Origin of the sequence: Microcoleus sp. B7-D4 (assembly GCF_036705125.1) — a bacterium.
Taxonomy (GTDB): Bacteria; Cyanobacteriota; Cyanobacteriia; order Cyanobacteriales; family Microcoleaceae; genus Microcoleus.
In genome coordinates, this window is record NZ_JAUBTT010000011.1 from 1 (window position 1) to 57,671 (window position 57,671).

47 protein-coding genes, 1 tRNA gene and 3 pseudogenes (1 of these 51 running past the window's edge) are annotated in these 57,671 nt (G+C 45.2%); 38 read left to right on the forward strand and 13 right to left on the reverse strand.

The genetic code is table 11. The features are described 5' to 3' along the window. Window positions 1–87: 87 nt before the first annotated feature. Entirely contained in the window at window positions 88–1,935 is a 1,848-nt protein-coding gene (ltrA, locus tag QUB12_RS06325) for a group II intron reverse transcriptase/maturase (protein ID WP_333306018.1), read from the reverse strand. A 1,310-nt stretch (window positions 1,936–3,245) separates the two neighbouring features. Here ltrA and QUB12_RS06330 point away from each other — a divergent pair. The 10 genes from QUB12_RS06330 to QUB12_RS06370 all read left to right on the forward strand — a co-directional run bounded on the left by QUB12_RS06330 (window position 3,246) and on the right by QUB12_RS06370 (window position 16,445). Then, on the forward strand, window positions 3,246–6,965 hold the full coding sequence (locus QUB12_RS06330) for a response regulator (protein WP_333143835.1): 3,720 nt from the start codon (window positions 3,246–3,248) through the stop codon (window positions 6,963–6,965). Beyond that, the gene (locus QUB12_RS06335) at window positions 6,958–7,332 is read left to right on the forward strand and encodes a response regulator (RefSeq protein WP_333143834.1); all 375 of its coding nucleotides are present in this window, start codon (window positions 6,958–6,960) and stop codon (window positions 7,330–7,332) included. Before QUB12_RS06330 ends, QUB12_RS06335 begins: the two co-directional genes overlap by 8 nt. Beyond that, complete coding sequence (locus QUB12_RS06340) at window positions 7,329–8,387, forward strand: adenylate/guanylate cyclase domain-containing protein (protein ID WP_333143833.1); 1,059 nt, start codon at window positions 7,329–7,331, stop codon at window positions 8,385–8,387. The genes QUB12_RS06335 and QUB12_RS06340 overlap by 4 nt, the downstream gene beginning before the upstream one ends. 84 nt (window positions 8,388–8,471) lie before the next feature. After that, window positions 8,472–8,990: a Ycf51 family protein gene (locus QUB12_RS06345; RefSeq protein ID WP_333143832.1), complete on the forward strand. Its 519-nt coding sequence runs from the start codon at window positions 8,472–8,474 to the stop codon at window positions 8,988–8,990. A 104-nt stretch (window positions 8,991–9,094) separates the two neighbouring features. After that, a complete protein-coding gene (locus QUB12_RS06350; RefSeq protein ID WP_333143831.1) occupies window positions 9,095–10,441 on the forward strand; it encodes an ATP-binding protein in 1,347 nt (448 codons plus the stop codon). Then, a complete protein-coding gene (locus QUB12_RS06355) occupies window positions 10,438–12,153 on the forward strand; it encodes a tetratricopeptide repeat protein (RefSeq protein ID WP_333143830.1) in 1,716 nt (571 codons plus the stop codon). Before QUB12_RS06350 ends, QUB12_RS06355 begins: the two co-directional genes overlap by 4 nt. Beyond that, window positions 12,132–12,245, forward strand: coding sequence for a TPR end-of-group domain-containing protein (locus QUB12_RS37510; protein WP_445252040.1), 114 nt, complete (start codon window positions 12,132–12,134; stop codon window positions 12,243–12,245). The genes QUB12_RS06355 and QUB12_RS37510 overlap by 22 nt, the downstream gene beginning before the upstream one ends. 207 nt (window positions 12,246–12,452) lie before the next feature. Beyond that, complete coding sequence (locus QUB12_RS06360; protein ID WP_333143829.1) at window positions 12,453–13,217, forward strand: Uma2 family endonuclease; 765 nt, start codon at window positions 12,453–12,455, stop codon at window positions 13,215–13,217. 422 nt (window positions 13,218–13,639) lie between these two features. Further along, window positions 13,640–14,842, forward strand: coding sequence for a tetratricopeptide repeat protein (locus QUB12_RS06365; RefSeq protein WP_333306020.1), 1,203 nt, complete (start codon window positions 13,640–13,642; stop codon window positions 14,840–14,842). Between the two features lie 79 nt (window positions 14,843–14,921). Then, a complete protein-coding gene (locus QUB12_RS06370) occupies window positions 14,922–16,445 on the forward strand; it encodes a carboxypeptidase M32 (RefSeq protein ID WP_333306022.1) in 1,524 nt (507 codons plus the stop codon). Between the two features lie 49 nt (window positions 16,446–16,494). Here QUB12_RS06370 and QUB12_RS06375 read toward each other — a convergent pair. Further along, window positions 16,495–17,689, reverse strand: a pseudogene (locus QUB12_RS06375) (RNA-guided endonuclease InsQ/TnpB family protein). Between the two features lie 540 nt (window positions 17,690–18,229). Here QUB12_RS06375 and QUB12_RS37515 point away from each other — a divergent pair. The 6 genes from QUB12_RS37515 to QUB12_RS06400 all read left to right on the forward strand — a co-directional run bounded on the left by QUB12_RS37515 (window position 18,230) and on the right by QUB12_RS06400 (window position 21,962). Continuing rightward, window positions 18,230–18,415 (forward strand): hypothetical protein, encoded by a 186-nt coding sequence (locus tag QUB12_RS37515; RefSeq protein WP_445252041.1) that lies wholly within the window; start codon window positions 18,230–18,232, stop codon window positions 18,413–18,415. Between the two features lie 4 nt (window positions 18,416–18,419). Continuing rightward, complete coding sequence (locus QUB12_RS06380; RefSeq protein ID WP_445252042.1) at window positions 18,420–19,094, forward strand: glycosyltransferase; 675 nt, start codon at window positions 18,420–18,422, stop codon at window positions 19,092–19,094. An 814-nt stretch (window positions 19,095–19,908) separates the two neighbouring features. Next, window positions 19,909–20,619: a peptidoglycan-binding protein gene (locus QUB12_RS06385; protein ID WP_333306024.1), complete on the forward strand. Its 711-nt coding sequence runs from the start codon at window positions 19,909–19,911 to the stop codon at window positions 20,617–20,619. 308 nt (window positions 20,620–20,927) lie between these two features. Then, window positions 20,928–21,009: transfer RNA gene (locus tag QUB12_RS06390), tRNA-Leu, on the forward strand. 224 nt (window positions 21,010–21,233) lie between these two features. Beyond that, on the forward strand, window positions 21,234–21,596 hold the full coding sequence (locus QUB12_RS06395; RefSeq protein ID WP_445252043.1) for a DUF433 domain-containing protein: 363 nt from the start codon (window positions 21,234–21,236) through the stop codon (window positions 21,594–21,596). Window positions 21,597–21,599: 3 nt separating this feature from the next. Then, window positions 21,600–21,962: a DUF5615 family PIN-like protein gene (locus QUB12_RS06400; RefSeq protein ID WP_333053246.1), complete on the forward strand. Its 363-nt coding sequence runs from the start codon at window positions 21,600–21,602 to the stop codon at window positions 21,960–21,962. 281 nt (window positions 21,963–22,243) lie between these two features. Here the strand turns inward: QUB12_RS06400 and QUB12_RS06405 are convergent, their stop codons facing one another. From QUB12_RS06405 to hetZ, 3 genes are all read right to left on the reverse strand, one after another. Then, window positions 22,244–24,607, reverse strand: coding sequence for a transglutaminaseTgpA domain-containing protein (locus QUB12_RS06405; protein ID WP_333306027.1), 2,364 nt, complete (start codon window positions 24,605–24,607; stop codon window positions 22,244–22,246). Window positions 24,608–24,949: 342 nt separating this feature from the next. Continuing rightward, the gene (locus QUB12_RS06410; RefSeq protein WP_333143823.1) at window positions 24,950–26,020 is read right to left on the reverse strand and encodes a hypothetical protein; all 1,071 of its coding nucleotides are present in this window, start codon (window positions 26,018–26,020) and stop codon (window positions 24,950–24,952) included. Next, on the reverse strand, window positions 26,013–27,194 hold the full coding sequence (gene hetZ, locus QUB12_RS06415) for a heterocyst differentiation protein HetZ (RefSeq protein ID WP_333143822.1): 1,182 nt from the start codon (window positions 27,192–27,194) through the stop codon (window positions 26,013–26,015). Before hetZ ends, QUB12_RS06410 begins: the two co-directional genes overlap by 8 nt. 757 nt (window positions 27,195–27,951) lie before the next feature. Between hetZ and QUB12_RS06420 the strand changes: the two genes are divergently transcribed. After that, window positions 27,952–28,491 carry a Dps family protein gene (locus QUB12_RS06420; RefSeq protein WP_333108980.1) on the forward strand — a complete coding sequence of 180 codons (540 nt, stop codon included), beginning with the start codon at window positions 27,952–27,954 and terminating at the stop codon, window positions 28,489–28,491. A gap of 289 nt (window positions 28,492–28,780) precedes the next feature. Here the strand turns inward: QUB12_RS06420 and QUB12_RS06425 are convergent, their stop codons facing one another. Together QUB12_RS06425 and QUB12_RS06430 are read right to left on the reverse strand one after the other, a co-directional pair. Then, the gene (locus QUB12_RS06425) at window positions 28,781–29,476 is read right to left on the reverse strand and encodes a hypothetical protein (RefSeq protein ID WP_333300587.1); all 696 of its coding nucleotides are present in this window, start codon (window positions 29,474–29,476) and stop codon (window positions 28,781–28,783) included. Window positions 29,477–29,500: 24 nt separating this feature from the next. Continuing rightward, a complete protein-coding gene (locus QUB12_RS06430) occupies window positions 29,501–29,650 on the reverse strand; it encodes a glycosyltransferase (RefSeq protein ID WP_333143837.1) in 150 nt (49 codons plus the stop codon). Between the two features lie 778 nt (window positions 29,651–30,428). On the opposite strand from QUB12_RS06430, the gene QUB12_RS06435 reads away from it, so the two are divergent. Next, the gene (locus QUB12_RS06435) at window positions 30,429–31,460 is read left to right on the forward strand and encodes a glycosyltransferase family A protein (RefSeq protein WP_333143821.1); all 1,032 of its coding nucleotides are present in this window, start codon (window positions 30,429–30,431) and stop codon (window positions 31,458–31,460) included. A 105-nt stretch (window positions 31,461–31,565) separates the two neighbouring features. On the opposite strand, the gene QUB12_RS06440 is transcribed toward QUB12_RS06435, so the two are convergent. Then, the gene (locus tag QUB12_RS06440) at window positions 31,566–31,715 is read right to left on the reverse strand and encodes a CopG family transcriptional regulator (protein ID WP_333143820.1); all 150 of its coding nucleotides are present in this window, start codon (window positions 31,713–31,715) and stop codon (window positions 31,566–31,568) included. A 29-nt stretch (window positions 31,716–31,744) separates the two neighbouring features. Between QUB12_RS06440 and QUB12_RS06445 the strand changes: the two genes are divergently transcribed. The 5 genes from QUB12_RS06445 (at window position 31,745) to QUB12_RS06465 (ending at window position 36,800) form a co-directional block, all read left to right on the forward strand. Beyond that, complete coding sequence (locus QUB12_RS06445) at window positions 31,745–32,989, forward strand: RNA-guided endonuclease TnpB family protein (RefSeq protein ID WP_333143819.1); 1,245 nt, start codon at window positions 31,745–31,747, stop codon at window positions 32,987–32,989. A gap of 59 nt (window positions 32,990–33,048) precedes the next feature. After that, complete coding sequence (locus QUB12_RS06450) at window positions 33,049–34,500, forward strand: NAD(P)/FAD-dependent oxidoreductase (protein WP_333143818.1); 1,452 nt, start codon at window positions 33,049–33,051, stop codon at window positions 34,498–34,500. Window positions 34,501–34,524: 24 nt separating this feature from the next. Next, complete coding sequence (gene pnuC / locus QUB12_RS06455; RefSeq protein WP_333143817.1) at window positions 34,525–35,196, forward strand: nicotinamide riboside transporter PnuC; 672 nt, start codon at window positions 34,525–34,527, stop codon at window positions 35,194–35,196. Then, the gene (locus QUB12_RS06460) at window positions 35,193–36,182 is read left to right on the forward strand and encodes an AAA family ATPase (RefSeq protein WP_333306029.1); all 990 of its coding nucleotides are present in this window, start codon (window positions 35,193–35,195) and stop codon (window positions 36,180–36,182) included. Before pnuC ends, QUB12_RS06460 begins: the two co-directional genes overlap by 4 nt. 129 nt (window positions 36,183–36,311) lie before the next feature. After that, on the forward strand, window positions 36,312–36,800 hold the full coding sequence (locus tag QUB12_RS06465; RefSeq protein ID WP_333306031.1) for a hypothetical protein: 489 nt from the start codon (window positions 36,312–36,314) through the stop codon (window positions 36,798–36,800). Between the two features lie 142 nt (window positions 36,801–36,942). Here QUB12_RS06465 and QUB12_RS06470 read toward each other — a convergent pair whose 3' ends face one another. The 4 genes from QUB12_RS06470 to QUB12_RS06485 are packed head-to-tail and all read right to left on the reverse strand — an operon-like array spanning window position 36,943 to window position 38,463. Next, window positions 36,943–37,299: a HepT-like ribonuclease domain-containing protein gene (locus tag QUB12_RS06470; protein ID WP_333306033.1), complete on the reverse strand. Its 357-nt coding sequence runs from the start codon at window positions 37,297–37,299 to the stop codon at window positions 36,943–36,945. Then, complete coding sequence (locus QUB12_RS06475) at window positions 37,277–37,624, reverse strand: nucleotidyltransferase domain-containing protein (protein WP_333306036.1); 348 nt, start codon at window positions 37,622–37,624, stop codon at window positions 37,277–37,279. The genes QUB12_RS06470 and QUB12_RS06475 overlap by 23 nt, the downstream gene beginning before the upstream one ends. Before the next feature lie 39 nt (window positions 37,625–37,663). Then, on the reverse strand, window positions 37,664–38,176 hold the full coding sequence (locus tag QUB12_RS06480; RefSeq protein WP_333306038.1) for a GNAT family N-acetyltransferase: 513 nt from the start codon (window positions 38,174–38,176) through the stop codon (window positions 37,664–37,666). Continuing rightward, the gene (locus QUB12_RS06485; RefSeq protein ID WP_333306040.1) at window positions 38,167–38,463 is read right to left on the reverse strand and encodes a DUF1778 domain-containing protein; all 297 of its coding nucleotides are present in this window, start codon (window positions 38,461–38,463) and stop codon (window positions 38,167–38,169) included. Before QUB12_RS06485 ends, QUB12_RS06480 begins: the two co-directional genes overlap by 10 nt. Before the next feature lie 295 nt (window positions 38,464–38,758). Between QUB12_RS06485 and QUB12_RS06490 the strand changes: the two genes are divergently transcribed. The 4 genes from QUB12_RS06490 to QUB12_RS06505 all read left to right on the forward strand — a co-directional run bounded on the left by QUB12_RS06490 (window position 38,759) and on the right by QUB12_RS06505 (window position 42,374). Beyond that, the gene (locus QUB12_RS06490) at window positions 38,759–40,153 is read left to right on the forward strand and encodes a branched-chain amino acid ABC transporter substrate-binding protein (protein WP_333143811.1); all 1,395 of its coding nucleotides are present in this window, start codon (window positions 38,759–38,761) and stop codon (window positions 40,151–40,153) included. A 259-nt stretch (window positions 40,154–40,412) separates the two neighbouring features. Further along, entirely contained in the window at window positions 40,413–41,489 is a 1,077-nt protein-coding gene (locus tag QUB12_RS06495; RefSeq protein ID WP_333306042.1) for a branched-chain amino acid ABC transporter permease, read from the forward strand. A 170-nt stretch (window positions 41,490–41,659) separates the two neighbouring features. Beyond that, window positions 41,660–42,061 carry a type II toxin-antitoxin system RelE/ParE family toxin gene (locus tag QUB12_RS06500; RefSeq protein WP_333143809.1) on the forward strand — a complete coding sequence of 134 codons (402 nt, stop codon included), beginning with the start codon at window positions 41,660–41,662 and terminating at the stop codon, window positions 42,059–42,061. Window positions 42,062–42,083: 22 nt separating this feature from the next. Beyond that, window positions 42,084–42,374, forward strand: coding sequence for a helix-turn-helix transcriptional regulator (locus tag QUB12_RS06505; RefSeq protein ID WP_333300584.1), 291 nt, complete (start codon window positions 42,084–42,086; stop codon window positions 42,372–42,374). Between the two features lie 29 nt (window positions 42,375–42,403). On the opposite strand, the gene QUB12_RS06510 is transcribed toward QUB12_RS06505, so the two are convergent. Then, a complete protein-coding gene (locus QUB12_RS06510) occupies window positions 42,404–43,006 on the reverse strand; it encodes a Uma2 family endonuclease (RefSeq protein ID WP_333143807.1) in 603 nt (200 codons plus the stop codon). A 178-nt stretch (window positions 43,007–43,184) separates the two neighbouring features. On the opposite strand from QUB12_RS06510, the gene QUB12_RS06515 reads away from it, so the two are divergent. From QUB12_RS06515 to QUB12_RS06565, 11 genes and pseudogenes are all read left to right on the forward strand, one after another. Then, window positions 43,185–44,750 (forward strand): ABC transporter permease subunit, encoded by a 1,566-nt coding sequence (locus QUB12_RS06515; RefSeq protein ID WP_333306044.1) that lies wholly within the window; start codon window positions 43,185–43,187, stop codon window positions 44,748–44,750. A 272-nt stretch (window positions 44,751–45,022) separates the two neighbouring features. After that, window positions 45,023–45,853 (forward strand): class I SAM-dependent methyltransferase, encoded by an 831-nt coding sequence (locus QUB12_RS06520; protein WP_333306046.1) that lies wholly within the window; start codon window positions 45,023–45,025, stop codon window positions 45,851–45,853. Between the two features lie 313 nt (window positions 45,854–46,166). Further along, window positions 46,167–47,993 (forward strand): AAA family ATPase, encoded by a 1,827-nt coding sequence (locus QUB12_RS06525; protein WP_333306048.1) that lies wholly within the window; start codon window positions 46,167–46,169, stop codon window positions 47,991–47,993. A 31-nt stretch (window positions 47,994–48,024) separates the two neighbouring features. Further along, window positions 48,025–48,465, forward strand: a pseudogene (locus QUB12_RS06530) (Clp protease N-terminal domain-containing protein); the annotation flags it as partial. Next, entirely contained in the window at window positions 48,445–53,028 is a 4,584-nt protein-coding gene (locus tag QUB12_RS06535; RefSeq protein WP_333306096.1) for a protein kinase domain-containing protein, read from the forward strand. The pseudogene QUB12_RS06530 and the gene QUB12_RS06535, both read left to right, overlap by 21 nt. Before the next feature lie 23 nt (window positions 53,029–53,051). Next, on the forward strand, window positions 53,052–53,534 hold the full coding sequence (locus QUB12_RS06540) for a hypothetical protein (RefSeq protein WP_333306050.1): 483 nt from the start codon (window positions 53,052–53,054) through the stop codon (window positions 53,532–53,534). Between the two features lie 154 nt (window positions 53,535–53,688). Continuing rightward, the gene (locus QUB12_RS06545) at window positions 53,689–55,035 is read left to right on the forward strand and encodes a protein kinase domain-containing protein (protein ID WP_333306051.1); all 1,347 of its coding nucleotides are present in this window, start codon (window positions 53,689–53,691) and stop codon (window positions 55,033–55,035) included. After that, window positions 55,035–55,235, forward strand: coding sequence for a hypothetical protein (locus QUB12_RS06550; RefSeq protein ID WP_333306052.1), 201 nt, complete (start codon window positions 55,035–55,037; stop codon window positions 55,233–55,235). The genes QUB12_RS06545 and QUB12_RS06550 overlap by 1 nt, the downstream gene beginning before the upstream one ends. 151 nt (window positions 55,236–55,386) lie before the next feature. Continuing rightward, window positions 55,387–56,166 (forward strand): ABC transporter ATP-binding protein, encoded by a 780-nt coding sequence (locus QUB12_RS06555; RefSeq protein ID WP_333306053.1) that lies wholly within the window; start codon window positions 55,387–55,389, stop codon window positions 56,164–56,166. 61 nt (window positions 56,167–56,227) lie between these two features. Continuing rightward, the gene (locus tag QUB12_RS06560) at window positions 56,228–56,935 is read left to right on the forward strand and encodes an ABC transporter ATP-binding protein (protein ID WP_006631855.1); all 708 of its coding nucleotides are present in this window, start codon (window positions 56,228–56,230) and stop codon (window positions 56,933–56,935) included. Between the two features lie 336 nt (window positions 56,936–57,271). Beyond that, window positions 57,272–57,671 (forward strand): annotated as a pseudogene (locus QUB12_RS06565) (RNA-guided endonuclease InsQ/TnpB family protein) (it continues 782 nt past the right edge of the window).

Here is a 57,671-nt window from a genome sequence, read left to right on the forward strand (position 1 = left end):
TCCAGGTTTGCACCTGGCGGCTAATCCCCCAAATTATTACAGACTATGGTTTCTAGCCAACGAATCGCACACTTTCACTGCACACGGCTACTCCGGTGTACTCTTGTTATTTGAGAGCTTCCCTTTCTTCCGACTTGCTTTAGGTTTCTTTCCTTGAGCAACAAGGTCAAGGTTATGTTTCCTGATTAATTCCAAGTCGGTTTTAGTTTTAACATCGTGACAATGCCGATGCAATAGTTGAAGATTTTTGTATTCATCCTTACCTCCAATGGCTCTAGGGACGATGTGGTCAACTTCCATTACATCTTCATTTCTGAAAATTAATTCGCAATGAGAACATTTTCCCTTCTGCTTTTTTAAGAGCAGTGCCAATCGACTTGGCAATTCAGGGTTTTTCCCCATTCTTGAACTCCAATAAACCAGGTCGCCATCGTAAGGACTTTTATCCCCTTTAACTTTCACATAGTCGATACTGCTACACTCGAATTCACTATGCGTTAGTAACCGAAGGGGGTTCGCTCCCTCTTCTCTGGTTGAGAATACCCAGTTATTACCGCCAATGGTGTGCCAATACAGTTGATGTCCTGCCTTGATGTTTCCACAACGGCGTTTTGCCCAACGTCGAAGTTTCAGGTATGTGAGGTTATCTTGTTTAGAGAGTTCTCCAACGGTTTTGGTGTCAGAGTTGGTATAGAAAGAAGTCCATCCCCTTATTACAGGGTTTAAGTCTCTAATTAACGCCGATTGTGGCGATGACCTATGTTTTTTGATGATTCTTCCGATTTCCTCTTGGTGAGCCTTACTTGACTTCTTATTTGGGGTAATGAGTGTGTTAAAACCTAATATTTCACCGTGCGTACTTAAACTGCTTCGATGCTTTCCAGCAGGGTATTGCCGGATGTGATGACCTAAAAAGTCAAAACCAGCTTTACCATCCTCACTTAATTCATTTTTGAAAGTGTGAGTTAGCCTCGTCTTCTCAGGTTTTAATTCTAAACCCATGCCAGCTAACCATTCCGAAATTATCTCTCGGCATCTTTGGATTACGGCTTTTTCTTCACATAGAATCACAAAGTCATCGGCATATCGGATTATGTTCGGACTGCCTATTTGTTTGCCAAATATGGAAAGTGATTTCCTTATCCATCCACTTTGTGCAGATGGAAACTCTTTTTCTATGCGTTGCTCCAAACCGTGGAGGGCAATGTTTGCCAGTAACGGAGAAATGACCCCACCCTGTGGCGTACCCTCAGATGTAGCAGTGAACGCTCCATCGTCAATTACTCCAGACTTTAGCCAGGATTTTAATTGTCTCCTGACCTTGCCTTTTATGTTCAACTTTTGGAGTAGTTCATAATGGTTAATACGGTCAAAACACTTGGCTATGTCTGCATCTAGTACAAACTTCGCCTTATGTTGAATACAGAATTTAATCTGCTTAATCGCATCGTGGCATGACCTGCCTGGTCTAAAACCATAGCTGTTTGGCTCAAAAATTGCCTCCCATTCCGGCTCAAGTACGGATTTTACTACGGCTTGTAAAGCTCTGTCATACATTACAGGTATACCCAGGGGGCGTTTTTCATTACTTCCTGGTTTTGGAATCCAAACTCTTCTTGTTGGTTTTGATTTTCCAGTTAGCTTTAATTCCCTTGCCAGTTCTAGACGAGCTGCTGGGGATAAGCTTTTTAGCCCGTCCACTCCTGCCGTCTTTTTTCCCTGGTTGTCCTGAGTGACCCTTCTTACTGACAAAATCTTATTAGACCAAGACCTCATCAGCGTCTTTTGAAGTTTACGAACTTTCTTGACATCTCCACAACGGGAAGCAGCGAAAATGCGTTTTTGCAACTTGAAAACATATCTTTCGGCTTGACGCCAATTAATAGTTTTCCATCCCTCTGTATTCGTTTCCAAATCAGATTTAGGCTTGTTCATTACTAATTGCACCTTTTCACTTAATCACCTTCGCGGTTTACGTCAGCATATCCTGGGCATTACCCCATCCCTTTTTCGGCATTACCTGTTATTTCAGGTTAGGCATTGGCTTCTTAAACCATCCCAGCCTTTCGCAGCGTGTAGCCTGACAGCCTACCTCAACAATCGATTTGAAGAGGAACATACAAAAGGATTACTTCGTTCCTACTATCCATTGATTAAATCCGTTAGGGTTTGTCTGTCCGCCGGGGTTCTAGGTGATGCGCTATCTCGGTTGTAAAATCCTGATAGTCCTTACCCTTGTCAGATGTTCCTGACCCAGAAGTTCAGATTTCTCTGATGAGCTTATATCCTCTAGGCATATTTTACGGCGGTTATATCGACAATTCGCTAGCTTGCGCTTCTACCCCACGACTTCATTACTTTCGCAATGATTCGGTTAGAGGATTTTTGCTGGCGTTGTCGGTATTCAGCTATCCCGATTGTACGCTTTCACCCCCGCTTTACATAAAGTTTGTCATTCTTTATGTAGGGGAAACCAAATTCATATCTGGTTCCTTGTGTGCTTTCAATCACGCATCATGATGTCAGGACTTGATTTATTTTGGATTTTAGTTATGATGTTGGTTGGCACCTTCATCTTTCCTGTTTTCCCCTAGTTGTCTTAGCTAGATACTCGACTAGGTTTTCTCACCTGCATGGATAATAAGTTGTCGGCAATAGGGGATTAAAGTGCGAACTCTAACCCTGATGGGCTTACCCTATCGCTGCTAGCCATCCCCCTTTTAAGGTTTCGGCTAAACGAATCGCACTCACAACAATATAATACCATTATTGTTTATAAGTGCTTATAAACTCAATGAAGTTTTACAATACTCCGAACAGTTTTTCTCTGGCCCAATGGCTGATTCTCGCTTGACTTCGATCGACTGTGGATAATTAAATCAATGTCGGCTCCACACCGGGATTGCATTTAATTCGACTTTTTTAGTGCTCCTTGCCCCGCGTAAGCTTGTAGTATCGTTCCCCCAACTTTCCTGAGTATTGACTCGATCAGATGATATTATTATTTTTGAGCCGGCTGCCGACATTCAGAAGATTGGTTTGTACACAACCCTTAAAAGTTATGAGAATTAATATAATTAGCCGAGTTGGAAAGATTTTGGAGAGCCGAGATGATCCCTCGGCTTCTCAATAAAATCTGTTAGAGATTTCGATCGCGTACTTGTCCCCTAACCGTATACCTACGTATATATATTATTAATTAAAAAGATATACTGTAGAAAGTTGCCTACAAAGCGCCAGAAAATATGCACCCCCACCTCCAGCGCCAACTCGAACAGCTTGGTTTAGTCGGCGAGTCTCCCCCTCCCACTGCTGAGCAGTGGCAGCTTTTATTAGAGCAGGTAAGTTCTAGCTATGACAAAGTTCAGAGTCAGCAAGAACTTCAGCAGCAGGATTGCTTGAACTCAGAGACGGTGCCGTTAAAGGATTTAACCCACTCGCCCCAGTCCCCTCAAGACTCTCCAACAGCTTCAGAATTCGATCGACTGCGGGCGAGTGTCAACAGTTTGGGGGCGGGATTGTGTATCCTTGACGCGAAGGGCTGTGTAATCTCGGTGAATCCAGAGGCCGAACGCTTGCTGGGGTGGCGAGAGTCGGAACTTGCAGGCGTTTCTCTGCTAGAGCGCATCGGGAAGCAAAAGGAAGGCCACAAATCCCAAGTTTTGACGGAGCCGAAACAGTCGCCCAGCAAGAGTGAAGATAGGCCGATCGCACCTACACTAGATTTACAACAGGCGATCGCTTCCCGTCAACCTTGCAACAACTGGGACGACGAGTTTTTGTGTCGCGACGGCAAGATTTTACCAGTTTCCTATTTTTTCCATCCCGCATTTGAGGGCAGCGAAATATCAGTCTTGGTGTTTTTTGACCTTTTTGACATTAGAGAACACAAGCAATCGCTCTCGATACTGCAAGCAGTTCTAAAATCTACAGATGCAGGAATTCTGGCCGTTGACATCAACGGCAATGTATGCAATTATAATCAGAAATTTCTAGAGCTGTGGGGTTTGTCCGCCAGCCAAGGAAAGTTGAGCCGATCGACCTTCGGCCCAGTCAAAAACACGATCGAAACAGGATTCCCATTCGACAGGGAACAATTAAAAGACCCGCAAGGATTTCTCCAAAACGTGCTCAAAGTGTCGGCAGATTCAGATACTCAAATCAGCGAATTATTAGAATTTAAAGACGGAAAAATTATTGAATTAAATTCGTTGCCATCAAAAGTAGGAGCGAAAACAGTCGGTAGAGTCTGGATCTTTCGAGACGTTACCGAACTCAAAAAAGTAGAACAATCTTTGCAGTATCGAATAGAATTCGCTCAGTTGATTGCCCGTTTGTCAACCGATTTCATCAGCCAGCCCTTATCAGAAATAGACAAAGGCATCGATCGAACCCTGGAAGCGATCGCCACATTGAGCGGGTTTAACCGCAGTTACATCTACCTGTTATCATTCGACAAAACCCGCGCCGACAAAACCTACGAGTGGTGCGGCGAAGGCATTCCGGCAGTCAAAAACAGCACCGACAAACCAATAGACACCGCACAAATCCCTTGGATTGCAGAAAAGCTCGATCGCGCCGAATGCCTTTATATTCCAGAAATCGGCGAACTCCCGCCCTCAGCAATCGCCGAAATTGCCTATTTTCTCGGTCAAAATCCAGCCCAATTCCAGACAGAATCCCCATCCCAAACAGTCAATCAAACAGCAACCGCCTCAATACCTTCGATTGGGACTTCCCTCAATAATTTAGAATCCCAAAAACCGCTAAAAAATAGCCACTCACTGATAATTATCCCCCTAATTTCGAGGAAAAACCTAGTAGGAATTCTCGGATTCGATGGCTTAAAGCAAACAGCAGGTCGAGCAACCGAAATATCCACACAGCTAAACATGGTAGGAGAAATGCTCGCCAATGCCCTAGAGCGCAAGCGAGCAGAAGCAGCCTTGAGACAATCCGAAACAAAATACCGCAGCATCTTTGAAAACGCAGTCGAAGGCATATTCCAGACCACCCCAGACGGGCGCTACCTCAGTGGCAATAGCGCACTAGCCCGAATTTACGGCTACGAATCCTGTACCCAAATGCTCGCCGAACTCACCGAGATCAACCGCCAACTTTACGTAGACCCCAATCGGCGCGCCGAGTTTATGGCCCTATTGGGCGCGCGCCGCCAAGTGTCAAAATTTGAATCCCAAATATACCGCCGAGACGGTAGCACGATCTGGATTTCTGAAAACGCGCGCAGCATCTGCGACGAAAACGGCAGGATTTTGTACTACGAAGGCACAGTCCAAGACATCACCGATCGCAAACAGGCAGAATCCGCCTTGCAGTCGGCCCTAGAAGCAGCAGAATCAGCCAACAGGGCAAAAAGCACATTTCTCGCCAACATGAGCCACGAACTTCGCACACCCCTCAATGCCATCATCGGCTACAGCGAAATGCTCCAAGAAGAAGCCGAAGAATTGGGCGATGAAGCTTTCGTCCCTGACCTCGAAAAAATCTGCAGCGCCGGCAAACACCTGCTGTCGATGATCGACGACATCCTAGATATCTCTAAAATTGAAGCAGGTCGAATGGATCTCTACTTAGAAACCTTCGACATCCATACCTTAATTGAAAGTGCAGTTGCCACGGCCAGGCCGCTGGTCGAGAAAAACGGTAATACCCTAGAAGTGTACTGTCCAGACAACCTCGACACCATGCACGCGGACATGACCAAAGTGCGGCAAGTGCTGCTTAACTTGCTCAGCAACGCTGCCAAGTTCACACAAAACGGGAGAATTTCGATCGGAGTGGAAAGAATTAAAAATGAACAATTAAAAATGAAAAATCAAGAGGAATCTTCCCAAATTTTAATTTCCAACTCCGAATTTTTAAGTTTCCGCGTCGCCGACACCGGCATCGGCATGACACAAGAGCAATTGGAGCGAGTTTTCCAACCTTTCACCCAAGCTGATGCCTCGACTACCCGCGAGTACGGTGGCACCGGTTTGGGACTAGCAATCAGCCAGCGCTTCTGTCAGATGATGGGCGGCAGCATTGAGGTCAGCAGCACCTCGGGCTCCGGCACTACTTTCACCGTGATCTTGCCCAGCGCCATCAAACAGCCGGAAATCCCCAACAACGTCCACGACAGCACTAGCCCTCCCGACGCCCCCGCTGTCGGCACGGTGCTGGTAGTGGACGACGACCCGATCTCGCGGGATTTAATCCAGCGCACCCTCAGTCGGCAAGGACTGCACGTAGAAGTCGCAGGCGGCGGCGAGCAAGCTCTCCGGCTCGCTAAGCAACTACGGCCAGACGCCATTACCCTGGATGTGATCATGCCCGGAATGGACGGCTGGGCGGTACTCTCAGCGCTGAAGGCAGATCCTGAGCTTGCCGAAATTCCCGTAATCCTGCTATCCTTTGTGGGCAACAAAAGCCTCGGCTTTGCATTGGGTGCCTCGGACTACCTCACCAAACCAGTGGACGGCAAACGGCTGGCTGCCTTGTTGAACAAGTACCGACGCGACCAAGACGGCGTTGCAAGTAACAATTTGACCTGTGAAATTCTAATTGTGGAAGACGACGTTGCCACGCGCGAAATACTGCGATGCGTACTAGAAACACAAGGCTGGGCAGTAACGGAAGCTGACAGCGGACGCGCTGCTCTCGATCGGCTAAAAGTTGCTCGCCCGCACCTGATATTACTGGATTTGATGTTGCCAGAAATGGATGGTTTTGAGTTGATCGGGGAAATTCGCAAATCCCATTCGGGAGATCCTATACCGATTGTTGTGCTCACGGGGAAAAACTTGACACAGGCCGAAAGCCAGCAGCTAAACGGCTACGTCGAGCGGGTACTACAAAAGGGAGTCTACAGTTGCGATACTTTGTTGCGCGATGTTCGCTCTATAGTAAATGACAGGCTCGATCGCAGGTACGACTCGAAAGGCAAGGAGAACACCAATGGCTAAAATCCTGTTGGTCGAAGATAACGAAATGAATAGGGATATGCTTTCCAGGCGTCTGGCCCGCAAGGGACACGAGGTCTTTATTGCTGTTGACGGTGCTGAGGGAGTGTCGATGGCGCTCGCGAAAGTACCGGATTTGATTCTGATGGATATGAGTCTGCCAGTGCTCGACGGGTGGCAAGCAACGCAGCAAATTAAGGCGGCTTCTGAAACTAGCACGATTCCGGTGATTGCGCTGACGGCTCACGCAATGGCGGGCGATCGTGAAAAGTGTATTGCCGCCGGCTGCGACGACTACGACACCAAACCGGTCGAGTTTCCTCGACTTTTGGGTAAGATTGAACTGCTTCTAAAAAAGGCTATGACATGAAAGGTGACGAGGGCAGCGTGCTGGTTGTTGACGACAATGAGGTAAACCGCGATTTGCTGGCCCGCCGACTTCAGCGTCAAGGCCACGTGGTGACTGTTGCTGAAGATGGTCTGCAAGCTCTGGAAATGTTGCGAAGCGATCCTTTTGATTTAGTTCTCCTAGACATTATGATGCCGCAAATGAACGGCTATCAGGTGCTGGAAAATCTGAAGGCGGACGAGAAGTTGCGCCATATCCCGGTGATTATGATTTCGGCGGTGGACGATATCGACAGTATCGTCCGGTGTATAGAGTTGGGGGCGGAGGATTATCTTTCTAAACCGTTCAATCCGGTATTGCTCAAGGCTCGAATTAGCGCTTGTCTGGAAAAGAAGCGGCTGCGGGATAAGGAACAGGCCTATTTACATGAGTTGGCTCAGGAAAAGGAAAAGTCCGAGCGTTTGCTGTTAAATATTTTACCGAGGGCGATCGCGCAGCGCCTGAAACACGGGGAAATTACGATCGCCGACAGTTTCGCTGAGGTAACAGTGATGTTTGCCGATTTGGTCGGTTTTACTAAGCTTTCGGCTCATTTATCGCCGGCCCAATTGGTGGAGTTGCTCAACGAAATTTTTTCGGCTTTTGACGAGTTGGCCGAGCGCTACGGACTTGAGAAAATTAAGACGATCGGCGATGCTTATATGGTGGTTGGCGGTTTGCCCACGCCCAGCGACGACCACGCCGAGTCGATCGCGGAAATGGCGCTGGAAATTCAAGCAGCAATGACTAAGATACATACCAAGGGAGGTCAGCCGCTCAGCATCCGCATCGGCATCCACACAGGCCCGGTGGAAGCTGGGGTAATCGGTACTAAAAAATTTACTTACGATTTGTGGGGAGATACGGTAAATACAGCTTCCCGGATGGAATCTCAAGGCGTCCCCGGCAGCATTCAGGTGACAGTTGCTACCTACGAGCGCTTGCGGGGTAAGTACGTTTTTGAGGAGCGCGGCATCATTCCAGTGAAGGGGAAAGGCGATATGATGACTTATCTGCTTGTGGCCCGAAACGCTTAATTAATCATTGGGCATTGGGCATCGGGTATCGGTAACTAATATCCACAGTCAACAGTCAACAGTCAACAGTCAACAAATCATCAAATGAGCGTAAATTCTAATCTCTTAATGTACGCCCAATGGGCGGGAATTCTGACAGTAGCTTTGGCTATTTTAACAGTTATAGCATTTATCTTCAAATGGGGTTTTCGCTTCCGATTGGTAGGAGTGACAAGCTTTATGGGCGTGATTGCTGCGAGTATATTCGGTCTCGGTTTGGGACTGTTTTCCCGTACAGAAATTCCGGGTGCGGTGCGCTATTCTTTAGTTTACGATACTGGCGGCGCTCAAACAGTAGTTACTGTGCCACCTACGATCACGGAATCAGAATTAGAAGCAACGATGCAGCAAGCGGCTGCGGATTTGTACTCTCCAGGGCGCTCTGGGCGCGGTAGAGACTACATGACAATCCGGGTTCGTACAGTGGTACATCCTGAACCGGGGCTGTCGCAGCCGCTGTTTTTGGGCGAAGTGAGGCGATCGCTCGCGACTCGTTATGATGAGAAAATGGCGATCGAAATTTTCCCCGAAAAAGTTGCTATTCTGAAAAAATATCAAGCCTGATAAATCCTGTAGGGGCGGGTTTTACAAACAAAAATTGCCTCAAACCGACAATCTCAAAAACCCGCCCCCACCAACGACAAATCTACTATAAACAATATAAAATTATGACTCAAGAATCCGAAAAATTAATAACGAACCTCTACAATGCCTTTGACCCATTCTATCCTTTGCCCGCAAATGATCCGCAGTATGTTGACTGTCAGGAAGCGCGAGGAGATGGGAATATTATAGAAGATTTGGGCATAAAGATTCAGCGGCGATCGGAACGGATGACTTGTCAGTTATATACTGGACATCGCGGTGCGGGAAAATCAACAGAATTGCTGCGACTTCAACAATATTTACAAACAAAAGGCTGTTTTGTAGTCTATTTCGCCGCCGAAGAAGAAGATATCGATCCAGAAGATACTGAATATACCGATATTCTCCTCGCTTGTACCAAACATTTATTGAAAAAACTTAGCTCAAACTCTAAATCTCAAGCTTTATTAAATTGGGTAAAAAGTCGAGGAAATGAATTAAAAGATTTGGCCCAAATGGAAGTAAACCTTGATTCTATCAGTCTAGAATCTCAAATTACTTTGTTTACCAAACTCACGGCAAATATTAAAGCTGTACCAAGTTTGCGCCAAGAAATTCGCCGCAAAATAAACCCTCACACAACAACTTTAATTACTGCGCTAAATGAATACATTGCTGGCGCTAAACAAAATCTGCCTCAAGGCTATACTCAACTAGCAGTTATTGTGGATAATTTAGACAGAATCGTGATATTGAATGGCTCTGAAGGCAGCAACAATCATGATGACATTTTTATCAACCGCTGCGAACAACTTAAAGGATTAGATTGTCACGTTATCTATACTTTGCCAATTTCCATGATGTATTCCGATCGTGCCAATGAGTTAGCCTCCAATTACGATAACACTGAAATTTTGCCGATGATTATGGTGCGAACTCGTGATGGCAATATCTACGAACCAGGATTGAATAAAATGAAAGAGTTGATTTGTAAACGAGTCAGCCCTTTTTCTCCTAACTTGTCTCTGGAAACTGGACTGTTTGAAAACCTAGAAATACTCAATCAAATTTGCTTGATGAGTGGCGGTCATGTCCGAAATATGTTACAGTTAATGGAAGAAGCTATTCAGCGTACTGAAGAATTGCCGATTTCTCCAAAAGCCGTGCAAAGAGCTATTACAAAAGCACGAGATCCTTTTCGCAGAAATGTAAACGATGGAGAATGGAAAATTTTAGCTGAGGTTTCACGCTCAAAAGAAATCAAAAATGAGGATGAATGCCGCAAGTTATTGTTTAACCGCTGTATTTTGGAATACCGTTACTTTGATGAAGCAGGTGAAATCCAGTATTGGCATGACGTTCACCCGCTGATTAAAGGAATTAAGCAATTTCAAGATAGTCTTGCACAACTTCCAGAAATTGAGCCATGACTCCAGAAATAATTGATTGGGATGCCGATTTACCGCCAGCAACAGCAGAGGAAGAATATGAGTCTCTGCTACGCACTCTCAAACGGACGAATGGTTTCCGGTTGTTGTTTGTTGAGTGTGTGCCGGCGGAGGGGGAACGATTGATTACGCAAGTTCGAGAAGATTTATCCCAGAAAAAGATTCAGGTGTTACCGCTGGATAAGTCTGTTTATAATTTTTATAAGATAATTGAAGATTTGCCAAAGCGAGATGAAATTAATATTTTGTTTGTGACAGGCTTAGAATATTCACTTTATGAGTATGAACAAGAAAAAAGAGAACTGGGATGGAAAAGTGAGGAAATTTATTCCTATAGTTGGCGGGGTGTGCCACCTGTTTTGATCAATCTCAACCAGCAGCGGGAAAGATTTAGAGATAATTTTAATATTTGTTTTGTGTTTATCTTACCTCGTTTTGCAGTTAATTATTTGATTGAACGAGCACCGGATTTCTTTGATTGGCGATCGAGCTTATTTAAGTTGTCGATGGATAAAGAAAGCTTGCAAGCCGAATCAATGCAAGCTTGTTCGGAGAGACGGAAGCTAGAAGAATATCTAGCTTTGACTCCTGAAGCACGGAAACGCGAATTGGTCAGGCTTCAAGGTTTAATTGATGAGGATGGGCAAACACCTGAACAAAAAGCTGAATTGTTTGGTGAACAGGCTTTATTGTATCTCTCTGCTGAAGATTACGCAAAGGCGATTGCCTTTTACGACAAAGCCTTAGAATTCAAACCTGATAAACACGACGCCTGGTACAATCGGGGATCTGGACTGGATGATTTAGGCAGACTAGAAGAAGCGATCGCCTTCTACGACAAAGTCTTAGAATTCAAACCAAATTCACACGAAACCTGGTACCATCGTGGCTCTACACTGGTTAATTTAGGCAGGCTAGAAGAAGCGATCGCCTCCTATGACAAAGCCTTAGAAATCAAACCTGATAAACACGAAGCCTGGTACAATCGGGGCATTGCACTGGGTAACTTAGGAAGATTAGAAGAAGAGATCGCCTCCTATGACAAAGCCTTAGAAATTCAACCAGATGACCACGAAGCCTGGTACAATCGGGGCATTGCACTGGATAATTTAGGCAGATGGGAAGAAGCGATCGCCTCCTATGACAAAGCCTTAGAAATTCAACCAGATGACCACGCAGCCTGGTACAATCGGGGCATTGCACTGGATAATTTAGGCAGATGGGAAGAAGCGATCGCCTCCTACGACAAAGCCTTAGAATTTAAACCTGATAAACACGAAGTCTGGAATAATCGGGGTAATGCACTGGATGATTTAGGCAGGCTAGAAGAAGCGATATCCTCCTACGACAAAGCCTTAGAATTTAAACCAGATGACCACGCAGTCTGGTACAATCGGGGGATTACAATGGGTAAGTTAGGCAGGCTAGAAGAAGCGATCGCCTCCTACGACAAAGCCTTAGAATTCAAACCTGATAAACAGGACGCCTGGTACAATCGGGGCTATGCACTGGGTAATTTGGGCAGGCTAGAAGAAACCATCGCCTCCTTCGACAAAGCCTTAGAATTCAAACCTGATAAAGATAAAGCCTGGTACAATATCAAACATCTCAGATTTATCATCTGGCTTGCTTTCATGCGTTGCACAGTCAGATCGATCGAGCGATTCAAAATTTGCAGCAAGCCATCAATCTGAATCCTGACACATACCGAAAACTGGCAAAAACTGACTCAGTTTTTGACAGCTTTCGATCGCATACTCGGTTTCAAGCCTTGATTCAAGAATAGGGATTTGCCCTTGGGCGGGGCGGGTTTATGAGATTGTCGGTTTTAGGCAATTATTGTTGGTAAAACCCGCCCCTACAGCATCAAAAACACTCTTATTATTTCTTAGTCCGCGCAGGCGGACTTGGTTTGTATAGACGCGGTTTAAACCGCCGACTTATCTGAATAAATAGTACAATTAAACCTAGATACTTCTCGGAGACAACGACTATGCAAGTCACAACCCAAGAAATCATTTATCCTTCCAGCGACGGTCAACCAATGGCAGAAAGCACAATTCAATATGAATTAATTGTCAAAATCAAAGAAGGTTGCGAATCGCTGTTTAAAGATGACCCAAACGTTTTTGTAGCTGCCGATTTACTGTGGTATCCCGTTGAGGGGAAACCTGAAATTTCTCAAGCACCTGATACGATGGTGATATTTGGAAGGCCAAAGGGCGATCGCCCTTCCTACATACAACATCGAGAGGATAATATTGGCCCTCAAGTCGTTTTTGAGATTCGCTCCCACAACGACAGCAATACTAAAATGAATAAAAAACTTTCATTTTACCAGCGTCATGGGGTTGAGGAGTATTACCTTTACGATCCACAAATAAATGAACTGGAAGGTTGGCAAAGAATTGAGGGAAATTTAGAAGTTATTGAGCCGATGGAGGGATGGATTAGTCCGAGATTAGGTGTGCGATTTGAGTTGGGAGAAGATGGGTTAGAAATTTATCGACCTAATGGAGAAAAGTTTCTTTCCTATGCGGAATTAGAAGAAGAGAGATTATTAGATCGTCAGCGCCTACAACAAGAGTCTCAAAGAGCCGAACAAGCCAATCAAAGAGCTGAACAAGCCAATCAAAGAGCTGAACAAGCCAATCAAAGAGCAGAACAAGCAGATCAAAGGGCCGAAGAAGCAAATCAAATTGCTCAACGTTTAGCAGCTAAACTGCGCGAATTGAACATCGATCCAGATAGCATTTAACCCCGAATAAATGCTCAGAAGGCCGGTTTGTTTGAAAAATGTGGTTTGTGGCGATCGCGCTTATTTGTGCTTTTAACGTAATCCTGTCAGCCCGATCGCCCTTTCCTCTTTTCTACCCAGTCAATCGATTGCGCGATTTTAGATTTTAGATTTTAGATTTTAGAATTGAAGCATTGACCCCACGGATAAATTCGGGGGCTTGCATCCTGGATGGTTTCGGTCAGCTCAAAAAAATAGTATTAATCTATACCTACCAATCCCAGCTCTAGAAGTATAATAAAAAAAATTGAAAAAGTCCCAAAATTCCTGTAAAATTGCCATAAATAACCAAATAGGATCGATCAAAAGCACTCAAAGGCGAAAAAGATCGCATATAAAAAAGAAAAGAATCAATTAGACAGAAAATAATGAGGTGAAACCCCTTGCAAAAATTAGCCAGCATAGAAAAGCCGATCGACTCAGGGGAAAAATCCATAGCAGTCAATACCCAAAAGGCTCAAACCTTGTACGAACGCGGCAACGCCCTAGAAGCAATGGGACGATTCCAAGCTGCGATCGAATCTTGGGAAGAAGCGATCGAACTTGAACCAAAATTTTATGAAGCGTGGTACAACCAAGGCGTAGCCCTCAAAAAATTGGGCCAGCTAGAAGAAGCGATCGCAGCCTACAACCAATCCCTAAAAATCAAACCAAACAATCCCGAAGCGTGGTATAATCGGGCCAACGTTTTGCGGAAGCTCAACAGACTCTCAGAAGCGATCGCATCCTACGAAAAGGCGATCCAACTCAATCCCAGCTACCCCGAAGCTTGGACGAACCGCGGCAACACCCTCGTCAGCTTAGAAAAATTATCAGAAGCGATCTCCTCCTACGAGAAAGCTATAGCCATCAAACCAGACTACTGCGAAGCTTGGTACAACAAAGCATTTGCCCTGAGAAAATCCGACCAAAATACAGCCGCGATCGCCTCCTTCGACAAAGCGATCGAACTCAAACCAGACTTGCATCAAGCCTGGTACAACCGCGGCTTAGCCCTAGCCGATGAAAAACTCTACCCGGAAGCCGTCGCCTCCTACGACAAAACCCTGCAACTGCGCCCGAATTCCGCCGAAGCCTGGAACAAACGCGGCAGGGCGATCGCACAAATGGGACAATTTGAAGAAGCGATCGCATCCTGGGACAAAGCCCTCGCACTCAAGCCAAACGACAGCGAAACCTTTTACAACCGCGGCTTAGCCTTCGCCAACTTACAACGCTTTGAAGAAGCAATAGCCTCTTGGGACAAAACCGTAGAGTTGCAGCCAGACAACACCGAAGCCTGGTACAACCGCGCCGTCGCCCTCAAAAAAATTCAACGATTTAGCGAAGCGATCGCCTCCTACGATAAAATCATCGCACTCAAACCCGACGATCCAAACCTGTACTATCAAAAAGCTTGCCTTTACGCCCTGGAAAAAGAAGCAGGCGAGCTCACAAACAGCCAGGAACTTGTAGCCTGCAGCATCGGGCGGGCGATCGAAAACTTATCCAAGGCGATCGAACTCAATCCGCATAAATACCGGAAATTGTGCAAAAATGACTCTAAATTGCGTACAATACGGGAAGAAGTGCGGTTTTTAGCTTGATTTCAGGGTAGCTATGATTGATGGATACGGATGCCGCACCGCAACCTTTGTAGGCAAAACAGCACCATAAACCCCAATCATGCAAACCCTAGATAAAACTCAAGCAAAATTCGCTCAACTGGCAGCCCACCTCAGAGAAGTTACGGACATCGAATCAGCCTCGTCGTTGCTGCATTGGGATCAATCAACTTATATGCCCGCCAAAGGTGCAACTGCCAGAGGCCGCCAGTTGGCTACTCTCAAACAAATATCCCACGAAAAATTTACAGATCCAAAAATAGGTGAACTCCTAGAAGACTTGCGTTTCTACGAACAAACCCTCCCCTACGACTCCACCGCAGCCAGCCTGATCCGCATAGCCCGCAGAGACTACGATCGCGCCGCCAGAGTCCCCGCAACCTTCATGTCCGCACTCTGCCGCCACCAAGCCGACTGCTACGAAGCTTGGGCCGCTGCCAGGGCAGCCAACAACTTCGCAGCCGTTGAGCCGTATCTCGAAAAAACCCTAGAATTAAGCAGGCAATACGCCGACTTTTTCCCCGGTTACGAACACATCGCCGATCCGTTGATCGATCGTAGCGACTACGGCATGAAAGTATCCCTGCTGCGCCCGCTTTTCGCCCAACTGCGTCAAGAATTAGTGCCGATAGTCGAAGCCATCACCTCGCAACCTCCCGCCGACGACTCCTGCTTGCACCAAGACTTCCCCGAATTCCAACAACTAGAATTCACTCGCAAAGTTGTAGAACGCATGGGGTTCGACTTCCAACGGGGACGGCAAGACACCACCCTGCACCCGTTCATGACCAACTTCTCCATAGACGACGTGCGAATTACCACCCGCGTCTATGAAGACCACTTGGATCAAGCACTCTTCAGCAGCATCCACGAAGCCGGACACGCCCTCTACGAACTCGGAAATTCCCCGGAATTTGAGGGCACGCTTCTGGCTGGTGGCATTTCCTCCGGCGTGCACGAAAGTCAATCGCGACTTTGGGAAAATTTGGTCGGGCGCAGCCGCGGTTTTTGGGAATGTTTCTACCCGCAACTCCAAGGCGTATTTTTGCGACAGTTGGGACACGTATCCACTGACGCATTTTACCGGGCAATTAACAAAGTCTCGCGATCGCTCATCCGCACCGACGCCGACGAAGTAACCTACAACCTCCACGTCGCCATCCGCTTTGACCTAGAATTGGCAATGGTAGAGGGAAAACTAGCAGTGCGAGACCTCCCCGAAGCCTGGAACGAACGCTATAGAACCGACCTCGGCGTTGTCCCCGCTACCGACAGCGAAGGCGCGATGCAAGATGTTCAGTGGTATGTTGGTATGATCGGCGGAATGTTCCAAGGTTACACCCTCGGCAACTTGATGAGCGCCCAATTCTACGAAACAGCAGTAAAAATCAATCCTGAAATTCCCGTAGAAATAGAACGGGGCAATTTTAGCGTACTCCACAACTGGCTCAAACAAAACATCTACCAGCACGGCCGCAAATACACTGCTGTCGAATTGATCGATCGCGTTACAGGTTCACCTTTAACTATCGATCCCTTTATCCGTTACATTCGCCACAAATACGGGGAGTTTTATGTCATTTGAGGGATAGCAATTTGACACTCCCTGGCCTTAAGGCACAGGGATTCTTGAATCAGCCAGTCGATTTGCTCATTGATGCTGCCATCAAAGAGTAGAGATCAGTCTGTCCGCAAGCGTGGATTTCGGTGTGCCCCACCGTATTTAAATTGATTCCTACCTGTTTCAAGCCCTTTGCCAAAATATTCAGCGCGGCATTATGATCGCGATCTAGTACCGTACCGCAATCACAAATATGGGTTCGAGTTGACAGGGTTTTCTTGACTAGACTGCTGCAATTTGAACACTCTTGCGATGTGTATTGAGGGGCTACAGCACATATTGTTTTGCCGTACACTTTTCCAAAATACTCCAAATAATGATCAAGTTTGTGACCATGCTGCATCGCTAATTGATTTAGCAAGCTTATGGTTTTTAACCATATTTTTGACCTCAAGCTCTTCGTAGGCTACAAAATCGTTAGATTTTACCGCGCCGGGCGTCGTCTTTATGGCGAAGTCTTTACGCTGCCTCGTGACTTTCAGGTGTTTTCTTCCCAACTTATTGATTGCTTTTTTCCGATTGCCCGAACCTTTCTGCTTTCTAGAAACACGTTTCTGCAATCTTTTCAAAGCTTTTTCACTCTTTCGGAGATATCGAGGGTTGGCAACTGTTTCGCCATCGCTATCAGTATAAAAGTGGTTTAGTCCAACGTCTATTCCAATAGCTTTGCCATTAGAAACAGCCTCCTCTTTTCGCTCCCTATTGATACAGAATTGGGCGTAGTATCCATCGGCACGACGTACAACCCTGACTCGCTTAATCTCAGCGGGCGCATAGAAATGCAAGTCCCGGCTACCGATTAACTTGAACTTTCCAGCGGCAAAACCGTCTTTAAATGTCAAGTATCTTTTGTCGGGAGAAAGTTCCCAACCCGAGGTCTTGTATTCGACCGATCGAGTATATTTTTTGAACTGTGGATATCCCTTTTTTCCTGGTTTCTTGGCTTGGCAATTAGCAAAGAAACGTTGGACAGCAAAAATGGCACGTTCCGCCGAAGCCTGACGTGCCATTGAGTTAAGCTTGCCTGCCCATTCAAACTCTTTTGCCATGATGGCGCATTGTTTGTATAAGTCTACCAGCTTAACTCCTTGATTTTCTGTCCAGTATTTTAGAGTCTTGTTTAGGACAAATTGAGCCGTTCTGATCATCTCGTCGATGACCCGATACTGCTCCGCTTTGCCTTTTAATTTAAACTCTAAAACTATCATAGGAATATGATAGCACTTTTACAAAAACTTTTAATTACAAATTCGTATACTCCACAATTATTCATAGTTTGATGAATTAAAGCCGTCCTATAAGGACGGGGCTTTAGACCCAATTTTTTGGTAAAATTGCAGGCTTTTAAATTACCTTTAAAAAAACAGGCGATACTAACTTGTATCGCCCACCCTTAGAGCGAATATCAAAGAAGATATAAAATTAAGGGGCTACCTATAAGCTGTGTTGCATCTAGATTGCCTATGGTTTAGAGAGGGAGAGCGTCCGATGGGGAGCGGGGGAGAGGATTTGACGATTTTTGATCGGGACTCGAAATATACAATTTAAATGCACAACAGCTTATCAGAACTCTTTCAGGCTGTTATCGCCAGCGAATAAAAAGCCGACTTGCGTCAGTTTGCCAGCGATTTACGCGCTTTGGGAAACAAATATTTACTGCGAAACGATATAGTTAACACTTTTGTTGCCTACTGCACCAAATAGGAAAAGCCCGAACAGTTTTATCAATCTTCCCTAAATTCAACGTAGTGCCGCCGGGAGTTAACGAAAGTGTGTACTTTCCCTACACGCGGATAGAAGACCGGGTGCAAGGCGATCGCGATCGGCCAGGGCGAACTGCTGTTTACTCTCGAAGACCCGGAACAAGTCTTTGGAAAACTCGACGATCCGCACAAGCGCCCTTTATTTTCAATGGCCCGGCTCGATCGCATTAAAAACATGACAGGCTTAGCAGAATTGTTCGGAAAAAGCCAGGAATTGCAAGAAAAATGCAACTTAATTCTAGTAGCTGGCAAACTGCGGGTCGAAGAAACCGAAGACTACGAAGAAGCAGAAGAAATTAAAAAGCTCTACGCAATTATCGACCAATACAACCTTCAGGGTAAAATTCGCTGGCTGGGAGTGAGGCTTTCCAAAAGCCTGTCCGGCGAAATCTACCGGGTAATCGCTGACGCCCAAGGTATATTTGTTCAACCAGCCTTATTTGAAGCTTTCGGCTTGACAATTCTCGAAGCAATGATTACCGGGATTCCCACTTTCGGGACGCAGTTTGGCGGCCCGCTGGAAATCATTCAAGATGGGGTAAATGGGTTTTATATCAATCCGACTAACCACCAGGAGACTGCCCAAAGAATTCTCGATTTTTTATCGAAATGCGAACACAATCCCAACTATTGGTATGAAATTTCAACGCGAGGGATTGACCGAGTTTACAGCACGTATACCTGGAACATTCACACTACCAAGCTGCTGACACTGGCGCGGACTTACGGTTTCTGGAACTACTCGTCCAAGGAAAACCGCGAAGATATGCTCCGTTACATAGAATCGCTGTTTTATCTGATTTACAAGCCAAGAGCCAAGGCTTTATTGGCAGAACACGCTAACCGATAAGTCGCGAGTTTGGCTTTTTATATCAAATCCGTTGGTATCGGAATTATTCCTCTCTCTCTTCCCTTTCTCTGTATCCTCTGCGTCAAGAGGGGTTTAATAATTCCGATACAACTGAGATGTTGCACCATTGTCAAGAACAGGCAAGATGCCTGTTCCACAAAGAGTGAATTTTCTTGTGGAACAGGCATCTTGCCTGTTCCTAAACGGCCCATTCCACAAGAGATGAATTTTCTTGTGGAACAGGCATCTTGCCTGTTCCTAAACAAGTAATTGAGAATGGTGCAACATCTCAGATACAACCGAAATTGATCTTACGGGGGGATTCAAGGAAAAAACTTCGCCTCTGATGGATCAACTTTGTACCAAACCTGCCCGTAAATATTTGTGAATGACGGCAGGTTTTGTACAAGAGGACTGAGGCTAAGAAACCCGGTTTCTACGAAAATATGGGCTTTGGTAACGAAACATCTCGGAATCAACCGGGTTTATTAGGAATAGTGCGAACCGGCCCCTACTTCTAACAGGTAACTTCCAACTCGCAAATTCTGAGTGCTGGTGTCCCGATTGCCGAAATTCTAGAGACCGGGGCAGATATAGCAACCGCGCCAGACGCTTAGAACTTTCTTAATGGCCTAAACCAATGCGGTCTATTACCCCTTCCCTCGGACTTCTTGTTACCCGATCGCGAAGTCGAAAGTCATTCTTCCTTCTTGCTTCTGCTATATGTCTCAGAAAGCTGTCCGGGTAATACAATTAGATTTAGAAACATGAAAACAGGGAAACCTTGTCAAACCTTACCAACAGGATGAAATTTATGCGTGTGACTACTGTTACGATTTTCAGCTTGATCGCTCTGCTCGCTCCCGGCTTAACCCGAAAGGCAACTGCTGCTTTCGACTCCGAACCCTTGGTGCAGGAAGAGTACCGCCGAGACTTTACGGCTCCCGCCGATCCGGGTGCGTCAGCATCGCCCGAGGGAAAGTCCAAAGCAGATATGTTTAACAAGCCTTTTTACGCGGGCGACCAGGCGCCAGTGAAAAAGGAAAAAACTATCTCGGCGGGTGCTGACGGGCCAGAAGTTGCAGCCATACAGCAGCGCTTGCAGGTGCACAGTTTCAAGGTGGGGACGATCGACGGTACCTATGGCTCTCGCACTACATCGGCGGTTCGTGCTTTTCAGCAGTCTAAGGGTTTGAACGCAGATGGCATTGTGGATAAAGAAACTTGGACAGCTTTAGCAGCAGATCCAGCGTCGGCTCCTGAAACTGTGCAGAGCAATGCTCCAATTCTGAGCAATGCTGCTGTTCCGGGTAATCCTCCAACTCTTCTGAATAAAGGGGCTGTCGGTTCCAAGGTGAAAACGCTACAGGTGCGTTTGGAAATGCAGGGTTACGATCCGGGCCCGATCGACGGCATTTTTGGCGCTCGCACTGCTACGGCTGTCAAGAACTTTCAGGAGAATAAGGGTTTGACGGCTAGCGGCATGGTGGACGACACAACCTGGAAGGCGCTGGGCCAAAAGTAAGCGACGAGTGAAAAATACGGAAAATTGCTGTGGCGATAACTCATGATTGAACCCGGTGTCCCAAAATGACCGGGTTTCTCGATGTTGAGCGATCGAGCAATTTGGTCATCAGCCTGCGGATTTATCAGTGGGGCGCTGTCTTCAATCTAAAATCTAAAATCTAAAATCTAAAATCGATTGGGCTATGTGGTCATCAGCCTGCGGATTTATCAGTGGGTCGCTTCCTTCAATCTAAAATCTAAAATCTAAAATCTAAAATCGCTTGACCGATCGCTCTGTTGTGTGCTATAGTAGTTGAATGTCAAAATGCGGATATGGCGGAATTGGCAGACGCGCCAGATTTAGGTTCTGGTTCCGAGAGGAGTGAAGGTTCAAGTCCTTTTATCCGCATACTATCTAATACTTTATAAATCAAGGGTTGGAGGTTAATTGAACCAAGAATCCCGTTTTTTGCTCATGTTTCGCTGACTCTTGCGAGTAAGGCGGTCGATCAAAACACTCTGTGCGATCATCGCAATGTTCGAGCATTTGCATACCCTTGACTGTGATGTTTTAACTTCTGATGATGCCGATCGGGCGAATCAAGGGATTCCTGATAACGAGTAGAATAGTAGATGGCTAAAACAGGAAGTTTAGATATGGGACTTAATGAGTATTTTGATTTCTTAGCACCGGATGATATTCGTATTAAAGGACATCGCATCGGGATTGAGACGGTACTGTATGAGTATATTTATCGGGAACGCACCGCAGAAGAAATTCACCAACTCTATCCTTCTCTCAGTTTAGCAGAAGTTTATACGACTATTTTGTATTATTTAAAAAATCAAGAATCAGTAAGTAGATATTTGCAAGATTGGTTGGAGTGGTCGCATCAGCCGCGAAAAATGCAAGCAGCAAATCCCCATCCTGCAGCAGAAAGATTGCGAAAATTGAAAGCGGAACGGGAAAGGCAAACCGCGATCCAGGGTGCTTGAAGAATGGCACTTAAATATTTGATGGATGAGAATGTTACGCCCATTTATGCTACACAGCTTCGCCGGAAACGCCCCGATTTAGTAGTTTGGGCCGTGGGTGAAATTGGTACACCCCCAAAAAGCACCCTCGATCCGGAGATTTTGGTGTGGTGTGAGGAGCATAGCTTTATTTTGGTGACAAATAATCGCAAGTCAATGCCCGTGCATTTGGTAGATCATCTGGCTAAAGGTTGTCATATTCCAGGGATTTTCGTTTTGAATCAAGATTTAAGTATTGGGCAAAATATTGAGGAATTGATTTTGATTGTTGATGGTTCGTTTGATAACGAATACCAAGACCGAATCATTCATCTCCCCTTAACATAAATCCACACTCCGATCGCGATCTAGAGAATGCTTGGCGTTATTACGATCGCCACCACCAAGAAATCGATCGCCTCATTGTTGCTCATCAAACGGATGATTGAAAGGGTGAGGCTGTATTAAGAGTGAAAATTTTGCGATCGCCATCAGATTATGCGCGGGTGACCAGAAACCGGGTTTTTGCCCAGAAGACGCCATGCAGCCGTAGAAACCGGAAAAACCCGGTTTCTTGGGTTTTTCTCCGTAACTCCTATTTGTGTAGAAGCAATTTCCGTCGCCGATTTTTATCTTAACTTTTTCAGTTTCTTCAAGTGCGATCGTCTCAAATTTTCCACCAACCCCCGCAACTGACTCAAATTACCCGCTTCCCCGCCATACTTCCAGCGCACGTAAGCTTCCGAAACTTCATCAATCACCTCAGCTTCATCAGTTGCATGATTCCCGCGCATAGCCTCAGCATACTCCAAAGGCGTTTGAGCTTTCTGCTTGGCAAAACCCCTACTCGCCAAATCCTTCAGCATTTCCTGATAAACCCCCTCCACCGGCGGCAACTTCGCCAGCCAGCGGCGGTGGCGCCACTTGCGCCACACTTGCCAAATTAACCAGCCAATAAAGCCAAAGCCGATCGCAGCAATCAAACCAGTAAATAACCCCACCCAGCCCCTAGAAAACTGTCCCAGAAACCAGCCCACAATCAAACTTATCCAGCCAATTAGAAAACCTATAACTGAATCCAGCCCGCTTCTGAGAGGAGTCGGTAGCCAACCCGCGATCCACTTCCAAAACGATTCGATCGCACTAAAAGTCTGGTTGTCTTCCACCGAAGCCGGAATCAGCGGATAACCGGGAATCGGATTAAAAGCAAACCAGCCATTATTGGGAAAATATACCTCCGTCATCAAAAAAGCGTCGGTATTTTTCACAACATAGTAACCAGTAAACGGGTTGAATTCCCCCGTATCGAAACCGCCCACCAGCCGCGCCGGAATCCCGATCGACCTCAGCATAATGGTCAATACCGTCGAAAAGTGGTCTGGATATCCACCTGTAACTTTTTTGCCGTCCTGAGTGTTTTTGTAGCCAAACAGAAAAGCCTGGACTAAATCTTCACCTTCTTCTAAGTAAGGCAAAGCTTTTTCTATTTTGTAATTCGGATTTTGCTTTAAATATTGAGCCAAATACAAAGCTTTTTCGTAAGGAGAATCGATCGGTCTGTCCGACTGAGCTACTCTAGTTCTTGCCGCCAAGATTTCTTCAGTTTTTTCTCGCACCTTCTGGGCAATTTTCGGCGGCACATCCAAATAGAAGTTGCGAATATTTTTCGGATAATTAGTACCAGTTTTCCCCAACAAAGAGCGATCGCGAAAAGGCACATTAGAAATCACCGTATAAGTCACCCCGTCTCCCAATTCCACAGGCGCTCGCAAACCCCCCTCCGCATCAATGGCCACCTCTGGACTCGGAAAATAAAGTTCCTTCGGCTTGTTTAAAGCCGGAATCAAATTCGGCATTGGAGCAACAATAGTATAACTTTGAATCACCTCTTGAGTCCGAGGCGCATTCGGAAAAGGATTCAGATAAAATTGATAAGACCATCTAGGTCTATTCAGCTTTTGAGCTTGTTCGTTGCGAGAAATTTCCCAACCCTGACCGGTGTATTTGTCAAAGCCTAATACTCGCCAAAAACCCGCAGCCTGCGATCGCACCCGCATCACGACTTGAGGTTTCATTTCACCCCGCAAATTTTGATTAATGCGCTGGTTAAAACCGTAATAAAAAGTAGAGTCTACCTCTCCTGGCCCAGAGTCGGGGTTTCTCCCCCTTCCTCCGCCAGTTCCTTTTTCATTGCCCCCTCTAACATACCCCGGATTCAGAATGCTGCGCGAGTCAAACTCCCCCTGATATTCAATAGGAGCACTCACCGGAAAAGTCCGCAACTGATAGCCAGGGAGGCGCGGCAAAAACGCAAAAATAGTCAGCCCCAACCCGACAGTTATCAGCAGCAGCCAACCAAAATACTTTGGGGATAAAGTAGCAGCAAATAGCGACAGGCTTTCTTTTTTCCCTTTATCTTGTGCTTTTTCGCCAATGGCTTCTGGCTTCAAAAATCCCAAGCGCGATCGATAATCCAACACCAAAGTCGGAAGCGCTAAAGCCAAAAACACCAACAACAGCGGCGCAAAAGTCAAGGTTTGGCTGAGAGTCGCTGCTACCCCTAACAAAATTAGCCCGATTACCATCGAATAGCCCAAATCCTTGCGGCGGGGCAAATCGAAACTGTGCAGCACTTGAAGTTGGATTAACAGTTGCGCCAAAACTAACCGCGTATCATTCAATTCTCCCACCAAGCGGCTAAAAAAAGCGAACAGCGCCACCAGCATTCCAATAGCTATGCAGAACTTAGCAGCTACATTGCGATCGCGGCGGCGGTACCAACTCCAAGTTGCTCCCACAATACTAACAGGCACAGCCCACAGGTTCAGGGCTTCTTCAGCAGCAACGTCAGTAGCTACAATTCCCACAATCACCAACAACTGAACTAGGATTCGCAGCAGTAAAGAATCCTCAATCACCGGCGGAGGCATGGCCTCAATCTGCTCCCACAGCTTACCCAACACAGGTATATTTCGCAGGTTATCAGTTGTCATGTGCACCCATCCAACTATTTTAGATTTTAGATTTTAGATTTTAGATTGAATCCACAGATAAATCTGGGTTTTAACTAATATCTAAATCTTATTTCCCTGTCAAACGATTTTAGATTTTAGATTTTAGATTGAATCCACAGATAAATCTGGATTTTAACTAATATCTAAATCTTATTTCTCTGTCATTAGATTTTAGATTGAATCCACAGATGAATCTGGGGGCTTGAACTAATATCTAATTTTTTTGGCTTTCCACGACAGAAGTCGAGGGATTGCATCTGTTTTTGTGTGAGGTCAAACCAGAGAGTAAACACCTACCTTATTTACTCTAATTAGGCCTTTCTAGTTGCTATCTTGTCCTGCCAAAATTGGACGAATAGCAAACATCAAAGGTCGGGTCTCGAAGTTTTGGAATCGAACTTCTAGGGCATAAGTCTTGTTAGGTTGCGGGTCAAACAACTCCACACTTAAATGCCCCGAATTCGGACGATGTGCAGTTGCTTCGGCATCTCCTCCCTTGAGTTCCAAACTTCCTGCCCCCGGAAATTGGCACTCAACTCTTAAACACGGCATTGGCTGTTCTCTGTTGGGGTTCGACAGGTATTGAGCCTCCAGAGTCAGCGAACCCAAAGCAGTAAGCCACTCGCGCGAAATCGGCGGCTGATTCACATGACAATCGAGAGTTAGAGACTCAATGATTTCCTTGGCGGCCAACAGCGACAGCACCATTTGTTGATCGGTACTCGCCACTTCGTAATTCGGGAAATCTTCTAAATCTAGAAGTCCCCGTAAAGCACCTCGGAGCACTAAACCAGCTAATTCGTTGAGTTCGTGAGAATGGCCCGGAAATAAGCCATCTACAGCGCGAACTAACTTCGATCCTTGCCGCAGCGACGACATTACCAGTTCCTGACAAGGTTCTAGCAGTTGAGCAAAAACCCCTTGGGCGATCGGAATTGGCAGGCGGCCCCACCTGATATTTTGTAGTTGGGGAGTCCAGATGTGTAGGGGGGGAACCCATTGCGGGGCTACCTCGTCTGGGTAATCGTGGTCGTAGCTTTTGAATTCTGTTTCCCAGGGGAACAGCGGCGGGTTAGATTCAATTTCGGCTCTAAGCCTTTGTTTTAACAAGGTCTGAAAACGGTCTTGCACGGTCGGTATTTCTCCAATTGTCAGCGGTTGTGCGGGTGCATTGCTGTGCGCCCCCACTTGATAGTCCAGCGGGTCTGGTTCGTCCCATTCCCAGTATTCCACCCCGGAATTCTCTTCTGTATCGCCCCACTCTTGTGAGCGAGGGGATGGATTGAGGTTTTCCTCATCTTCGCTAGAGGCATTCGCGATCGGCGCCTGCAATATCCAGTCTAAAAAATGGCGATCGAAAGCCTCTGCATCCCTGTTCGTTTCGTTATTCATCACTAGATGCCCCTTCTCCGGAATCTGAACGATTTCGCAATTCCCACGCAAGTTCCAGCAATTTAAACCACCGCTTCTGTACCTGGGCTACCGTGCTACCCAGGGTTTGGGCGATCGCTGACTCTGACAGACCCTGTTGTTTCAACTTTAGCAAACGCTGTCCCTCTGGACCAATTTGCTCGCCAAACGCCTGCCACTGAGAAGGCAGCAAACCCAGATTTTGATCGAGGTCTGCTTCCAGCCACTGGTGAACGAGTTCCCAGCGGTGCGACATGGCGAACCTGAGCAAATGGTACTTGAAGCGCTGCTGCAAATAGTCTCTTTGGCGGGGAGTTATGCCCAGAAGCGACTCTATTTCATTAGTCGGCAAGTCTTGCAAGCGCAGCACGAAGTAATCGGCACATTCTTGTTGGTTGCGCTCTTTCAAGTAGGCGACTAATTCGTCAATCACCTTTTGCCGCAGAGATTCTGACTCGTCGCCTTGGGGACGAATTGCCGCCGAACCCTGTCCGGCCATCGCTTCCCGCACCGAGTGCACCGAGGTGTCGTTCCAAGTTTGGTCGGAATCTGAAGCGCCTCCGTCGGCGGCTTGTTCCATATCTACGGAGGTTTCTTTGGGCTGCTGCTGGGAAAAGGTTTGGGCCCGTAAAATAATTAGTTGCTGGCTGCGGTTCCGAGGTAAAGGAATGCGCCGCTTGCCAAAGCGCTCTACAAAGGCCATGTACTCTGCTAGTTCTAAGCGAGTGCGGGGACTGTAGGTGGGTGGCAGTTGGGTTTCGCGCCGGAATGCCTTTAAAGCTTCCAGATAAAATCCTTGCAAAAAATCTTTGATCAGTTCTACTCGCGCCTGATAGCTAGACTGCACCTGCGGAGGGGTTATGTAGCGATAGACGATCGCGCTGAGGGTACTGTGTAATTCTACTCTACCGGGCCCAGAGCCTAAATTGTAATAGTGGAGGCATTGTTGCAAGCGGTGCTGAGCGAGGCTCTGGGCTGAACCTTCTATATCTCCAGAGGCTTGAATCCGCTGGCTTTCAGTGCATATCCTGTTGACTTCTGCTGCGAGTCGCCCTGCTACATCTTGGCAGTTCTGCTCAGACGCGCGAGTGGACTTTTTAAGTTCGTCTAACAGCAGTTGAAATATGGTTTCCACGCTCTGGCAGATTTCCCGCATGATGGTTTACAGCTAACAATGAAAGTACCACAGTTAGTAAAAGTATGGATAAATCTTTCCTACTGCTACTTTACCGCGTATTCCCCAGATAGGACAAACTGCAACGTCCTCTATCTCCTCCTTCGCGCAAACACAGAGGACTGCTTTTTTTAATCTGTCCTGGAGGCGCCATCCGTTAAGAAACAGGTTTAAACAGTTGCCATAACGATGGTTCATCAGAGTGTCGGGTTTGACAAAGCCTTCATGGGGGCCCAAAACGCTACACTGTCGTTGATACCTTCGGCAAGCGTGCTGTGGTTGTCACAGCAGCGCAAGTCTTCCTGAAGGTGAAGCGAGCAAACAGGTTCTCTCATTCGGTCTACTAGATGGGGTCAAGGGTTAGAAACGGTTATATTTAATTCCCAGTCCCCTAGCCCGTCATTTAAAGCAGCCCACACACTTAATTGTGTGGGATGTTGGTTAACTGGGACATAAATTCCTTGATTTTTACTAACAATCATAGTGCAGCCTTTTTGTATAGCCCGATTGAGCGGGGACTCATCGGTTGCCCCATCCCTGTGTTTGCCAAACAAAGGCACTCCAGAACAATAAGTTTCATGGCATCTATCTAAGGGTATCTATATTGCGATTAATTTAACCTGAAATGCAGATATTTTACGAAAGTGCGATCGTCTTCGATCGTCCTCTGGGTTGATGTAAGTTGCTGGCGTAATTTGTTCTAATAAATGTAAAGTTAGAGTTGAAGGAAAAATTTTCAATGCGTAAGTTAAACATAGGCTTATCGGACGAGCAACGTGCAGGCGTTATCGAACTATTGAATCACGACCTGGCAGATGCTTATCTGCTGTTAATCAAAACCAAAAAGTATCACTGGGATGTAGTGGGCCCGCAGTTTCGATCGCTCCACCAGTTGTGGGAAGAACACTATCAGGCCTTAACACTAAATATCGATGCTATGGCCGAACGGGTCAGAACTTTAGGTGGCTATCCAATTGGTACTGCTGAGGGTTTTCTGAAGTATGGCTCGATTAAAGAACATATCGGCGATTTGCCTTTGGCTACGGAAATGGTATCGCGTTTAGTTGACGACCACGAATTGATTATTCGCAATCTCCGCCAACACGTCGAACAGTGCGGTGAAGAGTTTAAGGATGACGGAACCGCAGACTTTTTGACTGGTTTGATGGAACAGCACGAACAAATGGCTTGGATGTTGCGATCGTTTATTGAGGGGGAATCCCTTGCGCCAGACGGCCAGCACCCACAAGCTAAAACTCCTACAGCTTCTCACGCTTAGAAAGATTAAGTAGAAGGAAGAAGGAAGTTCGGTAACGGATTCTCTAACGGATGTAACGGATGTCAGTTCGATGGAAGTCGGAAGAAGGAAGAATGGAAAATTAAAATTCTTTTATTTAACCCTTTTTCCTGGTTCTTGACAGACCAACCAGGCAGAATTAAACGCCCTCTAGCTTCCTCAAAAACCCGGTTTATTCAAAAAACCGGGTTTTTCAATGTTGGGTTTATGTAGATTTTCGATTTCCTAAACTATTGAATCGCATTCTTTCGTCTACGTTCGACGGCAACATTCAGTGAACTTTCCTTCGCGTCTCAATCCTAGCAAGTGTCGTCCCTTCACTCGATTCTGATGCTTGTTTTAACTCTAACCCAGACTTAGTTGGCGGTGGAAATATTATTTTTACTATACTTTCTATTGACAGCACATACAAATTATGGCGTAAAAGAGTCATCAATGAATCTTCTGGAAAAACTCGATATAGCCAGAATAATGTACTGCGATGCTTGCCGTTACGGTTGCTTTTAACGGCTAAATTGTATATATAAAAACTGCTGTTAGACCAGCGATAAATATTGGCAGGAATTTCGGGATGTTGCTGCCGGACATCTGCCATAATTAGAGAGTGAGATTTTGCCATTGCTGCATAGTTGCTAGACATACTGCTGGCAATCTGCCGATAGCCAACTAAAAATTCTGGCACTACTTTAAATTGATAATGCTCAGCGATGCGGAGAAAAAGTTCCAAGTCTTCGCAGCCTTGGGCGTTTTCGGCTTTCAATTGGCAATTGTAACCGCCGACTCTCTCGAAACAAATGCGGCGGATCAGAGATGAGCTAGCATTACCCATAAAATATTTATAAACTAAAGCTTTGTATACTTCTCCTTCGATGGTGGAGTTGTAAAATCCACCTGTGAGTAAGTCTTTTTCGTTGATATCAAGTGACCAGGAATAGACAACTCCGACAGATGGTGCTGAGGAATTCAGGCAGTTAACTTGTTTTTCTAGGTTTTAGGGATACCAAATATCGTCGGTCTCGATGGGAGCAATATATTCGCCTTTTGATTTGTCAATTGCTAGGTTGCGAGCGACGGCGACGCCAGTATTTGACTGGTGGAATAAGCTGAATCGGCTATTTTTTTGAGCAAAAGATTGGACGATTTCGGCTGTTGTGTTGTATCTGTAGAGCCGTCGTCAACTACTAAAACTTCTATGTTTTGATAATTTTGATATCAGACAGACTCTAAGGTTTTAGCCATAAAATTTTTAGCGTTGAAAGCTGGTATGATGACTGAAACTAATGGCTGATTTAAAGTATTTTGGGAGGTGTTCATGTAATATAAAAAATGGTTTAGGTAAAAGTTTTAGTTCAAAGGGAGCTAGCTAAGGGTATGTTAGCAAATTACTAAAGCTCGATCGTACAGCGGGGGAAATTTTAAGGCGTATATTTAAAATATATTGCCAAAAGTCATAAAGTGTGCGTTGAGTCCCCAGTCGCGATCGATACTTTGTGCAGGAGTCACTCACGGATGAGGTCTGTAAAAGAAATTGTACGGCGCCAGTCCTGAGAGTTCGCGGGTATCCGTATAAACGATGTTTGATTTTATACGGTGTGCCTACTTATAAAATCAAAGTCTTGTGCATTCCAACAGAGCCGCACCCAAATGCTGCTGGGGCTTTTTCCCAACTTTACACAAACAATGATATATTTAAAGATTTTGTAAAGCTGTTGTCTACATCAGGTCAGTCTCAGCAAGATATGGCGTAAAATAGAGGTAAGAATGGGGAAAATCAAATCGAGAATACCAGCAAAAAATCTAGTTGAAGACAAACAGAAATCGAGTTATAAATAAAAAAGTAGAGCTGATTTACCCTTCGTAAAGTAGCACCAATAAAATTCCAGCAAATTTTAGCCCCTGCAATTTAAACACTTTAGGTAATGATTTCTACCGCCGACCCCACTGTATCCGTTATTATCCCAGTCCACAACGGGGGCTCTTACTTCCGCACCTGTTTGTCAAAACTGGCTCAAACTGTGCCCAGGCCGATCGAGATTATTGTAGTAGCAGATGGCGAAAGCGACGGTTCCTGGCGTCTAGCCAAGGAATTCGGCGCCAAAGTCATCAGGATTCCCGAATGCGGGGGGCCAGCGCGGGCAAGGAATTTGGGTGCCCAAGCTGCAAAGGGAGATATTCTGTTTTTTGTGGATGCTGATGTCGCTGTTTGTCCAGAAGCTGTGGGCTATGCGATATCGGTGTTCAAAAATAATCCCTACTTAGCTGCTTTCATTGGCTCTTACGACGATGCTCCCGGAGATCCTGATTTTCTATCGCAGTACAGGAACTTGCTGCACCACTACGTGCACCAAACAGGTAACGAAGAAGCTTCGACTTTTTGGGGCGCTTGCGGAGTGATTCGCCGGGAAATTTTTTTGCAGATGGGCGGCTTTAATGAGAGTTACCGCCAAGCTTCGATCGAAGATATTGAGTTCGGCTACCGTTTGAAACAAGCAGGTTATAACATTCGGCTGTGCAAAACATTGCAGGTGAAGCATTTAAAGCGGTGGAAACCTATGGGGATGGTGAAAGCTGACTTTTTCTACCGAGCGCTGCCTTGGACAGAACTGATTTGGCGCGATCGCCAATTGAATAACGACCTCAACTTGCAAGTTTCAAACCGCATCAGCGTGATTTTAACTTATGCAGTGGTGCTGGCAATTTTGGGGACGTGCTGGTCCCTGAGCTTTCTGCTACTGGCTGGTTTGCTCGCAATACCGCTGGTAGCAATTAATGCACCGCTTTACCGATTTTTTTACCGTAAACACGGTATCCTATTTGCCCTGAAAACAATTCCGTGGCACTGGCTTTTCTACTTTTACAGCGGACTGGCATTCGCGATCGGCACGGGTCGCTACTTATACCAAAAAAAGCCTGTGACTGGCAAAGTTAGTTTGCCGGTGTCCGCTCAATAAATCAAGGCCAATTGTGCTTAAACATCAGGTCGATCGATCGTTTCTCAGGGTATTCACGGGTGAATCTATCACTGTTACCGGAAATAATGGGATACAAGCCTCGCACTAAGCGGGCGACTTTTCTTTTGGTTTGAGTTTTTGGATATATTGTCTCACTACTTCAGCGGTAGTTATTTGTTTGCTCTCGGCATAAGCTTGGAGCCAGCCTAGTTCCTCATCTGTAAGCCTTACTTTAAAAGTGTTTTGTCTTGCCATTCGCGTCCGTAATAGGATACAATACTATTATGAAAGCACGTTATCGTTTTCGCGTCTACCCCACACCCTCGCAGCAGTTGGCACTCGCTAAACTGTTCGGGTGTGTGCGTGTGGTTTGGAATGATGGACTGGCTCACTGCAATGCTGAATATCGGGCAGGAGGTAAGAAACCGAGCAATGCTGCATTACAGAAGCAATTTATAACCCAAGCCAAAAAGGTAGCAGAAAGAGAATGGTTAACGGAGGTTTCTAACGTACCTCTGCAACAATCGCTCAATGATTTAGAACAGGCGTACCAAAACTTCTTTAAATCATGTAAGGGAGAGCGTAAGGGAAAAGCTGTTAAGCCACCACGGTTTAAGAAGCGTCGGGCTGCACAGTCTGCACGGTTTACTACCTTTGGTTTCAAGCTGCAAAATGATTCTCTCTATCTTGCCAAGATAGGCAAATTAGATGTAGTCTGGTCGCGTCCTCTCCCGTCTGAGCCTAGCTCGGTCACAGTGATTAGAGACGCAGCCCACCGCTATTTTGTCAGCTTCGTCGTGGAGATTGGGCCAGAAACTTTACCACCTACTGAAAACAGCGTGGGGGTTGACCTGGGCATAGCCACCTTTGCCACATTAAGCACTGGTGAAAAAGTAGATGCACTCCTGCCACTGAAAAAGCGTATTCAGCGTGTGAGGCGATTAGATAAAAACCTAGCCAGAAAGCAGCGAGGCTCTAAGCGGTACGAGAAGGCACAGCGACGGAGAGCCAGACAGTACGCCAAGCTTAAGGATACAAGAACAGACTTTCTGCATAAGTTATCAACCAGATTAATCCGCGAAAACCAAGCGGTAATTCTGGAAGATTTAAATGTCGCAGGCATGGTCAAGAACCGTAAGTTATCCCGCGCAATTAGCGATTTAGGGTGGCGACAGTTCAGAACATTTCTAGAAGGAAAAGCCCAAAAGTATGGGCGTGAATTTCGCATCATTAGTAGATGGGAACCTACCAGCCAGCGTTGCTCGTGTTGTAACGAGATTGGTGGCAAGAAGGAGCTATCTATTCGTGAGTGGAATTGTCTATTCTGTGGAGCAAGCCACGACCGCGATATCAATGCAGCGGTAAATATTAAAGTCGCCGGAGGGCATTCGGAGACTCAAAACGGATTGCAGAGGAAGCGTAAGACTAGCGCCAAGTTAGCCGCATCCGTTGAAGCGTCAACCCGCCCGGAGTTCATTCAACTCAGTTTGTTTGACCTGTCGGGAATCACCGCACCTGATAGTCGGTGAGGATGTCAAAAGTTATAAATAACTGTATAGTTTGGATAAAAAAGCTGGAGGTAGGCTGAGTGAAACATTATCCTGTTGCGATCGTCGGTGCAGGCCCTGCGGGCTTGACGGCAGCTTACGAGCTAGTCAAGCAAGGCATCATCCCTGTTGTACTAGAAAAAGGTGATAAAGTTGGGGGAATAGCTCGCACAGAAACCTACAAAGGCTATCGTTTCGACATTGGCGGCCACCGCTTTTATACTAAAGTTGAAGCCGTGCAGCAGTTGTGGCAAGAGGTACTGGGAAATGAGTTTATTAAAGTGCCACGATTGTCGCGAATTTTTTATCGAGGTAAATTTTTTAACTATCCAATCAGTGCCTTCAATACTCTCTTTAATTTGGGGATAATTGAGAGTACGCTCATTATTTTGAGCTATCTGAAAGTGAGAATTTGGCCACTTACGGAAGAAAAAACTTTTGAACAATGGGTGATCAATCGTTTTGGGGAACGCTTGTACAAAACATTTTTTAAGACTTACACTGAAAAAGTTTGGGGAATTCCCTGTTCAGAAATTCAAGCAGATTGGGCGGCGCAGCGGATTAAAGGATTGTCGCTGACAACAGCAATTATTAATGCTTTGTTTGGTAGCAACGACACTAAAACATTAATCAAAGAGTTTGATTATCCAGCTTTGGGGCCGGGGATGATGTGGGAAAAGTTCGCGGAAGCTGTGGAGAATAAAGACGGCAAGGTTTATCTCGATACTAAAGTGATTAGCTTTGAGCGTGAAGGTAATACGATTAAAAGTATTACTGCGGAGCAAAACGGAGAATTAGTTCAATATTCTGCTGATAATTTCATTACGAGTATGCCGATATCGGCGCTGGTAGCAAGAATGAAACCGCAGCCCCCCGAAGAGGTATTGCACGCCGCGCGATCGCTCAAATATCGAGATTTTTTGATTGTATCGCTGATTGTCGATCGCAAGGATTTGTTTCCTGACAACTGGATTTACATTCACTCCCCCGAAGTCAAAGTTGGACGCATTCAAAACTTTAAGAATTGGAGCGCCGCTTTAGTTCCAGACGCCAGCAAAAGTTGTTTAGGAATGGAATATTTCTGTAGCGTAGGCGATGAGATTTGGGAAATGTCGGACGCGGAACTTATCGAATTAGCAACTCGCGAGTTGGTGGGTTTGGGGTTAGCAACAACTGCTGAGGTGCAAGATGGAGTTGTCATACGGCAACTTAAAGCTTATCCCGTTTATGATGGGGAATATCGAGGACACTTGCAGGTACTTGAAGGTTTTTTGAAGGGATTTGAGAATTTGCAGACGATCGGGCGAAACGGTATGCACCGATACAACAACCAAGACCATTCCATGCTGACGGGGATGCTGGCTGTGAGAAATATTCTCGGCGAAAAGCACGATTTGTGGGATGTGAATACTGAGCGATCGTACTATGAAGATTTTAGTGTCGATCGCTCAAAAGAAAAAAGTGATTCGGATTTGATTTCGCAGTCAATATAGCCAGCCGACGGGATAGGGATGGCCATGAAAAAAGCGAATCTGCCAAACTTAATCGGCTTCGCAGCAAGCATCTTCGTGCTCCTGCTTTCAGTGCAGTGGTTTGTCCCTATCCAACTCGACTTAATCGAAGCGATAGCCGCGATCGCTTCTGCTTGGAGCGTTTGGCTGCTTGCTAAAAACAATCCCCTAGGCTGGTGGATCGGCTTAATCGGAGTTATCGCCTACGCTGCGGTGTTTTATCAAGTTAAACTGTACGGCGAAGTTGCGCTTCAATCCTTCTATTTGATCACGAGCTTCCAAGCAATTTATATTTGGCTGCGGGGTGGCGAAAACAGCACAGAAAAACCTGTATCTCGCATAAACCAACGCTGGCTCATCCTCACCGCAGTCTTCGTTACAGTTGGTGTATTTGGCTTGCGAACAGTATTAGTATATTTGGGCGGTGCAGCACCATTTTGGGACGCCCTGACCACCATCTTAAGCGCGATCGCCCAGTTGTATCTGATGGAACGCTATCTCGAAAGCTGGTATTTGTGGATTGTTGCAGACACGATTTACGTTCCCTTGTATGCCTCGCGCGGGCTATATCTGACGAGTATTTTGTACGCGATATTTTGCTTAATGGCAATTTTCGGACTGCAAAATTTTCAGCGGATTTACTCGGAACAAAAGTTAAAACAGCAGCAATCTTTATGATACTCGGTGTTACTGTAGGCAAATTTTACCCCTTCCACAAAGGACACGACTACTTAATTCGAGAAGCTAAAAAAAAGGTTGACCGTTTAATCGTTCTCGCCTGTTATAAAACAAATCAAGCAGTTGCAGGAAGCGTTAGAGCCGACTGGATTCGGTTTTTGCATCCCGATGCAGAAGTTATCGAAGTGCTCGACGATTTGCCGGAAGCCCCCGAACCTTGGGCTCAGAGGACTCTTGAGGTGCTTTCTGGGCGAAAACCCGATATCGCTTTTTCTTCAGAAGATTACGGCGAACCTTGGGCAAAACTGATGGGATCTCAACACTGTGCAGTCGATCGCGAACGGCTCAAATTCCCGATTTCTGGCACGCAATTGCGATCGCACCTAGCCGAACACTGGCAAATGCTGACTCCCCCAGCCAAGGCTTACTTTGCCAAACGAGTCTGCGTGCTGGGTGTAGAATCGAGTGGCACGACTACCCTGGCACGATCGCTCGCACAGCACTACCAAACTGCTTGGGTTCCCGAATACGGCAGGTGTTACTGGGAAGGCAGGCAATATTCGCCCGATCCTGAAATTTGGGACAGCTATGAATTTGTAGAAATTGCCAAGAAACAAGCTGCTATAGAAGACGATATTGCTACTCGCGCTAACAAAGTCGTTATCTGCGATACAGATTCTTTAGCTACTTGTATTTGGCACAAACGTTACCTTGGTTCGGAGCACCCAACGGTCGAGCAAATTGCAGACAGCCGCCGCTACGATTTGTATATTTTGACTCAGCCGGATTTCGGGTTTGTTCAGGATGGAACGCGAGAAAGCGAACATTTACGAATGAGTATGCACCAACAGTTTGTGGAAGTTCTTCAGAATAAAGGAAAGCGGTATATTACTGTGGGAGGAACGCATGAGTTGCGAATGTCGGAGGCAATTGGAGCGATCGATTCAGTGTTGGTGTTTGAACCGTTAAAGGAGCTAGAGAATTAGGAATAAGTGGAGTGCGAGCGCGCACCTTTTATTTGCGGGCGATCGCTCTTTTGAAATATCTCTTGCTTCTCTAGATATCTATTAGAATAGTCGAACTAGGCGATTAAAAGGATTGCAGGGAAACGATTCATGAAACTCACGGATTTGCCCCAAGATGTTCTCGATGATTTATGTCAGGATCGACAGTGGCGATTAGATATCGATCCAGGATTTGACAGCAAACACGAATTTTGGATGGCGTGGCATCATTTTCTCAAGTTACCGCAGGAATCCTACTTTGAGATATCCGAAGATAGTCTGGCAGATTTTCTCACAGTCCAAGAGTATAACCTGCTGCTGCCAGTGCCGCGATCGCACCATGCCTGCATCCATCCCATTCGATTGATTCCGAGTGCTGACCAACAGACACTCACCCTGTTTCTTCAGGACTCTTACCATCGTGATTGGTTCACAAAGCCCAGCGATGCCCGTTATGGATTTCTGGCGATATGCGATCGCTATCAGAAGTTTGGTTGCGATTTCTATCTTGCCAGCTATTATCATTTCGCTTACCTCCTCGGAAAGGATTACGAAGTGGCTGTAGCGATTCTTACTCAAAAATTAGGTGAGCTACCGTAGTTGATGTCCGATTGAATGATATCGATTAAGATTAGTTTGTAGTGAGGACTAAAGTCCTTCGATCCTGCGGACTAAAGTCCTCACTACAAACCGGATCGATCGCCCTCAAGCGCTAAGCGGAGGAATTTGACCGGGCATGATATCAAGTATCATCAGCTAACGGTGGCAGTAATGCCTCTAATTGCACGAGTAAACCAGGCAAAACACTTGTAACAATATTCCAAATAACTTCTGGTCTCACTTGGTCATAACGGTGAACTAAAATATTGCGTAAGTTAATCGCATTTCGCCAATCAATTTCGGGATGAAACTGCTGAAACTCGATCGAAACTCTGCGAGCTGCTTCGCCCAAAATCCCCAACTGCCGCTCTACGGCACTTTGCATAAAAACACTTTCCAGGTAAGTGTCGCAAGAAGCATCCGCCGTAAACTCTTGAATCCGACGGATTGCCTGCGCCATGTTCCAAAGTGAAACACTATCCCGATCGTTGGCTTGCATAAATCACTCGATAGGTTTTCAAAATGTTCGATCGCAGATAGGGATTTTCTAACAGCTTTTTTTCCACCAAATCTACAGAACGGTGAAATAAATCCTCTATCTCTTCCTGCATACTCAATAAATGAGACAGCGTGAGGCGGTGGGATGGCTCGTAAGTAACTAATACATCCACATCGCTATCAGGGCGAAAATCATCCCGCAGCACCGAGCCAAACAGGGCAAACTCGATAATGTTCCAGCGCTGGCAAAATTGTGCGATCGCATCTAAAGAAACTTTTAGGCGATCGCTCACTACATATTCTAAATCCGATTGCAACTCAATCATGCGCGAGGAAACCTCCAACGAGAGCAACTAACGTCTGAGTTAAAGTGAAGCAATGGCATCGCTAACTTTCACCATGAGAGTCATCGGATCGATCGGCGAAACAGTAAACCCGCACTTCTGATAAAACTGCTTCGCATCTTCGGAGATAGCGTGTACGAGAATTGCCCGTATCCCTGCAATCTCAGCAGCTTGCAAAGTGCGAAGAATTGCATCCCGCAGCAAAGCACGTCCGATGCCGAGGCCTTGCCAATCCCGATCGCAGGCAAGCCGTCCAATCACCATAACAGGAATCGGATCGGGCATATTGCGCCGGACTTTACCCGTTGCAGTAGTTTGTGCTATTGCTCCATTTGCAAGACAATAGTACGCAATGACTGCTTGGCGATCGCACAAAACATAAGTCCGTGAAGCCCCCTCTGACTCATTTTTCAGAGCGCGGCGCTTGAGCCATTCATCTAATTGACTGTTGCCTGAATCAAAGGTCTCAATTTGATGTAACGAGTTCAGTTTTTCAGGCGGGCAGAGTTGGCCTAAATCTCGATCTAATCCCACGGAGATTTTGTTTTTAGTAATGCGTTTAGCTTCTGATTTGGCGTCGGCGGCGCATCCAGCAGGGCCAAAAATTGCTTAAATTTAAGTTCATCTAACCCAAAAAAACAGCGGTCTAGAATCACATCTTGAGCTTTTTGGTAAGCTGATTCAAGCATGAACTCCGATCGGCTCTTTCCCTGTAATTGGGCCGCGCGATCGATTACAGCGCGTTGATTCGGCTTAGCTCGAATGTTGATTGTCACATCGCGGGTCTGGCTGACTGATTCTTCAGATGCTGGCGGGTGCATAACAGTTACCTCTGGCTAGACACAGTAGTAATTTGAGCTAGTAGCCCTAGCATATTTATATGCTAATTTTTTGTATACACAATGTCAACACATATACTGAAATCTGCGATCGCGGATCTAGTTAACCGCGAGGGAATCGTGAACTCACGCATTGTACGGGCAGCCCCCGCCGCCGCTGATACAGGATCGCTCGGCCTAAGTCCTGATGTTGCCTTTCTAGGTCTGTTTTTGATAGTTGACACAAATTTTTTAAACTTGTGCTAACCCTTGACTACATACTTAAAACAGTGAAAATATGCTAAGACGCAAGCAACAAACGAACCAACCTATGAAGTTTTCCCAGAAGTCAGGGGGCAAAAGTGCCACATCCCCAAAAATCAACTCAACACACAATCTCGGCGTCGGAGGATTGCGGAAATTACTTTTTGCCGCCGGAATAGCCTCTCTGTGCGCTAGCTGTCAAAATCCTCAAGCACCCACCGCCACAACTCCCGGAGGCAGCCCCGGAACCAGTCCTGCAGCCACTCCCGTCGCAGTCAGCAGCCCCGGAGACCCAAATACTGTCAAAATTGTCTCCATGCTGCCGATGACAGGCAGCGCCTTGGGTCAAGCTCAAACAATGGTCAACGGCATCCAACAAGCCCTCGCCGAAACCAACTCCAAAGCTTGCGACGGCAAAATCCAAATCCAATACGAAGTTTACGATGACGCCACCGCCGCGGCCGGCAAATGGGACCCCGCCCAAGTAACCTCGAACTCCAACAAAGCCGTCGCTGACGCTTCGGTAGTTGCCGTCATCGGTCACTATAACTCCGGTGCCGCCAAACTTTCCATTCCCGTGCTCAACCAAGCTAACATCGTCATGATCAGTCCGGCCAACACTTATCCGGGACTGACTAAACCAGGAAAAGGCGAAGCCAAAGAACCCAACGTTTATTATCCCGCTGGCACTCGTAATTTCACCCGCGTTGTCCCCGCTGACGACCTTCAAGGGGCTGTAGCTGGCAACTGGGCGAAATCTTTAGGCGTACAAAAAGTCTACATTCTCGACGACCAAGAACTCTACGGCAAAGGCATCGCTGATGTTTTTGAAGCAACTTCTAAAAAGTTGGGAATTCAAGTCCTCGGAAGAGAGGGAATTGATATTAAAGCTAGCGACTATAAGGCGTTAATGAATAAGATCAAAGCTTTAAATCCCGACATGATTTACTTCGGTGGCACTACTCAGAGCAACGCCGGACAAATAATTAAAGACATGAGAAATGTTGGGATGGCGGCTGATGCAGTTAAGTTCATGGGGCCCGACGGCATTAAAGAGCAAGCTTTAATTGACGCGGCGGGCAAAGATGCCGAAGGAATTTACGCTACTTTTGGTGGCTTGCCTCCTCAAGAATTGACTGGTGCGGGCGCGAAGTGGTACGAAAGTTACAAGGCAAAATATAATGCTGAACCGGAAGCTTATGCAGCTTATGCCTATGAAGCTGCTAAAGTTGCGATCGGCGCAATTAATAAAGTTTGCAAAAATGACCGCGCTGCTATCCGCGAAGCTGTCTTGGCAACTAAAGACTTTAACGGGGTACTCGGCACTTGGAGTTTTGACACCAACGGCGACACGAGCTTGACTACAATGTCAGGAAATGTGGTTAAAGGTGGCAAGTGGGAGTTCGTGAATGCGCTCAAGACGGAATAATTAGTCAGTTGTCAGTTGACTGTTGTCAGTTGACTGTTGACTGTTGTCAGTTGACTGTTGGCTGTTGACTGTTGTCAGTAGTGATTTTAACTGGTTCCTAAGCAGAGCCTAGGAACCAATGTCACTCTTGGCCGGCTGGGCTTTCCGATCCGAAAAATTGGAGGTAGAGCCTCCGAATCCGCGTTTCTAATATCTGCCTAGAAACGAGTAGAATGAATGTTCCTAATGCCCAATTTCCAATTCCCCATTACGAATAATTATGAAAAACTGGAAAAGTATTCTCTTATATGTAGGTGTAGTTTATATAGTTTTGCTATTAGGCCCGCTCGCAGGATTTGATTTGCCAAAAATAGTTGGTGAAATAGTCAGCAATCCCGAAGTTTTTATCCAACAATTATTAGTTGGTCTTGTTAACGGCGCGCTGATTGCAATTATTGCTTTGGGTTACACTATGGTTTATGGCATTATTGAGTTAATCAATTTTGCTCACGGCGACTTGTATATGTTGGGTGCTTTTGCTTCCCTAACCGTGTTCGGGGCTTTTGGGATGCAAGATGGCGCACCTTTGGCTATTGCTATACCGGTGATGTTAGTTGCTTTAATTGTATGTTCGGTGTTTTGTGCTGGGTTGAATATTGTTGTGGAAAAGTATGCTTATCGACCTTTGCGAAATGCTCCTCGTTTAGCTCCTTTAATTTCGGCAATTGGAGTTTCTTTTATTTTCCAAAATATGGGGCTGTTTTGGGGAGGATTGAAAGCTTTTATTCCGGTGATGGGTTCTAATTCTGCTGCGCCGAAAAGTTTTCCCGATTTGTTGCCGCGAGTTGATATTTTCAAAGCTTTGGGAATTCAAACGAGTATTGTATTTACTACGAAAGATTTAATTGTGTTGGTGGTGGCGGTGGTATTGATGGTTTTGCTTCATGTGTTTGTGCAATACACTCGTCTGGGAAAGGCGATGCGGGCAACTGCTCAAAGCCGGGATGCTGCTAAAATTATGGGAATTAATGTGGATCAGATTATTGCTCTGACTTTTTTGATTGGGGGAGCTTTGGCGGGTTCGGCGGGGATTCTGGTTGGTCTGTACAACAATACTATTGTTTTTACGATGGGGTTTACGGCGGGTTTGAGGGCTTTTACGGCAGCAGTTTTGGGGGGAATTGGCAATATTGTCGGGGCGATGTTGGGGGGGGTTTTGATTGGGTTGCTTTCGTCTTTGAGCGATCAGTATTTGTCGAGCCGCTGGACTAATGCTTGGGTGTTTGGGGTTTTGGTGGTGATTTTGGCTTTTCGGCCTGGGGGTTTGTTGGGAGAAAATGTTCAGGAAAAGGTTTAATTGGGAAATGGAAAAAGGGGAATATGTCAAACAAGATAATTCAAGCAATTTAACTGGTTCCCAGGGTCGGCTTGGGAACTGATGTCTAGAGGCTCTGCCTCGCATCACCAAATCTGCTAATTATAGCAATATTGTGATAAAGTAAATGTGGATGACGAGGGTCGAAAACTGTGCCCGAAACAAAAGTTATTTTTTATCAAGATCGAGAAGGCGCGGCTCCAGTTCTGGAATGGCTTAAGATACTCCTGAAGCACGATCGCAAAGGCTATGCCAACTGTGTTGCGCGAATTCAACAACTAGCAAGTACAGGTTACGAGTTACGACGACCTGTGGCAGATTACCTGCGTGACGGAATTTATGAATTACGGGCAAAGCATCTCCGAGTGCAGTATCGCATTTTGTACTTCTTTAATGGGCAGAATGTAGCAATTTTGGCTCATGCCATCACAAAAGATGAGGATCGAGTCCCTGATACAGAGATTGAGCGGGCAATTCAGCAAAAGGCTCAATTTGAAGCCAATCCAGCAGTTCATACCTATGTGGAGGAAACAGAAGATGGCGAAGACGAATGATGCACTGAAGATCCTTCAACAAATGACCTCTGAAGATCCTGAAATGGAGGAAATGATTAAAGAATCCTCTTTCAATGCAGAACTTGCACAACTGATTTATCGTGCTCGGACGCAAGCAGGATTGACCCAACAGCAACTTGCCGATCGCATTGGGACAAAACATTCGGTGATTGCGGAGCTTGAAGATGCTGAGTATGAGGAACACTCGCTTTTAATGCTGCAAAAAATTGCACGTGCGCTCAATCAGCGATTGGAGGTTCAACTGATCCCGATCGCCCTTGAGGAAAATCGCACTGAGCAGCGTAGTGCGTAAATTAAGAAATGAGTATGCGCGATCGCCTATTATTTACTCAATTCCACTATTTTCGGTTCGATACTAAAGCCAGGTTTGAGCCAGCCAAAAACTTCGCCTAAAGTCAACTGCATTTCCGGCATAAAATTGGGCATCGGGAGTATATCTGTTGGTTCTTGCAAGGAAATCGGCTGCTGCCTTGCGGGATAGGCTAAAATGTTTTTTTCATCGGGATCGAGCAACCAACCCATCTGGCAACCGGCATTCAAACAGTGCAAAATATTGTTTGTGACTTTGGTTTGGCTTTGGGCTGGGGACAAAATTTCTATTGTCCAGTCTGGGTGAGCATTAAATGTATTGGCAATTTCGCCGTCAGCGTCTAGGGGAATGCGATTCCAAACAAAAATCGCGACATCGGGGACAATAGAACGTCCGCCAAAGGTGCAGCGAAGTTCTGGAAATGCCCAAGCAATCCGCTGAGGTTTGCCCGCTGCATTAACCCTCGTGATAAGTTCTCCCTGAATTGTGCTGTGTTTTCCTTGTGGCATAGGTTTTTGTAAAATCGCACCTTTGATGTATTCGCTAGCGGGTTTGGTTTCTGGGAGTTGCAAAAACTCGTCGAGGGTGATAGTTTTTTGAGGTGCTTGTACCATATAGCGATCGCCCGTTTGAAGTGTGTTGCGGTAACAGTTCCAGTATATAGCAGTTGACAGTTGACAGTTGACAGTTGACAGTTGACAGTTGACAGTTGACAGTTGACAGTGAACAGTGAACAGTGAACAGTGAACAGTGAACAGTGACTAATAACTAATGACTAATAACTAATGACTAATGACTAATAAAATAATCCAAGCAATTAAATCGAGCGGTATTTTAGGGGCGATCGCCTCTTTGACGGTTTTGTTATTCGGCGGTTGGAGCGGCACTGTGATCGGCTGGCTGATGGGTACGGCTGCGGGCTTTATGAGCTGTCGGGATCAGAAGGTTTACAGCCCGAAAATGGGTGCGAGTATCGGCAGTTTAGCCGGTTTGGGATTGGGAGTTTGGCTGTTAGTTGCGAGTGTGGTAGAAGGGGTTTTGATTAGGCCTTTGTCTGGTCAACCTGCTGTTGCTTTGCCGACGACGCTGCTGTACGGGATTTGCAGTTTGACGATCGCAATTTTGACAGCTACGTTAATGGGTGCTTTGCAGGGTTTGCAGGGGGAACGCCAGCGACTGGCAACTCTGGTGACATTAGCTTTTATTCTAATTCTGTTTCCGTTTATCGACATTCAGGCTCAGACTGGCTGGATTGCTACTGTAGTACAGATTCAAATCTTTATTATGTTGGCGCTGGGTTTGAATATTACGGTGGGTTTTGCGGGTTTGTTGGATTTGGGATATGCGGCGTTTTTTGCGATCGGCGCTTACACGACGGCTTTGCTATCTTCTGGGCAGTTAAATATTGCTTGGAACTTTTGGGTGGTATTGCCGATCGCGGCCGGTGTAGCTGCGATCGCGGGCGTAATCCTGGGTATTCCGACACTGCGGCTCAAGGGCGATTATTTGGCGATTGTTACCCTCGGTTTTGGCGAAATTATCCCGGTTGTCTTTAGGAATTTAACCGCGATTCGCATCGACGAACCAGTCTCGAAGATTGTTGCGGCTGTTTTGGGTAAACCCGAGTTGGTGCTGTGTCTGGTTGGGTGCGATCGACCTTTTAACCTCACCGGCGGCGAAGCAGGAATAAACCCGATCGGGCGTCCATCTCTCCCCATCGTCGGCACTTTCAGCACCGGCAACTACTTTCCCTGGTACTACCTAATTTTGCTGCTAGTTGTCTTCGCTTACTTCATGATTTCGCGGCTGCGAGATTCCCGCTTGGGGAGGGCGTGGAATGCCATGCGCGAAGATGAATTAGCGGCTAGTGCGATGGGGATTAACCTGGTCAAAACCAAACTTTCGGCTTTTGCGATGGGAGCGACGTTTTCGGGGTTTGCAGGCGCGTTTTACGCCGCCTATATCAGCGCAATTTTTCCCAGCGTTTTCGATTTCTCGGTGTCGGTAATCATCCTGTGTATGGTGATTTTAGGCGGTTTGGGCAACATGACCGGGGTGATTTTGGGGGCTATCATTATCATGTCTGCCGATCGACTTTATCTGCCACAATTAGCGCAAGTCCTCAAGGGTTTTCTGAATACTTTTGTACTCCCCAGGATTGCAATTCCCCAGTTGCGAGACTTTCTGGCAACCAGTTTAGACCCGATTCAAATGCGCTTATTTCTATTCGGCCTAACTCTTGTTGTCATGATGCTTGTGCGGCCGGAGGGACTGATTCCTGATAAAATACACCAAGCTGAACTGCATTCGGATGCTGAAGCGAGCAATGAGTCTTTAGCAGATGCGAGAAGTCAATAAGTAGGTAAGGGCAAAAACCATAGTATTTTGTAGGCGGGTTTAGCTAAGAATCTAGGATGCAACTCACATTTTGCACCATTCTCAAGAACAGGCAAGATGCCTGTTCCACAATAAAATTCACTCTTTGTGGAACAGGCATCTTGCCTGTTCATAAAAACCTTATTTAGAATGGTGCAACATCTAAGATACAAGGGAGTTTAGGGGTGTAAAAACCCCCTCCCCATCTAATGTTTATTTGTAACCAACTACTTAGTAAGGGTGAAAGATTAGCCATGAAAAATGTAACTGGTACTGCTTTTATCGTTGCGGAATTTAGAGCAGAAGAGAATGAAGAGGCAATTCCTCTGTATACTGATCATGTAGTAAAAATATGGCTGAATGAGGAAACAAAAAAAGTAGCTAGCCACATAGCTCAAAGCTCTCCCGCCGCTAAAGAAATGGTTAAGTTGCGGACTAAATATTTTGATGATGTTTTGTCAAATCAAATTTTAGGAGGTTGCAAGCAAGTAGTTATTTTAGGTTCAGGCTTGGATACTCGCGCTGCTAGAATTAATGGCGAAAAAGTCACTTATTTTGAAATAGACGATCGCGCGACTTTTCAATTAAAAGAAGAAACTCTCAAAGCTAACAAAGTTACTGCTAATGTTCGCTACATCCCCGGCGATTACGTAAAAGACGGTTTAATCTCCTTGCTCAAACAGAGTGAATTTGATTTCGCTCGACCGACATATTTTTTGTGGGAAGGCAACACAACCTTGCTTGACAAAAAAGATGTAATATTTGTGTTAGAACAAATTCGCGACTATGTTGAGAATTTTCGATTGTCCTTTGATTATATGTCGGAAAAGGTAATTTTGAGAACAACGGGCTACCAAGATATCAATGATTACATAGATAAATACGAAAGTATGTATGCACGGTGGATTACTGGGTTTGAAAACATTGCAACTTTGGCTGACGAACTCAATCTCAAAGTTATTGAAAACTTTTCGACTGCCGATTTACACGCACAATATCGCCCTGGTCGTTCGCTAGAATCTAATCTTTTTAAGTTTTATTTTGTTTGTACTTTAGAAAATGTAGTAGGGTGCGTCAGTCAATAGATTTGACTCAAGTCACACAATTTGCTGCTGACGCACCTTATCAAATAGGAGTTTAGACTAAGCACAAGTTGACTCAGCTTTGTTAAGTTTCTTAATCTTCTGTCTTCGGAAAGCGCGTATCTTGGCTGTAGCCCATTAACGAAGGGGCAGCTATTAAAAAAGTGGTGCGCGATCGCTTAGTGTACAAACCAGAAGTAATAATATACTGTATAATTAAGTGTAATTCTTTACAAAGATACAATTTTAGTGTCAACTTTCGTTGGTAACGACAACTTAGAATATTCTTGTCCCAGAATCATGGAGGTCGTTGGTTATGGCAGACTACTCGCCAAGCCTGATTTTTACTTGGGAAATTGCCGCGGTTGAAGCTAAGGCAAGTAACGCTACCGAAATAGAGCCTTCCCATCTATTGATTGGACTGTGTAAGCTTTGCGATTTGGATTTAGAACGCTTCTTTACAACACCTCCTGTAGAAAAACAGGGTCAACGTCCTGAGTTCGAGGCTGACATTCTTGAGCTAAAGCAAAAGTTCCAACAAGCTGATATGAACCCGACAACCTTTCGCCGTCGCTTGCGATCCGTTGTTGCTAACCTTGGGCCAAATGTGGATACCGGGCGAGGAATGTCTCGCAGCCAAGAGTCGCGACAGGTTTTTCGGCGGGCAGAAGAGATTGCATGGAAACAAGGGAATCTCCCACGTCCTCATCACTTGTTACAGGCGCTGTTGGAATTGCCAGCACCTGCGTGGGCTAATATTCTCGAGGGAATGGATATTAGTAATATTCAAGAAAGCTTTTTCGGCGATGCAGCATCAGGTTTTGAAGAAACTATTAACACAGAAGCTGCTGAATCAAAGAACCTGCAAACTTTGAAGCAGACACCTTTTTTGGATCGCTTTGGGCGAGACTTAACCGATCAAGCGCGTGAGAACCAACTTGGCCCAGTTATCGGGCGGCGTTCTGAAATTCGCAGTTTGGCACAAGTGTTGATAAAGCACCGTCAGCAGAATGCGCTTTTGGTGGGTGAATCTGGCGTAGGCAAGACTTCTATTGTTAATGGATTAGCTCAGCGAATGGTGGGAACTAAAGCGTTGCCAGGGCTGGAGGATAAACGGATAGTAGAAGTGTCTTTTCCGGCATTGTTAACGGGCCTGAAAAATCAGAGCGAGATTGAGGAAAGATGCAGAACTGCGATCGAAGAGGCTTCAGGGGAAGATATCATCCTATTTATAGAGGAAATCCACAAAATTTTTGCTTCAGAAGCAGAACAGACGATCGCATTTGCTAATTTGCTCAAATTAGCTATAACACAGCGGAAGTTGCAATGTATTGGTACTGTATCGGGCGACGCAGACAGCCAAGTTTTGGGAACAGATGAATCATTGATGCGACACTTTCAGGTAATTCAGATTGACGAACCAACTCCTGAAGAAGCTATAGCCATCCTCAAGGGACTGCGATCTAACTTGGAGAAACATCACGGTTTAAAAATTTTGGATTCTGCTATTGAAGTATCGGTAGAGATGTCTGTGCGTTACTTGCCTGATGCTCACTTACCAGAAAAAGCCATTGACTCGATCGATCGAGCTTGTGCGAGTGTTCGCCTTGTTTCTCTTTCTGGCGGTAGCGATCCATTAATGGTTTCTAGCATTGGGCGCGAAGAAGTAGTCGCGGCGATCGCGCAACGCTGCGGGTTGCCTGTGGAACAATTGAATGAAGACGAGCGCATCCGCGTCGAACAAATGCAAGAAGCCATAAGTAAGCTTGTTTTCGGACGAGATGAAGCAGAAGCTATAACTCAGATCCAGGAATTACTCGAACAAGTTTCTCAAGCTGACCCTAGTACGGCTAATACAATAGAAATTGTTATGCAAACTGTACAGCGCCAGCCGTTGTTGAAAGTTCCAGAAGTAATTGAGCGGGTGATTAATCGCAATCCAGAACTCAAAGACAGGCTGCGCTCAGTGATGAAGCGAGCAACTCAGGAACCTTTGAGCAGAAAAATGTTACAAAAAATGCTCGTTGAAGGTGGAATTGAATTGCTAATGGCTGTTTATATGCCTGTGGGAATTCCTATAAAAATCCTCAAACTTTGGATTGAAGAAGCAGACAAAAAATCAGATAGTGAGAGAAAACAATAACTGATTAATTGCCAAACTAACTAAGAAAAAAATGTTCGAGCGATTTACTGAAAAAGGTATCAAAGTAGTGCTACTAGCACAAGAGGAAGCCCGTCGCTTAGGTCATAACTTTGTCGGTACGGAGCAAATTCTCTTAGGGTTAATTGGGCAAGAAACAGGGATGGCGGCGAAAGTCCTCACCGAGATGGGAGTAAAGCTAGACGATGCTCAGATAGAGGTTGAAAAAATCATTGGTCGAGGGTCAGAAGAAGTCAGTGAAGAAATTCCTTTTACTCCACGAGCAAAGAAACTTTTAGAACTGTCCCTGCAAGAAGCAGAACAATTAGGTCACGACTATGTTGGTACAGAACATCTGTTGTTAGGTTTGATTCGGGAAGGAGACGGGGTTGCTCTTAGAGTTTTGGAAAATTTACGGATTAAGCCGCCCAAAGTCCGCACCTCTGTTCTGAGAATGTTGGCAGATGAAGCTGAAAAGTATGAAGAGCAATTATTGGTGAGTCAGAAACTAGATAATGATGTCCCAGAGGAAAATAGTTCGCTACAGCCTGATTCAAATTTGGGAGAATTGGAGAATCTACAGCCAGAATTGGCATCCAATATCTATGCTGGACTGTATATAGATCCATCTTCTGTTGTACAAGCTGAGGTAGAGGTTCCTGATGAGTGGGAAGTGGGCGATCGCCTGCTCAATTTGTACGAAGTAACAGGTATCCTTGGCACAGGTGGCTTCGGAAAAGTTTATAAAGTCCTCCACACTGGCTGGAATATCAGTCTAGCTGTCAAGACTCCTCAAGCAGAGCAACTTGAAAAAATTGGTGGAGTCGAGAATTTTATCCGAGAGGCTGAGACTTGGGTAAAACTGGGTTTGCATCCCCATATTGTCACTTGCTTCTACGTTCGCAAGTTAGGCAAAAGCCCCCGCGTGTTTGCGGAATTTGTCGGCGGGGGAAGTTTGCATGATTGGATTTACGGAAAAGATGGGGAACTGCCAAAGCTTTATGAAGGGGGACACGCTGAGTCTTTCAAGCGAATTCTTGATATTGCGATTCAGTTTGCTTGGGGACTGCATTACTCCCACGAACAGGGGTTAATTCATCAGGATGTCAAGCCTGGTAATACGATGATGACTCTTGATGGAACGGTTAAGGTGACGGATTTCGGATTGGCAAGGGCGCGTCCTATACAAGTTAGCGCAATAGAAGGATCGCCTGACCAAACTTTGCAAGTTGAAGGAAGTGGCAGTACACCCGCTTATTGCTCTCCAGAGCAATATCTCCAACAAACCTTGACGCGACGCACTGACTTATGGAGTTGGGCATTATCGGTTTTAGAAATGTTTAAGGGAGGACGGCGATGGGATGTGGGGGTGAAAGTTGCTTATGCTCGTGAGTTCTACATCATAGAAAGCGAACCGCTGCAAGAGAATACGCCACCTTTGCCGCAAAGCGTAGCCGAACTGCTATGGGTATGTTTGCGAGAAGACCCAGAACGCCGTCCCCGCACGATCGTGGATGTGGCAAATGCGCTGAAAGTTATTTACCAGCAGGAGATGGGAGAAGCATATCCTCGTCCTCAACCAGAGGCGGGTAAAGATATTGCAGACAGTCTCAATAACCGAGCGGTGTCGTTGTTGGATTTGGGTCAGATAGAAGAGGCGATGCACTTGTGGGATCGGGCTTTAGAAGTTAATCCACTACATCCAGAATCGACCTACAATCGGGGCTTGATTTTGTGGAGAGCCTGCCGAATTACTGACGATATTTTAGTCAAGGATTTGGAGAAAGTGCGGGATGCGAATGTTGAGAATTGGAACGCTCACTACCTGCTGGCGTTGGTGCATTTAGAGCGGAATAATTGTGAGGAGGCTATTAAGTCTCTGAACCAGATTCCGGCAGAGCAGGTGCAGCAGTCAGAAGTACAAAAGGCGCTGCGTTTAGCTCAAGAAAGATTACCTAACTCAAATCGGTTTGAGAAGGAGTTGATAGATTGGGATATCGATCTTCCTATAAGATCAGTTGGGATTACTTCAGATACAAAGTATGGATTATCTATAAGCTATATATCTCTAAAAAATATAACAACAAACGAGTCTAAACTTTATGTATGGGATTTACAAAGTGGGCAGGTTCATAAATCTTTTACGATGGAAGGTTTGTGCTTGTTAACATCTATTTCTGTAAGATCGGATAGTTATTCCGTTCTCGTAAATGGTGCTATTAATGGTTCACAACACCAATTATGGGATATTAACCAAGGATATATCAGAGAATTCAAAGAAGAAGGAAAATCTTATGAATCTAGTTCTATTGGTCACTTGAGTGTAAATGGACAGCTTGTTATATTCGGTAACAATAACGGAACCATAGAGCTATGGGATATAAAAACTAGAGAAATCAGAGGAAATTTTACTAGGCATGAAGGTAAGGTAAATTCTATAGCTTCTACTCTTGAAGGCAATTTTATTCTTTCTGGTAGTGATGATAAAACTCTTAAACTATGGGATGTAGAACAGGGTAAATGTCTACAAACTTTTGTAGGTCATACAAAGGCAGTTCAGTCAGTTTGTCTCAATCCTGATGGGCTATATGCTATTTCTGGGAGTTTAGATAGTACGTTAAAACTTTGGGATACGAGTACAGGTGAATGTCTGAAAACGTTTGAAGGTCACAAGGATCAAGTTTGGTCAGTTTGTTTTAGCCCTGATGGTAAATTTGCTCTTTCTGGCAGTTTAGATGCAACTTTGAGACTGTGGGATGTGGCTACAGGAAGATGTTTACACACTTTTATTGGGCATGAAAAAGCTATTTTTTCAATTTGTCTAAGTGCGAATGGTCGAACAGCTTTATCAGGTAGTGCTGATACAACTATTCAGATGTGGTCTGTTGGTTATCCATCAACTCCCTATTTTGCTCCTATTAGGTTATGCCAGGTTATTGAAACTGAAAAGATAATTGCCACCAATCAAGCTTATGAACAGGAATTAGCAGCAGCCCAGATAGCTTTTTCCCAAGGCGATATGCTGGCATACGGTCAACATATAGCAACAGCTCGCTCTCTACCGGGATATGACAAAAGCAAAGAATTATTCACTGCTTGGACTAGCCTTTATCAAAATTTTCCTAAACTTTCTCTGAGAAGTGCATGGGAAGGTGAAACTTTTTTAGAGCATGGTTCAAGAGTAACCTCTATTTGCTTTAGTTTTGACGCAAAATCAGTTTTGTCTAGCAGTGGTGATGGAAAAATATTACTTTGGGATATAGAGTCAAGGCAAATTATCCAGAGATTTGAAGGACACGAAGCAGGTGATACCGTAGCCTATCTCAGTCGGGATGCGAGATATATTTTATCTGGTAATTGGAATGATAAAATGCTCAAACTTTGGAATGTAGAAACAGGTAGGTGTATTCGTAATTTTGAAGGACACACTGATGGGATAACGTCAATATGCTGGACTTCAGATACCTACTTTGCCTTGTCTGGAAGTTTAGATGGCACTATTAGGCTATGGGATGTTCAAACAGGCCGTTGTTTACGAGTTAATAAAGGACATGGGAATAAAGTTTATCATCTTTGCTTGAGTCCTGATGAGCAGTATTATTTGTCAGCGAAAAGACAGATAAAAATCTGGAAACTTTCGACGAATAGCTACCTGTCTAGTTACTCAAAAAACAACCTAGTAGATATTTACTCAATGCAGATGAGTTTGGATCTGAAATATATCCTAGTAGCTGGAAATTATGAAAATTTTCAGCTTTTAACCACTAAAACTGGTGTGGTTCGAGAATTTAAGGGTCACACAAAAAAAGTATTTTCAGTTTGCTTCAGCCCAGATGGAGAATATGCACTTTCTGGAAGTGTAGATAATACAGCGCGCCTATGGGATGTCAAGACTGCAAAATGTTTACGGATTTTTGAAGGACATATAGATAGTATTAGATCGGTATGCTTTAGCCCAGATATGAAATACGTCTTATCCGGATCTTGGAATGGAGAAATTAAAGTCTGGTTTTTAGATTGGCAACTGAGAAAATGTGAAAAAGAAGACGATCAAAAAATTCAAACATATTTAGTGAATTTTTTGGCACTAAGTACGCCATATGTTGCTAGCTTGCCAACAGATACAAAACCAAGTGAGGAAGAGATTACTAAAGCACTAACTCGTGATGCTAAGTCTAAAAGTGATGAGGAGTGGAAAGATGCAATTTCTCTGAGTTTAGGGAAAAGTCTTGATCGAGACTTTCTGACTCGTATTGAGAATAGTATTTTTTGGTCTGAACAGGAATTTCAAAATTTACTTATAACTTTATCATTTGCAGGTTACGGTTCAATTAAGCCTAATGATATTAACGCTAGACTTTTTTCTCTTTTTATCATAAATCCTCTGAATTTGCTGTTTCATTTTTCATCCCCTTTCGAGCATTACGTCAAAGTAAGAGAAGATATCAACACTTTATTGATTAGAGCAGCTATCTGTATAACAACTCTTTATGCACTAACAAATTATCTTAGTTTAAGCCTGTTCCTATCAATTATCATAGCCATTCTTATATCCTTTGTATTCCCAATATTATCCTTCCCTATCGCTATCTTTGTTGCTCCTATTTTGATTGGTCTGCAAGAACTTTATAGCTGGTTACAGCCATACATAGTAAAGGGTGTAAAGTTCGTGGGCAGTGTATATAATTTTATTTCAATTGAAGCATTCCTGGCAGTCACATTTGTATGCTCTTACGCCCTTTTCTTCTATACTATTGTAGACTTGTGGGACTTTGCTTTATGGCGAGCATTCTTCTTATCGATTATTCCGGCCATGTTGCTGAGTGATGTGATAGATAGATTATTGGGTGAGAAAAAGAGAAAAGATAATAAATTGTTATTTTGGATATTTTATGTGCTGTCTATGGTAATTTTGACGCATATTTTTAGTCTTGGCTGGCTGATTTCTTATTGGCTATCTATCCCTTTAGCTATAGTATTTCCAATTTCCTTTTGCAAAATATTCTATAAACTCGTTAAGCCCACGAGAAAGTCTTAATCAAAATTAGGAGGAAATTTAAGATGGCTTATAGCGATTTCAAACTGAATGAACTGGTCAAACAATTTGACTTAACTCTAAACGAAAACCTAGATTCATTTGCTGATATACCCGAAGTAGAACCTAGTGAAACTATTAAACTTTCATTGAAGAAAAATGCTTCAGTAGCTTTAGACATAAACACAGAAAAAGCCCGCTCCGAGATGATTATTGCTCCAATATTACTGGAAGTCAGGCGACAGGTTAATTATCAAGTTGGTCTATTCTCTGGTTCCGAATTTAATGTCGCTCCAGAAAAGGGATTAAATGGGACTTGTGATTTTTTAATGAGTTTGTCACCAGAAAAATTGTTGATCAAAGCACCTATTATTATGCTTGTTGAGACCAAAAAAGAAGATATTAAAGCTGGGCTGGGACAATGCGTAGCCCAAATGTTAGCGGCTCAGTTGTTTAACGAACGAGAAGAAAATGAAATTAAAACAATTTATGGAGCCGTAACATCATAAATTGGAGATTTGTGAAATTAGAGGGCAAGATTGTGTATATTGATACGATCGAGTATTATCTGAGAGATGTGGAAAAAATTTTAGGCATCTTATTAAGCCCTCTTCCTTCAGTGCAAAAATAACAATAATCTCTTTATCCTCAAACTTGTCAACCATGTTAAGTCAAATTATTCTCACCATCACTTCTGGAAAACTCGCCGATCAAAAATTTATTTTCAATGAAATTATTACTACAATCATCGGTCGCGCTGATGACTGCCAGCCCAAGCTGCCTAATGACGAAGCTCATAGCACTATCTCGCGCTATCACTGCGTACTTGATATCAACCCGCCAAACATCCGGGTGCGAGACTATGGCAGCCTAATGGGTACTTATGTTAACGGTACCTCGATCGGACAGCGCAAAGAAGGTCAAAACCCAAACAGCGAACAGGACTATCCCTTTTGCGATTTGAAAGAGGGCGATGAATTTTGTATTGGAAATATTGTATTTAGAGTCAGCATTGAAATAGTTAGTGATGCGGAAATACAACCAGAAAAGATAGCTATTTCGGCTATTGAATCTGATACCTTTGAAATTCTCAAACGCTTATTGCAACAAGCAAAAACAGGCGAACCTAATCTGTCTGCAATCCAAGGCTACAGAATCTTAAAAGAATTAGGCAAGGGAGGATTCGGTGCGGTTTATTTAGCTTGCTATAACGATACAGAAGAGGAAATAGCACTTAAAGTAATGCTGCCTCAACGCGCAGCCGATCGCCGCGCTAGCAACTTGTTTTTACGCGAAATAGAAAATACTAAACTCCTTCAACATCCCAATTTAGTGAAACTGCGGGATTCTGGCGAGTTTGACGGTACTTTCTTTTTCACTCTAGATTATTGTAACGGTGGCAGTATTGCCCAATTAATGCGACAGCAGAGTGGTCGATTGCCTCTTGATACTGCCCTAGAGATTATTTTTCAAACCTTAGACGGTCTGGAATACGCCCATAATATAGAACTCCCTCCAGTTAATTTACCTGATGGTACGGTTAAACAGGCACGGGGTCTGGTTCATCGCGACCTCAAACCCAGTAACATATTTCTAACTACTGTTGGAGGTAAAGCGATCGCAAAGGTGGGAGATTACGGCTTAGCCAAAGCGTTCGATTTAGCTGGTTTAAGCGGTCACACTCCAGATAACTCAAATGCGTGGGGGACACCTCATTTCATGCCCAGACAGCAGGTACTCGATTTCAAATACGTCAAACCAGATGTTGATGTTTGGGCTGCTGCAGCGTGTCTTTACAATATGCTTACTGGTTTGTATCCCCGTAATTTTCCCAAAGGTCAAGATGCCTTGGCAGTAGCATTAAACACCCAGCCGATTCCCATTCGCCAGCGAAATACTTTAATTCCAAAGAGTTTAGCAGAAGTCATTGACTTGGCGCTGATTGACAAACCTAGTCTCTGTTTCAAAACGGCTGCTGAGTTGAAGCAAGCATTACAGAGGGTGCTGTGATGCGTACTACTTCCATAGATAACCACACTTGCGCCTATGCTAGCCCTTCCCATCCAGGTGGCGTACAGCAGCACAATCAAGATCGTTGGCTTGCCGATCGCAAGGGCTTTTTATCGTTTCCGATGGCATTAGCAGCAGTCTTGCTTGTGAATTGGCGGCAACGATATTCAGGAAAGTGCGTGACGCCACAGCCCTGCTAGACTCCGCCTAAATCTATTTGCAGTCATGCACCCTACCGGAGAAGATCGAACCCCGGTATATTCAGGAAGGTGCGTGACGCCACAGCCCTGTTAGACTGGGCCCAAATCTATTCGCAGTCACGCACCCTACAGCAGAGGAAATAAAACCAAAATGTCATTATTAGAAGCACAGCAACTTACAATGCGATTCGGCGGTTTGACTGCCGTTAACCAGGTTAGTTTAACATTGGAAAAAGGCTCGATCGCCAGTTTGATCGGCCCCAACGGTGCCGGAAAAACTACATTTTTTAATATGCTGACAGGTATCTACAAACCGAGTGCGGGTCAGTTGCTCCTAGAACAGAAGAATATAACGGGTTTGCCTCCGGATCGCCTGACAACTTTCGGCATTGCTAGAACGTTTCAAAATATCCGCTTGTTTAACAACATGACTGTGCTGGATAATGTTTTAGTAGGTAGACACTGCCGATTAAAAACAGGTTTGTTGGGTGCAATCCTCCGCCCTCCCACTGCCAATCTGGAGGAGCGGGAAGCTAAAATAAAAGCGCTCACTATGCTTGATTTTGTCGGTTTAGGTGCTTCTAAAGCGCCGGAGTTGGCAAAAAACCTTTCCTACGGCGACCAGCGTAGATTGGAAATTGCCAGGGCTTTGGCTTCCGATCCGAAAGTGTTGCTTTTGGACGAACCGACGGCAGGGATGAACCCGAACGAAACGGCTGATTTAACTCGCTTTATTTACCGGATTCGCGATGAGTTGAATTTGAGTATTTTGCTGATTGAACATGATATGAAAGTGGTGATGGGAATTAGCGATCGCGTTAGTGTTATGGAGTACGGTACTAAAATTGCTGAGGGAACTCCGGCAGAAGTTCGCGCCGATCCCCGCGTGATTGAGGCATATTTAGGAAAAGAAGAAGATGGACATGGTTAATGGGTAAATATCTCCATATTTTGATTAAGATTTAGGTAAAGATAGCCCACAAAGAGCAATTATGTTGGAAATCAAAGACATTCACACCTACTACGGAAATATCCACGCTCTCAAAGGAGTATCGCTAACAGTCTCGCAGGGAGAAGTTGTGACATTAATCGGCAGCAACGGGGCGGGGAAAACGACCACTCTCCGCACGATTCAAGGACTGCTGCGCCCGCGCCAAGGCACTGTATTATTTGAGGGAAAGCCTTTAGAAGCACTATCTACAGAGGCGATCGTCCGTTTGGGGATTTCTCAAAGTCCCGAAGGGCGGTTGATTTTTCCGCGCATGACGGTGCAAGAAAACCTGGAAATGGGTGCTTATCTCCGCAACGATACTCTCGGTATCAAGTCAGATATGGAAAAAGCATTAAATTTATTTCCCCGTTTGCGAGAAAGAATTAGTCAAAAAGGGGGAACTCTCAGCGGCGGCGAACAGCAAATGTTGGCGATCGCCCGGGCTTTGATGTCGCGCCCCCGCTTGTTATTATTGGACGAGCCGAGTATGGGATTGGCACCGATGTTAGTCAGTCAAATTTTTGCGATCGTCCGTGATATTAATGCTGAAGGAACAACTATTTTACTGGTGGAACAAAACGCCCGTATGGCTTTAAGTGTAGCCCACCGCGGCTATGTCATCCAAACCGGTCAGGTTGTAGTTGCTGGTACGGCTAGCGATTTGCAGTCAAATGAAACTGTTCGCAAAGCGTATTTAGGTGAAAGTTAAATATGGGCATGGGGCATGGGGCATTGGGCATTGGGCATGGGGCATGGGGCATTGGGCATGGGGCATGGGGCATTGGGCATGGGGCATGGGGCATGGGGCATGGGGCATGGGGCATGGGGCATGGGGCATGGGGCACTGGTTATTGGTTATTGAAACTGACAAATAACCAATAACAACCAACAAATAGAAAATAACAAATAACAAATAACCTCTTACCAAGAAACTGGGTCTAAAGCCCCGTCCTTATAGGACGGCTTTAATTATAAGTAATATGAATAATTATTAAATATACAGACTTGTAAGTAAAAGTTTTAGCAAAAGTGAGAGACTATTCCAATGATAGTTTTAGAGTTTAAGTTGAAGGGCAAAGCGGAACAATATCGAATCATAGACGACATGATTCGGACGGCTCAATTTGTCCGAAATAAAACTCTTAGACATTGGGTAGACAATCAAGGGATTAAGCTAGTAGACCTGTACAAACAATGCGCGGTTATGGCAAAAGAGTTTGAATGGGCGGGCAAGCTTAATTCGACGGCACGTCAAGCTTCAGCGGAACGTGCCATTTTTGCTATCCAACGTTTCTTTGCTAATTGCAAAAGGAAAAAACCCGGAAAAAAGGGATATCCACAGTACAAGAAACATACTCGTTCCGTTGAGTACAAGCAATCCGGTTGGGCGCTTTCTACCGACAAAAGATGTCTAACATTTAAGGACGGTTTTGCTGCTGGGAGAT

Bases quoted from the DNA above. Each gene is read 5' to 3' on its own strand.
- QUB12_RS06460 (WP_333306029.1), top strand. From the start codon at position 35,193: ATGATACTCGGTGTTACTGTAGGCAAATTTTACCCCTTCCACAAAGGA.
- QUB12_RS06540 (WP_333306050.1), top strand. From the start codon at position 53,052: ATGGCTTATAGCGATTTCAAACTGAATGAACTGGTCAAACAATTTGAC.
- QUB12_RS06560 (WP_006631855.1), top strand. From the start codon at position 56,228: ATGTTGGAAATCAAAGACATTCACACCTACTACGGAAATATCCACGCT.
- hetZ (WP_333143822.1), bottom strand. From the start codon at position 27,194: ATGCGGGAAATCTGCCAGAGCGTGGAAACCATATTTCAACTGCTGTTA.
- QUB12_RS06370 (WP_333306022.1), top strand. From the start codon at position 14,922: ATGCAAACCCTAGATAAAACTCAAGCAAAATTCGCTCAACTGGCAGCC.
- QUB12_RS06400 (WP_333053246.1), top strand. From the start codon at position 21,600: ATGGCACTTAAATATTTGATGGATGAGAATGTTACGCCCATTTATGCT.
- QUB12_RS06485 (WP_333306040.1), bottom strand. From the start codon at position 38,463: ATGCACCCGCCAGCATCTGAAGAATCAGTCAGCCAGACCCGCGATGTG.
- pnuC (WP_333143817.1), top strand. From the start codon at position 34,525: ATGAAAAAAGCGAATCTGCCAAACTTAATCGGCTTCGCAGCAAGCATC.
- QUB12_RS06550 (WP_333306052.1), top strand. From the start codon at position 55,035: ATGCGTACTACTTCCATAGATAACCACACTTGCGCCTATGCTAGCCCT.
- QUB12_RS06495 (WP_333306042.1), top strand. From the start codon at position 40,413: ATGAAAAACTGGAAAAGTATTCTCTTATATGTAGGTGTAGTTTATATA.
- QUB12_RS06360 (WP_333143829.1), top strand. From the start codon at position 12,453: ATGCAAGTCACAACCCAAGAAATCATTTATCCTTCCAGCGACGGTCAA.
- QUB12_RS06470 (WP_333306033.1), bottom strand. From the start codon at position 37,299: ATGCAAGCCAACGATCGGGATAGTGTTTCACTTTGGAACATGGCGCAG.
- QUB12_RS06410 (WP_333143823.1), bottom strand. From the start codon at position 26,020: ATGAATAACGAAACGAACAGGGATGCAGAGGCTTTCGATCGCCATTTT.
- QUB12_RS06395 (WP_445252043.1), top strand. From the start codon at position 21,234: ATGGCTAAAACAGGAAGTTTAGATATGGGACTTAATGAGTATTTTGAT.
- QUB12_RS06510 (WP_333143807.1), bottom strand. From the start codon at position 43,006: ATGGTACAAGCACCTCAAAAAACTATCACCCTCGACGAGTTTTTGCAA.
- QUB12_RS06335 (WP_333143834.1), top strand. From the start codon at position 6,958: ATGGCTAAAATCCTGTTGGTCGAAGATAACGAAATGAATAGGGATATG.
- QUB12_RS06545 (WP_333306051.1), top strand. From the start codon at position 53,689: ATGTTAAGTCAAATTATTCTCACCATCACTTCTGGAAAACTCGCCGAT.
- QUB12_RS06505 (WP_333300584.1), top strand. From the start codon at position 42,084: ATGACCTCTGAAGATCCTGAAATGGAGGAAATGATTAAAGAATCCTCT.
- QUB12_RS06525 (WP_333306048.1), top strand. From the start codon at position 46,167: ATGGCAGACTACTCGCCAAGCCTGATTTTTACTTGGGAAATTGCCGCG.
- QUB12_RS06475 (WP_333306036.1), bottom strand. From the start codon at position 37,624: ATGATTGAGTTGCAATCGGATTTAGAATATGTAGTGAGCGATCGCCTA.
- QUB12_RS06380 (WP_445252042.1), top strand. From the start codon at position 18,420: ATGACAGGCTTAGCAGAATTGTTCGGAAAAAGCCAGGAATTGCAAGAA.
- QUB12_RS06350 (WP_333143831.1), top strand. From the start codon at position 9,095: ATGACTCAAGAATCCGAAAAATTAATAACGAACCTCTACAATGCCTTT.
- QUB12_RS06465 (WP_333306031.1), top strand. From the start codon at position 36,312: ATGAAACTCACGGATTTGCCCCAAGATGTTCTCGATGATTTATGTCAG.
- QUB12_RS06385 (WP_333306024.1), top strand. From the start codon at position 19,909: ATGCGTGTGACTACTGTTACGATTTTCAGCTTGATCGCTCTGCTCGCT.
- QUB12_RS06355 (WP_333143830.1), top strand. From the start codon at position 10,438: ATGACTCCAGAAATAATTGATTGGGATGCCGATTTACCGCCAGCAACA.
- QUB12_RS06345 (WP_333143832.1), top strand. From the start codon at position 8,472: ATGAGCGTAAATTCTAATCTCTTAATGTACGCCCAATGGGCGGGAATT.
- QUB12_RS06340 (WP_333143833.1), top strand. From the start codon at position 7,329: ATGAAAGGTGACGAGGGCAGCGTGCTGGTTGTTGACGACAATGAGGTA.
- QUB12_RS06555 (WP_333306053.1), top strand. From the start codon at position 55,387: ATGTCATTATTAGAAGCACAGCAACTTACAATGCGATTCGGCGGTTTG.
- QUB12_RS06405 (WP_333306027.1), bottom strand. From the start codon at position 24,607: ATGACAACTGATAACCTGCGAAATATACCTGTGTTGGGTAAGCTGTGG.
- ltrA (WP_333306018.1), bottom strand. From the start codon at position 1,935: ATGAACAAGCCTAAATCTGATTTGGAAACGAATACAGAGGGATGGAAA.
- QUB12_RS06420 (WP_333108980.1), top strand. From the start codon at position 27,952: ATGCGTAAGTTAAACATAGGCTTATCGGACGAGCAACGTGCAGGCGTT.
- QUB12_RS06440 (WP_333143820.1), bottom strand. From the start codon at position 31,715: ATGGCAAGACAAAACACTTTTAAAGTAAGGCTTACAGATGAGGAACTA.
- QUB12_RS06435 (WP_333143821.1), top strand. From the start codon at position 30,429: ATGATTTCTACCGCCGACCCCACTGTATCCGTTATTATCCCAGTCCAC.
- QUB12_RS06535 (WP_333306096.1), top strand. From the start codon at position 48,445: ATGTTGGCAGATGAAGCTGAAAAGTATGAAGAGCAATTATTGGTGAGT.
- QUB12_RS06515 (WP_333306044.1), top strand. From the start codon at position 43,185: ATGACTAATAAAATAATCCAAGCAATTAAATCGAGCGGTATTTTAGGG.
- QUB12_RS06490 (WP_333143811.1), top strand. From the start codon at position 38,759: ATGCTAAGACGCAAGCAACAAACGAACCAACCTATGAAGTTTTCCCAG.
- QUB12_RS06330 (WP_333143835.1), top strand. From the start codon at position 3,246: ATGCACCCCCACCTCCAGCGCCAACTCGAACAGCTTGGTTTAGTCGGC.
- QUB12_RS06445 (WP_333143819.1), top strand. From the start codon at position 31,745: ATGAAAGCACGTTATCGTTTTCGCGTCTACCCCACACCCTCGCAGCAG.
- QUB12_RS06520 (WP_333306046.1), top strand. From the start codon at position 45,023: ATGAAAAATGTAACTGGTACTGCTTTTATCGTTGCGGAATTTAGAGCA.